This window comes from Sporosarcina sp. P26b, assembly GCF_002743245.1.
GTDB classification, from domain to species: domain Bacteria; phylum Bacillota; class Bacilli; order Bacillales_A; family Planococcaceae; genus Sporosarcina; species Sporosarcina ureae_C.
This window is the reverse complement of record NZ_PDYW01000020.1, coordinates 1-43,281: the sequence shown is the minus strand read 5'-3', so window position 1 is coordinate 43,281 and position 43,281 is coordinate 1. Positions and strand designations below refer to the sequence as shown.

The following is a 43,281-nucleotide window of genomic DNA, read 5'->3' as shown; positions in this document are numbered from 1 at the left end:
AGAAAGTACACTGCCAGGGAGGTAAACGTATAGAAATCATACAAGGATTTCTATACAAAAAGGGTTCGATCATCAAAAACCGATGATCGAACCCTTTTTTGGCTCACTTCTGGCTAATTATGTCCCAGCCTCTTCTTTTTTTGATTGATCAATGAATCTGACTTTAAAACTAGTGACCGAAATCTACTTGTAAGCATTTACTTGTTTAAGTGCTAAAACATTGCGGTATACTACTATTAACAATGAAAGGAGATTGATCTTAAATGAGTTATGAAGAAAATGTAGCTAGTTTTGATAAAATTGATTCCGCAAGAGCAGACGAACTAGTAAAAGGGGACGGAGAGGCTGTAATCTATGTCGGTAAATCTGTATGTCCTTACTGCCAAACCTTCGTTAAGAAACTAAACAAAGTAGCCGAAGAAACAAATGCCCACATCTATTACGTTAACAGTATTGAAAACGCTGATATGAAAGGTGTTTCTGCTTTCCGTAATGAGTACGACATCCCAACAGTACCTGGCTTCATCTACACTAATGGAGACACAGTCAACGTTAAATGTGATTCTTCTATGTCTGAAGAAGAAATTAAAACTTTCATGAACAAGTAATTGATCGAAAACTATATGAAAAAGATCCTTCATTCATAGTGAATGAAGGATCTTTTTCATTTTGGTTTTTAATTAACAAGCTGTTGTATAGGCGAGTAAGAATTGAACTTTTATAGGCTGGTTGATAGTTTTAAAAGTTTTGAAAATAACACCCTATATTAATAATTATAGAGTATAATCAGAATATTAGTTATATTACTATTTTGTCAAGAAAAGCAGAAGGTCATATTCGACAGTCACAAAATAACTAGTATTGTGACAAATGAAAATGCCAAATGGTATAACTAACAAATTATTGAGAGTTGTATAATTCTCAATGATTGAAACTTCAATCAAATAGGGGGCTGGGTAGAATGAGTAAAAGAAGTAAACTCTTGTTTACGGTTTTAATGGCTTTTACATTAGTAATGTTAGCCGCATGTGGGAACTCATCAACAGATGATACTGAAAGTGCAGATTCTGATGATGTTGTAAAAGCAAAAGTAGGCGTTATTTCATACTTAACTGGTCCAGGTGCTAGTTATGGTGAAGCGATCACAAACGGAATCAATCTTGCACACAAAGAAATTGCTGAACTGGGGGAAGTTGACATCGAGTTGAAGATTGAAGACTCCGCTGGTAAACAAGAAGAAGCATTATCAGTTGCACAAAAATTAATGAACTCAGAAAATGTAGATGCAATTATTGGACCTACTTTAAGTACTGAAATGCAAATCGTTGGACCGGAAGCAGATTTAAACGGCGTTCCAATTCTAGGTACATCAAACACAGCTGAAGGTATTCCGCAACTTGGAGAATATGTATTCAGAAACTCGATTCCTGAGACATTAGCAATTCCTGCATCTGTGCAGAAAGCTATTGATAAATATGGCGCTAAAAAAGTTGCTATTTTATACGGAAATGATGATGTATTCACAAAAGCAGGATATGACACGATGAAGCAAGTTGCTAAAGATTTAGATTTAGAAGTTTTAACAACAGAAACTTTCCAGTTAGGACAATCTGATTATAAAGCACAATTAACAAAAATTAAGAGCCTTAACCCAGATTTAGTTTTAGCTTCTGCTCTTTATAATGAAGGCGCAGTAATTCTTGATCAAGCCCGCAAAATGGGAATTGATGTTCCTTTTGTTGGCGGTAACGGGTTTAACTCACCAGAAGTTATTAAAATTGCTGGCGATGCTGCAAATGGTTTAATCGTTGCAACCCCGTGGTTCGCTAAGAAAGACGACGAGAAAGTTAAAAAGTTTGTTGAAGATTATGAAGCCGCTTACGGTATGGAGCCAGACCAGTTCGCAGCACAAGCATACGATGGTTTTTATGTAATGGCTGAAGCAATTAAAAATGCTGGTGAAGCAGACCGTGATGCGATTCGTGATGCACTTGCTGAAATTAAAGATTTTGAAGGTGTTTTAGGAAATATGTCATTTGATGAAGAAGGCGACATTATTATGGAGCCAACGGTTTTAATTATTGAAGGTGACGAATACGTAGTCTTTGAATAATTTTAGGGAAAGGGGCTGGGATTTTCCCAGCCTTCTTATTTTCCTAAATGACTTACGAAAAATAAGCTCGATTATATAAGTCAAAAATGAAGAAGGAGGAGGAGGACTATTGCTAATTGAACAATTAATAAATGGTCTAACATTAGGGAGTATCTATGTCATTGTTGCGCTAGGTTACACGCTCGTATTTGGTGTGTTGAACGTAGTAAATATGGGGCATGGGGAAATCTTTATGTTCGGAGCGTTTATGGGCGTCGTCGTCACGAATATATTAGGTTGGCCATTATATATTGCATTTGTTGTAGCCATTGTCGTGACGGGAATTTTAGGCTATTTTCTCGAGACATTTGCGCTACGACCATTACGAGGAAAAGAGGGTGTATCACATCTTGCACCTTTAATAAGTACAATCGGTGTTTCTATTTTTCTTGAGAACGTTGCACATCACTTTTTTGGTTCAGGTAACCAACCCTTCCGTACATCACTTTCGGAATTAAAATTCGTTTTAGGATCAACAACTGTTTACTACGTTCAAATTATTATTTTCGTTATTGCTATTTTACTTATGTTCGGACTTACTTTTTGGTTATCTAAAACAAAGGCAGGAAAAGCATTACGTGCAAGTGCGGAAAACTTAGCGGTAGCCAGTCTTCTCGGTGTAAATACGAAGAGAACGATAACGCAAACTGTTATTATTGCATCTGCAATGGGTGGAATCGCTGGAATTTTAGTCGGAATTGCTTTCAACTCTGTTAATCCACAAATGGGTTTATCTTTCGGACTAAAAGGATTAGCTATCATTATTTTAGGTGGTTTAGGTAATGTAAGAGGGGCCATGGTAGGTGGTTTGATTTTAGGGATGGCTGAAACATTTATCGTAGCCTATGGAGATTCAGGTTATCGTGATGCTGTTGCGTTTATCGCAATCATTGTTATTTTAATCGTACGACCTCAAGGAATCTTTGGAACAGCTACAACTGGAAGAAAGGGTTGATTAGATGTTAGGCGAATTAATAAACCCATATTATCTACAAGTTATTTCTTTTATTTTAATTAATATTATCCTGGCAGTTAGTATATACATAACGCTTGGAACGGGACAATTATCACTGGGGCATGCAGGTTTTATGAGTATAGGTGCGTACACAACAGCTATTCTTACGCTTAATTATAATATGCCGCTTGTACTCGGTGTCATTATAGCTGCGATCTTTACAGGGATTGTTGGGACATTAATTGGTATACCCGCTTTAAGATTACAAGGTGTTTATCTCGCTATTGCAACACTTGGGTTTGGTGAAGTCGTTCGAGTTCTTTTCATTAACTGGGAGGGTTTAACAAACGGTGCAATTGGCTTATCAGGCATTCCGCATCTTGGAAGAGAAATACTTAGTTTATGTAAAAGTATAGGAATAGAACCTGATATGTTTGGATTGAAAAACAACCAATTCATAAGTTTAGCTGTCTTTTTTGTTTTACTCATTATAACGATTGCAGTCATTTGGTTTTTCGTGAGACAGAATAATTCTAGAATTGGACGTGCTTTTTCCGCTATTAAAATGGATGAAGAAGCATCAGAAGCAATGGGTATTAATATTACGTATTACAAAGTGTTAGCTTTCGGTCAAGGTGCAATGTTAGCAGGGTTTGCAGGTGCATTATATGCCCATTTAATGGCGTACATTAGCCCATCAGACTTTGATTATCACAGAGCAGTAGAAATATTGATATTCTCTATTTTTGGCGGAAGCGAAGTTATATGGGGATCCATATTCGGAGCTGTGTTCTTATCTGCAATGCCTGAATTCCTACGTTTTATCAACGAGTATCGATTTATGATTTATGGTGCGCTTCTCGTTCTTATGATGGCATTCCGTCCACAAGGAATTATAGATGTGAATATGATGAACCGATTTAAACGATTGAAACCTAAGAAGAAAGGGGAGAAGAATCATGGTGCTGGAAATAAAGAAGATCAGTAAAAACTTCGGTGGTATCCAAGCTTTAACCGATGTCTCATTTTCAGTGGAAGAAGGCGAAATTCTTGGTTTAATTGGGCCTAATGGTGCTGGAAAAACGACGATGTTTAATATGATTACAGCTATGTATCCTCCTAGTTCTGGTGATATATCGTTTGTCGGCAATCCACTATCAAATCTGAAGCCACATCAAATTACAGAAAAAGGTATCTGTCGTACATTTCAAAATATCCGTCTGTTTTCTGACTTAACAGTACGTGAAAACGTTATGGTAGGTAATCATTGCCGACTAAAAACGAATGTGATGCAAAGTGTATTTCGTACGAAAGCTCAAAAAGCAGAAGAAGCTAGAGTCCTGGCGACTTCTGATGAGATACTAGAAGTTGTTGGCTTAGCGAATGACAAGGAAACGATTGCAAAAAACCTTTCCTATGGCGCACAGCGAAGATTAGAAATCGCAAGAGCTTTAGCGAGTAGGCCAAAGTTAATTCTCCTTGATGAACCAGCAGCCGGTATGAATGAAAAAGAAACGAATGATTTATTTAATTTAATTAAAAAAATCCAAACATTGGATATTACGGTGCTGCTGATCGAACATGATATGCCACTAGTGATGCGTGTTTGTAGTAGAATTGTCGTTTTGAACTTTGGTAAAAAAATTGCAGAAGGTACACCGAGCAGTATTCAAAACAATAAAGAAGTAATTGAAGCCTACCTCGGGGTGGAGGAGGAAGATGAGCTTGCTTAAACTAGATAACATCAGTACCTTTTATGGGAAAATTCAAGCGTTAAAAAGTATAGATATAGCTGTAGAAGAAGGGACAATCGTAACGATTTTAGGAGCCAATGGTGCGGGGAAGACGACGATGATGAATACCATTGCTGGGCTTTTAAAACCTAAAGAAGGTACAATCCATTATTTGGGGAATGATGTTACAGGCCGTCGACCAGACCAGCTTTTACGAAAAGGTTTAGCACTTGTCCCAGAAGGTCGAGGTATTTTGGCAACAATGACTGTTTTAGAAAACTTGGAAATGGGTGCATATCATCGAAGTGATTCAGAAGTTGGCGCGGATATTGAAAAAGTGATGGATCGCTTTCCAATTCTGAGAGAAAGAAAAGAGCAATACGGTGGTACACTTTCAGGTGGACAACAACAAATGTTAGCGATTGCCAGAGTGATTATGTCTAGACCAAAGCTTCTTTTACTAGATGAACCTTCAATGGGGCTAGCACCGATCATCGTTGCAGATATATTTAAAATTATTAAAGAAATTAATGAAGCTGGTACGACTGTATTACTTGTTGAACAAAATGCGCGACAAGCCTTAAAAGTAGCAGATCGTGGGTATGTACTTGAAAATGGAAGAGTAGTGGCTTCTGGTACTGCGAAAGAATTATTGCAAGATGATACGATTAAGAAAGCTTATTTAGGTCATTAATCAAGATTGAAGAGGCAGTAGAACTTTGCTGCCTTTTTTTATTTTGTTGAAATTGCGAAGAACAATTTACGTAATTAAAAATTTTACTTGGAGTGAATAATATGAACTTACATGAATCTAAGAAAGTTAGAGATAGGGGTATTATCATTGGCCGTCTTCCAACGGGTATCAAAAATTGTATCACGGATGTAAAAGGCGTAAAAGTTGGACATGTCACACTAGATCATCCATTACAAGGAGATGATTACGTAGCTACAGGCGTGACTGCCATTTTACCGCATGGCGACAATCTGTTTATGAATAAAGTAGTAGGCGCAAGTTATATTTTAAACGGTTTTGGAAAAACAACAGGACTCGTTCAAGTAAATGAATTGGGCTTGATTGAGTCTCCGATTATGCTGACAAACACGTTTGCAGTCCCCGCAGTGACCCAAGGTACCCTACAATATATGTTAGAAGAAAGTCCTGAAATTGGAGACACGACGGGAACGATCAATCTGGTTGTTGGGGAATGCAATGACAGCCGACTGAATTCAATCCGTAAGCTAGCAGTTCAACCTAGTCATGCAATCGATGCTATTAAAGAAGCTTCTACTGACGCTTGCTTGGAAGGGGCAGTTGGGGCTGGAAAAGGCATGATTTGTTTTGGCTATAAAGGAGGAATTGGTTCCTCATCACGAATAATTACGGAGAGTGAAAGTGGAAAGAAGTATACGGTTGGTTGTATAGTCCTTAGTAATTTCGGAAAAAAGGAAGACTTTCAAATTGAGAAATATAAATTAAGCGACAACCCGTATATCCCGACATACCCTAGTCCCGCTGATGGATCGATCATGATAGTTTTGGCGACAGATGCACCGCTTAGCAATAGGCAGTTACGCCGAGTGGCGAAAAGGTGTGGTATCGGTCTCGGAAGAACGGGAAGTCACTTTAGTAATGGTAGTGGTGACGTTGTCATCGCATTTTCAACTGCTCATAAAATTCCGCATTTCACAAGAGAAATGGTAGAAACAAGACAACAATTAAGAGATGATCATTCTATTATGAATGACCTTTTTCTCGGTGCAGCTGAAGTAGCGGAAGAAGCAATACTGAATTCCCTATCACAGGCTATAACGACGACAGGACGGATGGGGAATATCGTCCACGCCTATCCGTTTGACTAGTTTTGATGAAATTAATTTCAGCAAGAGCAGACGAACAACGTCGAGACTGTAATCTATCCGTATGTCCTTACTGTCAAATAGTCGTTGGGATACTCAATAAAGTAGCTATGAAGAAATTAAATCTTTCATGAACAAGTAATCGATCGAAAACTATATGAAAAAGATCCTTAATTCGAAATGAACTAAGGATCTTTTTTATTTCGTTTTTAATTAACAAGTTGTTCTGAAGGAGAGGTTTTCTGTAGTTCGTTCAGAAATGTTTGCCGCTCGTCTGTGTTATGGAGATAAATAGGCTCAATAGCTTCTTTCAGCCATGCTCTGCGCTCTGTACGATCCGCAACGTAGTGTTTCACATACTGTCGAACATCAGCGAGGAAATCCAAATACTCCTCATATCGTTCATCATAGGTTTCCGCAATTTCGTCACGGATCTTTTTAGCCAATGAGGGACTTGAGCCACTTGTCGATACACTGATGATCAGTTTACCCCGCGTAGTGACAGCGGGAATCTGTGCAGTGCCTAAAGAGGGATTGGAAGCGTGAACGACTAATTTTCCAGCATCTTTTAATTGCTTGGCGAGGCGATCGTTCACTACTTCATTATCTGTTACGAGCAAGGTGAGAAAGGCGGTCGCAACATCTTCCCATTCCGCTTCTTTCGTTATGAGCGTAACCACACCTTGCTGTTCAAGTTCTTCAAAAGAGGGATGAAAAGCAGGACTGATAATAGTTGGATGAATACCGAATCGGCGGAGATTAAGTACTTTGTGATAGGCGACATGTCCGCCACCGACTACGAAGATATTCGATTCATCCATCTTTTCAAGCATAATGGGGAACATCTAGACCACGTTTCCTTTCTGCTGCTTCATTAGCCCTTTCATTCAAGATTGCATGGATAGCTGGATCATAACCGAGTGCAGGACATAAATGAATAGCGGTTGTTGTTTTAGTTTTCTGTAGTGTTCGCTCAATCGTTTTCATTAAAATACCAGTGAATAATAAATAGGGTAAAATATATAGATTCTTCGGCTGCTGTTCTAACAAACGCTCAAGTTCTTCTTCAAAAAAAGGACCACAGGCGGCAAGATAACCCACGCTAACATTTTGTAGTGTCGTTTTCTCTTGGAAAATCCTTTTGATATCTGCAAAGTCATCGATCGTTGCGGGGTCGCTACTGCCCCTTCCAATCAATAATATCGATGCATCTTTGGGGACAATTTCTGTTGTTTGATGCAATCGCTCAATCAGCACATCGACCATTCGTTCATCCACGCCAATTGGGTCTCCGTAGTAAACAGGAATATCAGGATACTTCACCATGACGCCTTGCAGCTCAACGGGTATGTCCACATTGGCATGGCCCGCGCGTAATAACAGGAAGGGGATTGCGATAATTTCCGTCGCACCACGCTCTATACAACGCGCAACACCTTCTGCAATAGAAGGATCAGCAAGTTCTAAGAAACAGGCTTCTTGGATAGGGGCAGCTTCAGTTCTCATCGTTTTCTCGATGAATGCTAAGGCTGCCTGCTGTCCTTTCTTTACACGGCTACCGTGACAAATATAGAGGATCGCTCTCATACTAGCGCCTCATGCAAACGACGTTCATCACTCGATTCCTCGAACCACTGTAACTCGTCGCGTAAACGGACAACTTCACCAATGACAATCATACTTGGATTCTTGACATCTTCAAGGCGTGCCGTTTCCGTCATAGTAGAAAGTGTTGCAGTAACTGCACGTTGCGTCTCTGTGGTCCCCCAATGAATAAACGCAACGGGTGTGTCTGGATCCTTGCCATGTTGAATTAATTGCTTCTGTATATAGGGAAGATTACTGACACCCATATAAATTGCAAGTGTATCAATACCTTTGGCAAGAGCCTGCCATTTCTCAGCTTCTTCGGCTCCTTCTTTACGATGGCCCGTGACGATAGCAAATGATGCACTATAATCACGGTGAGTAACGGGAATACCTGCATAAGCAGGAGCAGCGATTCCAGAAGTGATGCCTGGAATCACTTCAAATGGGATGTGATGCTTAACCACAAACGCTGCTTCTTCACCGCCGCGACCGAAAATGAATGGATCGCCGCCTTTCAGACGTACGACTTGTTTACCTTGCTTCGCATGCTTAACCAATAAGAAATTAATCATATCCTGCTGGACGAAATGATGCTTCGGAAGCTTGCCTACGAATATCAACTCCACGTCCGGCTTAGCATACGTTAAAATCTCTTGATTGATCAGTCTGTCATAAAGAATTACATCCGCTTGCTGTATAGCTTTCACTGCTTTGACGGTCAATAAATCTGGATCTCCTGGACCCGCTCCGACTAGCCAAACTTTTCCCATTCTAACCACTCCTCAATTAATCCATTTTTTATCACGCAAGTAGCCGATTAGTTGTTCGACACATTCTTCCACAGTATATTTATCCGTTTCCAATGTAAGTTCAGGATTTACTGGTGCTTCATAAGGTGATGAAATCCCGGTGAACTCAGGAATGACACCGGCACGCGCTTTTTCATATAAACCTTTTGGGTCACGTTGTTCACAAGCGTCTAGCGGACAACTAATATACACTTCGACAAATTCGTCTTCTTCAACAAGGCGTCTCACGCTGTCACGATCTTCCTGGAAGGGGGAGATGAATGCTGTGAAAACAAGTTGACCACTATCGATGAATAACTTTGAAACTTCACCAATGCGACGAATATTTTCTTTTCGTGCTTCATCAGAAAAACCAAGATCTTTATTCAAGCCGTGGCGGACGTTATCTCCGTCCAGTACATAAGTATTAGCGCCGAGATCATGCAACCGGCGAGCGGCTGCATTTGCAATAGTGGATTTACCCGAACCGGATAGACCGGTAAAGTAGAGAACTGCGCTATGATGACTGTTTTTTGCTCGTTGTTCCTCTTTAGAGATTAATTGGTCATGCCATACAATATTCTTTGTCATTTCGCTTCTCCTCACTTCACCAGTTCTTTTTCTTGTAAGCCATTGATCAATACATCGACAACTTCTTTACGACTGAATTCCGGTGGAGGCAAGATGCCGTTTTTCAACATCTCCCGTACTTTGGTTCCTGAAAGAATGACATGATTTTCACTGGAATGTGGGCAAGTTTTTGGCGTCGCCATGTTGCCGCAAGTCTTACAGAAGAAACTGTGTTCAAAGAAGAGTAATGTAATACCGATTTCATCCGCTGTAAAGTTCGAGAAGATCTCTTGGGCTTCATACGTGCCATAGTAATCGCCAACACCTGCATGGTCACGACCGACAATAAAGTGGGTACAACCATAGTTTTTGCGTACAAGCGCATGGAAAATTGCTTCGCGCGGACCTGCATAACGCATTGCCGCAGGGAACACAGCTAGCTTGACACGATCTTCAGGATAGTAATCGCGCAGCAGAACTTGATAACTTTCCATCCGTACATCTGCAGGAATATCATCTGATTTCGTTTCCCCAACTAGTGGATTGAGTAATAGGGCATCGACAATCTCCAGTGCAGTTTTTTGAATATATTCATGGGCACGGTGAACAGGATTACGTGTTTGGAATCCGACAATAGTCTTCCAGCCATTATTTTCGAATGCTTGACGAGTTTCAGAAGGATCGAAATAAAACTCAGCAAAACTTTTCTGTTCAATTCGTCTAATCAATTTGATCGGCCCACCTAGATAGATATGGCCGCGATCGAGTAACTTGGCTACGCCAGGATGAGCGCGGTCAGCTGTCTTATAAACCTTTACCGCTTCTATTTGTTGATCAGGTTCAAAAATGTCTTTAATTTCAAGTGTTCCATAGATATCACCTTGGTACTCAAGCAAAACCGTGTCACCTATTGAGTAAGCAGAACGATCCTTCACAGGTAACGTAATCGGTAAACTCCAAATAGTGCCGTTTGCTAAGCGGATATCGTTTACAACTGCGTGATAATCTTCAGAAGTCAAGAAACCTGTTAACGGGCTGTATGCTCCTGTTGCGATCAGTTCCAAATCACTAACCGATGTAGCATCTATCGAAACTGTCTTGTGTACTCCTTCAATTGAAAGAGTGGGTTCGTATAAATTCACTAAACTACCGCCATGTGGTTGTATCGTTGTCATTTTATAAACACCTAACCTTCTTATAATAATAAGTCATATAGAAATACTTGGTTTTGAAACTAAAAAAAATTACGTATGCAGTCCGCATTCTGTCTTACCGCTACCTGTCCAACGTCCAGAACGCATATCTTCTTCGGTGAATGCTGGTTTTGTACACGTTGCACACCCGATACTCGGGAAACCTTGATCGTGAAGCACGTTATAATCGAGTTCATGTGTATGGGCAAAGCGCCAAACATCTTTCCATGTCCAATGAATCAGTGGACATACTTTAATCTTTTTAAAACGATTATCTAAGTTCAAATACTCTGTAGAACTTCTTGTTTCGGATTGCTCTCTACGTAATCCTGATATCCAAGCAGTGGAAGGAGAAATCGCTTCTTCCAACGGCTGAATCTTACGCAAATCACAGCATTGATTCGGATTGGTTTTCCAAAGGTCCAAGCCATATTGTTCTGTTTGTTCATCGATAGTCAAATGAGGTTGTTGTAAATGAATTTGAAGCTGTGGATAACGCTTTTTTACCTTTTCTATCGTTTCATATGTTTCTTTAAAGTGATAATTGGTATCCAAAAAAATAATCTTGGCATCTGGCTTCACGCGTGAAATTAGTTCGATCAATACAATGCCTTCGATACCAAAGCTACACGCATAGACTAGTTTTTCTCCATAGTGTTCATACGCCCATTGCAATACTTCAGAAGCGCCTTTTGTCTCGGAATCTGCTGGAAAATCCGGCAAGACCGATATCTCTTTCCACGATTCGAATGTGACCATTCCATACCCCCCGCTCTCTTGTTATATTATTAACAGTTTAACAGACAATTAAAAATAGTCAATGCAAATTAGAATAGTAGGGATTGAAATTTTTTCTGTTTTATTTGTGGGTGAATTGAGAGCGAGGATTTGGGGTTTGGTGTGGTAAGTAAGAGTCGGCGTTAGGTAGTTGTTTTTGCAATAACTACCTCTTTTTTGTTTTTTGCAGAGGTAGTAGTTTGACTGGCAATGTAAGTGGGGCGATCATTGGCCCCACTTCGGCGGTGGTGGATGGCTTCCGCAATGAGCCAGTCAGGAAGAGCGCCTGGCTGTCTCATTACTACGCCTACCACTGTCAGCCGCCTGCGTTAGATTATGTGTAGGGCAGTTATGATTCTTCTTTTGCAGGAATAGTAACTAGTACTACCCAGTCACTGGTTTTATCTCCTATAAACCACAAACAAACTTGATAAGTACTTGGTAACGCAGGCACAACTGCGGGGTCGGCCGTGGCCATGAGACAGCTAGCAGCTCCACCGCTAGTTGGCTCATGGCTGGAGGCAATCCCCCACGTGCCTGCGCGAGTCCAAAGCATGACCCTCACTACTTTCAATGAACAAGCAAAACTCGAGCAACGATCCAATCCATCCTTTACGTACTTTTACAACGCCGAAGAATAGTTCCCCAGTCACTGATCTTCATCTTTTATAAACCACACCCAAACTTGTCAACCACTTAGCAGCGCAGGCACAACTGCGGGGTAGGCCGTGGTCATGAGACAGCAGCAGCCCCACCGCTAGTTGGCTTATGGCTGTAGGCAATCCCCCACGTGCCTGCGCGGCTTCAAAGCATGACCCTCACTACTTTCAATGACCAAGCCAAACTCGAGCAACGACCCAAAACCCCAATTCGTAACAACTTCTAACCTTTCATTCTTTTTACTTTTCATGACAAAAAGCAATTGGTATACTAAACAATAGTAGGAAACCATTATAACTAAAGGAAAGAGTGTGTACCCAATGGGCCGTAAATGGAATAACATTAAAGAAAAGAAAGCATCAAAAGACGCAAACACAAGTAGAATCTATGCAAAATTTGGACGTGAAATATATGTAGCAGCAAAATCTGGAGACCCAAGCCCTGAATCCAACCAAGCCTTGAAATTCGTACTCGAACGTGCGAAAACATACAGCATTCCAAGAGCCATTATTGACCGTGCTATAGAAAAAGCAAAAGGTGGCGGTGAAGAAAACTTCGACGAACTTCGTTATGAAGGATTTGGACCGAATGGATCAATGGTCGTCGTTGACGCATTGACAAACAACGTCAACCGTACAGTTTCTGAAGTGCGAGCGGCTTTCGGTAAAAACGGAGGAAACATGGGAGTCAGCGGTTCTGTAGCGTATATGTTCGATCCGGCAGCGATTATCGGTATCGAAGGCAAAACAGAAGAGGAAGTATTAGAGCTTTTGATGGAAGCGGATATAGATGTAAATGATATCGAAGAAGAAGATGGGCAAGTAGTGGTCTATGCAGATCCTTCTCATTTCCATGAAGTACAAGAAGCTTTCAGAGAAGCAGGTGTTACAGACTTTACCGTAGCGGAATTATCTATGATTGCGCAAAATGAAATATCTTTGGATGAAGAAGCTCAAGAGCAGTTTGAAAAAATGATCGATGCACTTGAAGATTTAGAAGACGTACAACAAGTCCATCACAATGTAGAATTGGCATGAAAATAGCAGCTGTTCCCAAATAGGAGCAGCTGCTATTTTTATTATTTTATAATGACCTTCCAGCCGTCAGTAGGTTCTTCCATGGAATCAACGTAAGTTGGTAAGAAAACAAACGACCAAGGGGTTGCGGTAAATGCGGGAATATCGAGAGATAATGAGAAAGTCTCTTTTGCAGCTGTTTCTCCTCGTTCATTCACTACACATACTGTTGCTTCGCGAATTGATAATAACTCATCACGATTATTTTGTAAAAATACAGTAGCGGCTAATCCACCATTGCGTTTTCTTTTTAAAAGTATAGGCGTTGCCGTGAATTCTTCGTGCACTGATCTTTTAGTTTCATATTGGTGGATGAAAGCCTGTTTTTGTTGGTCTGATAAAGTAGCTTCCCACGTTTCTTCGAATATAATCTGCATAGGGCAGACCTCCTTTTTCCTATATCATTCCCCAAGGATTGATATTTAAGTCCTATTATAGCATATATTTTTAAATAATATGATTCACGACTTAATTCTCTTGTATAAAACATGCATTTCATCAGATGGAGAAAGCAATCAATGAATTATTCTCCATTGAATGAAGGAATGTATTGAATGATGTATACTGTAATAAGAATATGATAGGTAAAGGAGAGAGCCGTATGATACGTGTATTATTCGTTTGTCTCGGTAATATTTGTCGCTCACCCATGGCGGAAGGGGTATTTCGTAAGATGATTCATGATGAGCGCTTGGAAAATCTTATCGAAGTAGACTCTGCAGGTACAAGTGATTGGCATATTGGAAAGTCGCCACATGAGGGAACGCTTTCTAAGCTGGCAGAATTTAAAGTTTCAGCAGATGGAATGGTTGGACGTCAGTTGACTGTAAAAGATGCAGGGGACTTTGACTACATTATTGGAATGGATGCAGAAAACATCCGTAATATTCATAACCTGTTTGGCGATCATGATCATCAACGTGTACTTCGCTTTTTGGATTTAACAAGTCATCAAAAAGATGTTCCAGACCCGTACTTTACGGGAGACTTCCAAGAAACATATGACTTAGTACTAGAAGGCTGTCAATCGTTATTGGAGCTCATTAAAAAAGAGGAATTATCCAAGTGATTTATGCAATATTTATATGGTAGAGAATTATATTATATAAACACCGAAGTTTTTAAAACCTATGTATAGTGAGGGCGCCGAACATTTTGACTTACGAATTCAGTGCGACTACACTAAGTGGGAAAATGTCTGTTGGAGGAATTTATGAGTAATCATCCTTTTATTCCGATTATTGTCGGAACGAATATTAACGCCTATAATATGGCGATTTCATTTCATGAAGAATACGGCATCAAACCGATAATTGTAGGTAGAGAACCATTGCCATTCACAAGCTATAGTACAATTACAGATATCCAAGAACTGAATCCAAATTTGCACGATCCGAAAGTATTTGTTCAGTTCTTACGTGAAGTCGCTAAAAAGCATCGTACCGCTGATCAAAAGCTAGTACTTGTTGGAACAGATGATCTATACGTGCGAATGATAATTGAACAACGAGAAGCTTTGCAAAAAGATTTCTTATTCAATTACATTGATGAAGAAATCATGAATGCTGTGTATATCAAGAAAAATTTCTATGAGTTATGTGCAAAACATGGAATTGATACACCATCTACGTATTTCCATTCTTGTCTGTCAGACGAGCCGTTTACTGATGAAGTGCTGTTTCCGGTCATTATTAAACCGAGTGATGGTGTTCAATACTACCGTCATCCGTTTGAAGGACTGCAGAAGATTTATAAAGTAGATACATATGAAGAGGTTAACCGCATCATTCAAATGGTTAAAGCTAGTGGGTACACGGAAGATCTGATCATTCAGGATTTCATTCCAGGTGATGATACGTATATGTGGGATGCTGTGTATTATGCTGATCAGCATGGTAAAGCGCAGTTAATCACATTGGCGCAAGTCGTATTGCAGGAGCGTGCGATGACGGCAATCGGAAACTATACAGCATTGATTACGCGCTTTGATGAAGAGATCATGACTAAGCTTGCTAATTTCCTTGAAGCAATTGGTTATGTTGGTTACGGAAACTTCGACTTGAAATACGATGAACGCGATGGTAAATTCAAAGTGTTTGAAGTGAATATTCGTCAAGGGCGTTCAAGTTATTACATTACGCAGTGTGGTGAAAATATGGCGAAGTATTTAGTCGATGATTTGGTTTACGGAAAAGAAAAACCATTAACCTATCTAGATGATCATTTCCTATTTACAGTTGTGCCGAAAGCTGTATTGAAAAAATTTGTTGATAACCCGCCTATGGAAAAAGAGATTCGTTCTTTGATCAAAGCAGGGAAGTATGGCAATCCGTTATTTTATAATAAAGATAAGCATATGAAACGGAAAATCTATTTATTGATGCGTCAAATCAACTATTACAAGAAATATAAAAATGCTGTTGAAGAATAAAAACACCCTTGCGCGTAAGCGTAAGGGTGTTTTGCATTCAAATAAAACTTAACTGAATCGGTCAACTAAGTCGTGCATATTCTCTGCTTCTGTATGAAGATCAAGAGACGCGTGCATGATGGTATTGATTGCAGCCTTTTGCTCATCAATCGATGCATTCACTTGTTCCGTTGCTGCTGCTGATTCAGTTGCGACAGCCGCAATTTGGTCTATTGCTTGAACAACATCTTGTCTATTTTCATCCATGCTATTCATATCATTTTCCATAGTACGCAACAGTGATGTGATATTGAGTATAGAGTCGGATAATTGTTCAAAAGCATTTTTAGTTTCCAAAATCGTACTTTCTTGATTACTTGTCAGATCTAATGTATGTTTCATTTGATTTTCAGCAGATGTTGTATCTTTTCGAATATGCACTAGGAGATCACGAACTCTTGTAGTTGCCTCGTTTGTATCTTCCGATAGTTGACGTACTTCATTTGCTACTACAGCGAACCCTTTTCCATGTTCACCTGCACGAGCGGCTTCAATACTGGCGTTTAGTGCAAGTAAGTTCGTTTGCTCAGAGATAGATGAAATCGTTTGGACAATTGCTTGGATTTCGTTCATTCTAGATACGAGTTGTGAGAAGTTCCCTTGCAAATCGTTGATCACGACGTTAAAGTTCTGTGAGTTTTCTTCTAGTGTCTCCGCTTTATGCATACCGGAATTTTGCAATTCGTTCATACTGCGCATTTCAGTTACTACATTCTCATATTGCTCAGATGCATTGGAAATCAGCGTAGACAAATGATTCACTTTTGTGATCGCTACATCTGCTTCCTCTGATTGCAGTACTGCTCCTGAAGATACTTCAGCAATAGCGCTGTGTATTTCGTCAGCTGATGCTGTTGCTTCTTCTGTAATTGCGCTTAGTGTTTCTGAAGATGTTCTCATACGGTCTGAAGAGAGTCTTGTATGACCCACCATCTCATTCAGATTATTTTTCATTGTATTGACATTTTCAGCTAAGTGGCCCAGCTCATCATGTGAACGGATCGGAATGTTTTCACCCGATAGTTTACCTTCCGCAATTTCAGCCGTAATGAGACGGATATTCTTAATATATGAGGTCAGACGTCCTGAGAAAATAGAGAATAAAGCCACGCCCACAACGACAGAAATAATAACTGAAATCAAGGTATACCACAAAACGTTTTTAGCGCCGGCGTTAAAGTCTACCAGATACGTTCCGGCCACTACAATCCATCCCCAGTTTGGATCTTGTAGACCATAAGTGATTTTTGGCGCTTCTACATTCAAATTACTCGGCAATGGCCAATCGTACTGAACATATCCGCCTCCGCTTTTCGCTTCAGAAATGACTTCACGAATGAAGTAGCGACCGTCTTTTGTTTTAGTTTCATAAAGACTTTCACCTTCTTTTTGTGGATGTACGAGTAATGTCCCTTCCTCATCCACTACGTAAAAGTAGAAATTCTCTCCGTACTTCGCTGGATTGTCTAAAGGTCTAGTTCCGTCAGCAGCCATTGGTCCCATAATCTTATCTTTAGCTCGTTCTTGGGCATCTTTTAAGCTGAGTGAACCATTCTCTACTTGAATATTCAGCTCATCGATTAAGTCTAAAACCGCATATGTCCCATTCTGTAATCCCATTTCCCCGACTTTCTCAAGCTCTTGTTTGGCTACAAAGTAATTGACGATACCAACAGCTAATAATGGAATTAAAATTACCAGAGCTGCGAGCGCTATCAACTTATTGCGTACTGAACCTTTCAATATGTAATGCCCCCTTTTGCATTTTTGCTATATGAAACCTTTCTCCCTACTAGTAGTATAGGCTATTCTGATTAAGAACGGAATAGCTTGTCACATTTAATAGAGAATTTCTACTTAATTACCAAAAGTGATGTTAAATGACAATAGTAAAACCCTTCGATTCTTGACTTGAAAAATACAGTAGGCTACACTTAATAGAGCTGTGGCTGTACGGTTCTTTATAGTTTTCAACGGATAAAAACGGAAGTTGTACGGAGCTATAGTAACGTAAGGAGTGTTTGAGCAGTGCCGATTTTGGATAAAAATAATGCAGAAGATGTCAAAAGATATGAAACGTTTATGAGGAATTCCCCATTCCGTTCGATTACACAGGATCCTAACTGGGCGAATGTGAAAGATGACTGGGGGAATGAGCAAGTATATGTAGAACGGGACGGAGAAATCGTTGCCGCTATGTCCTTGTTGATACGTAAGGTACCAGGCGGTTTTTCATTGCTATACGCACCACGCGGACCTATTTGTGATTTACATGATCAGAAGTTGGTTGAAAAATTAATTCAAGAGGCAGAAGTGCTTGTGAAAAAACATAAAGCCTTTGCATTAAAAATGGATCCTGAACAGTTATATACGGATGAATTGGACAAGTTATATCGTGATGCGGGTTACATAGTACGTAACGAAGGCGCGGGTAAAGAAGATTTAATCCAGCCCCGTTACAATATGATTGTTAAATTGACGGACGAGGATGAAGATTCCTTAATGCTCAAGTTCCGTAGTAGAACGAGAAGTAAAATCCGAAGCTCTGCACGTAAAGGTGTGGAAATTTCTTATTCACGCAGTGATGAATATTTAAAGAAGTTCTTTGAAATCCATGAAGAAATGTCTGTTCGTAATCAAATTTCTATTCGTTCATATGATTATTTCGTCAAAATGCGAGAAGCATTCGATGACTTGCGCATCTATATAGCGAAGCATGAAGACGACTATTTAGCAGGTGCAGTAACGATTAACTATAACGGGAAATTATATTACTTATACGCTGGTAGCTCCAACACAAAGCGCAATCTAAACCCTAGTTATCTAATGAACTATGAAATGATGAAGTGGGGATTAGAAATTGGAGCAGAGCAGTATGATCTCGGTGGAGTGTTCGTGCTCGACAGTGAACAAGATGGATTGTACAATTTTAAAAATAGCTTCTGCCAAGTAGATGGTGTAACAGAATTTATCGGAGAAATCGATAAAGTATACAAACCTTTTATTTACAACATGTTCGTAAAAGTAGTGCCTAAAATTCAGAAGTTGAGAAAGAAGCTTCAAAAAAAATAACCGGTTGAAATCCTCAACTACAGAAAAGAGTGAACCGAATGAATTTTTTAGACGAGCTGAATGAATCTTTGCGCACAAAGTGGAATTTTAAACAGCCCATGCCCATTCAATCCCAGATGATACCTGAAATGCTGTCGGGTAAAGATATAGTGGCAGAATCACCCACAGGCACAGGTAAAACATTGGCTTATGCATTACCTGTAATTCAAATGGTAGACGGAGATTTACCGAAAACACAAGCATTAATCATTACACCATCACAAGAACTATCTATGCAGATTGTCAATGTGATACGTGATTTGGTTGAGGGAACTTCCGTAACAGTCACTCAGTTGATTGGCGGTGCAAACATGCAACGTCAAGTTGAAAAACTGAAGAAAAAACCAACGATTGTAGTGGGGACACCAGGAAGATTAAATGAGTTAGTAAGAGAACGTAAGCTCAAAATGTATGATATCCAGTATTTAGTCATCGACGAAGGGGATCAACTACTCTCACGCGAATATCGAGTATTGGTGAAAAGCTTAATTGAAGCTGCAAATCCTGAGCGTCAATTAGCTGTCGTATCTGCAACAATTACCGATGAAATTGAACTTGTTGCCAAACAACTAATGAAGGATCCGATCCGCCTGCAAGTCAATGCAGATGAAATTCCAAACAGTGGTCAAGTCGTTCATTCATACGTAAAAGTGGATGAACGTAAAAAGACCGACGTCCTCAGAGGGATTTCTGCATTATCAGGTGTTCGTGCACTGACATTCATGAACAATGTAGACCAGTTACGCATGAAAGAACTGAAACTGCTCTACAACGATGCACCTATCGCAGTACTTTATTCTGACATGAAAAAACTTGACCGTCAGAAAACATTGGAAGACTTCAGAAAAGGTACGATCCGCATCCTTATCGCTACTGACCTTGCTGCCAGGGGTCTAGATATCGAAGGGTTGACACACGTCATCCACGTCGACGTACCACACACAGTCGAACAATACTTACACAGATCAGGCAGAACAGGCCGCGCTGGAGCGGATGGAGAAGTTCTCACACTGCTATCTTACCCAGAAGAACGCGACTATCGTAAAGTATCCAAAGGTATCAAAACTGTCCAAAAAGTCTGGTACAATGGAAAACTGATCGAAGGAAATTCTAAGACTTTGGACGAAATGAAAAAAGCCGCACCAAAGAAATCAAAGCCAAAAGTAAAGAAAAAGAAATAACGAAAAACGTATCATCGCCTAGACGATACGCAATGACTGAAGACGAACTCCATCAAGGAGGGCTGCTCTTCAGTTTTTCTTTTATCTTTTAACGAGTTTCTCACTCACCAGATAATTCTACGCAAAAAAATAAGCAAGCGCGAAGTCTCTCCGTGCTTGCTCATTTCTATCATCAATCAAGCTGAGTCAAAATAATAGGCTGACCTTTTGTCACGACAATCGTATGCTCGATCTGTGCAACGAGTGATTTATCAGGCGTAACAAACGTCCAACCGTCATCCAACTCAATCACATGCTCAGCTTTTTGCGAAACGAATGGCTCCACTGCCAAAACCATACCATCCGTCAATAACGTTTTATCCCAAGGATCATAATAATTAAGAACATGCTGGGGCTCTTCATGAAGAGACGTGCCAATTCCATGTCCGGTTAAGTTTTTGATCACATGCAAGCCATTATCTTTCGCTTCACGTTCAACAGCTTTGCCGATTTGATTCAAACTAGAACCTGCTTTCACTTTCAATAACGCGCGGTCCAAAGCTGACTTTGCCACATCACATAGTTTCTGCTTTTGCTCGTCAGGTGTACCCGCCACGAATGAAATACCAGTATCAGCAAAAAAGCCGCCAAACGATCCGGAAACGTCTATATTCACAAGGTCACCGTCTTGGATCACATAGCTTCCTGGAATGCCATGTGCTACCTGATGGTTGACGCTGATGCATGTATAGCCAGGGAAATCATACTGATCGATAGGAGCAGAAACCGCACCTTTTTCAGCAAATAAACGTCCTGCCATATCATCAAGTTCCTTCGTTGTAATGCCCGGAACTGTAGCATCTTTCAACGTTTCACGGATCTCAGCGACAATTTTTCCTATTACGCGCAATCCCTCTAATTCTTCATCATTTTTTACAATCATGTTCACAAGTCCTTTCTTCCGTACAATTTAATCAATCCTACTATATCATACTTTATTGATGTTTTTTTAATGATTTGCTTGTTCTTCCCATTACTCACTTCAACACTTTTACACCTTGATATACATTCCAAATCAGAACGATAACAAACAATAAACTATATAAAATAATGAAGAGCATGGGAATGAATCCCCAGAACATCATATTGCTGTCTGCATTTGTAATGGTGTCAGCATTAAAAGAAAAGATGGAAAAAGACATAATGACGAAACCGGCAATTAGTAAAGCCATTGGAACTATATGCGAAACGAGCGCTTTTTTGGCATGACGGCGAACTTCGAATTCATCTGTCACAAAATAAATGATGATTGGCAACAGAAGGGGAGCGAAGAACACACTGAAATAACTAAGAGAAGACAATAATTTCGAATTTGACATAGCGTAACCTCCACTCTCTAGCATGATATTCTATACCCTAACCTATACCCTATTTTACGGTATAATCACGAAAAAAACACGGCTGCCCAATTGGCGCCGTGTTATAATTGTAGCGGCTTTGAAAAACGCCGACCCATAAATACTATGAAGCCGATGACTGCGGAAAGAAATAGAGCCGCTGTCGAAACGAATAATTCATCTGTACCGTTTTTCATTGCTATACCAATGAATGACCAAATGATAATTAAATTAAACATAGAATCATGGTAATGATACATAAAATGTAGAGCGATCGCTGCGGCTAAAGTTAAGAAGAGTACTGTCCATAGTGGATCACTCAAACCCCATCCTGTCCAATCGTGGAATTTGAAAGCATAATTAGAATTAGCGATGACTGCGATGAAAATCCATCCCATATAAGCGGAGATGGGAAGTCGTTCCTTATTTCTACCCTCAATTTTGGGATAACTGAAATACAGCACTAACAAGCAAATTAATAATGCGATCACGCTGACAATAGCCCAATAATAATAACTATAATGCCACAATAAAAGCCATGCGATATTTAAAAAACAGCTGAGTGAGAACGAAATTGCACGTAAATTCGCAACTGAAGAAGAAAGTCTAGGTGAAGCCTTGAAAAATGAGTATAGCCAACTGACCAGTAGCAGATCTAGCACTATCCAAATTGAAAAAACATACTCTGCAGGCATGAATAGAACCGGTACTCGATTAGCAATTTCCCAAGTAGTCAATCCATTAAGTGGGATTAAATTTGCGGCGATATGAGTTCCAATCATGATGAGTAACGAAAGTACCATCAAAATAATTCTTAGCATGATAAAATCCTCCTGAACAACAGTATACAGAGATTACTGTTCGATAGAGGGGGAAAGTATGAATTTTCCTTTACAATTGAGAAATTGTGGCGTTCTATTGTCTTGTACATGTAAAAAATACTATAATAAGAACTAATGAATTCAGGTAACGGGTACTGATTCTTCATTTCATTCACATCGATTGAATAAAATCTTAGGTTAAAACAGAATGCTTCGAAAAGGATGAGGATAAATGATTTTACTTGAAGGGGAGCAATGTTATCTGCGCATTCTGACAGAAGATGATGCGTATCAGTTCACCCAAATGCTCATAGCGAATAAAGAGTACTGGACGGAATTTGAACCCCGTCACGATAATACGTATTATACAGTTGCGATGCAGCGCGATAAAATACGTGAATCACTGTATCAGATGCGTGATCGTCGGGAGTATAATTTCGGTATTTTTGATTCGGAGACCAGTATGATCATTGGTCAAATTTCATTGTACAGCATCAAAAGGTTACCGTTCTCCAGCGGATTTGTCGGGTATTCCATTGACCAGCGCCAAACAGGAAGAGGAATCGGTACTGAAGCGGTCTTGCTTATTAATCAGTTTGCGTTTGAAAAAGTAAATTTGCATAGGGTAGAGGCATACGTATCACCGCGTAATGTAGGTTCAGTGAAAGTGTTGGAAAAGGCAGGATACCATCGTGAAGGGTTGCTACGGCAATTGCTGTTTATCAATGGTGTGTGGGAAGATCATTATATGTTTGGAATGGTCGAAGAGGATTATTGAAAGGGTAAGACCCTTTGGGGAAAGTGGATGACTATATGGAAAAGCCGGCTCTTCGAATAGAAGAAGCCGGCTGTTTTGATTAGACGTATTTTACTGAGATAGTTCCTGTGCTTTGTAACCATCTTCAATAATGTCCAGCTTGCCGTTTTCGGGGTTGATTACAAGACCGTGAACATTTACATCAGTTGGGATAAGAGGGTGGTTACGGATCGCGTCTACACTCTGTTTTACGCTCTCTGTCACGTCACTAAAACCGTGTAACCATTTCTCCATGTCAATTCCCGAATACTTCAATGTTTTGAACATGGTCGGATCCACACCGCGTTCTATCATATGCCCAATAATATGATCCGTATTAATAGAACTCATACCGCAGTCATGGTGTCCAACTACATAGACTTCATCTGCCTGTAATTCATAAACTGCTACTAACACACTTCGCATTAGACCGCCAAAAGGAGACGTGATAATCGCGCCAGCACTTTTAATAATTTTAGCATCGCCATTTTTCAAGTTCATCGCTTTAGGAAGAAGCTCGATCAGTCTAGTATCCATACATGTAAGGATGACAATCCGTTTATTAGGGAATTTTGTAGTAGAGAACTCTTCGTACTTTTTATCTTCGACGAACGTCTTGTTGTAATTCATAATTTCAGATAATGATGTCATTGTAGTATCCCTCCTGGACGGTTTATATGTAATCTGTAAAAAAAGAAAAGAGTTGCCGTTTGAGGCAACTCTAATCATAAAATCCATATCCATTAAGACTGGAATAGAAGCAAATTAGTTTCTGCCTTCAGGTTTTGGATCAACTGTAATTGAGTCATTTGAATCTAATGATCCAGACAAGAAGTGCATCGTAAACAATGATGCAAGTCCAAGAACGACCATGTAACCGATAACTGTTGTATACATTAAGCCCATTTGAAAGCCCCTCTTTCCAAAATATATTATGTTCTCTTATATATTATACACGATATCCGGATGAATATTAAGTGCTTCAGCAAACTTTGAATGAGAAGTGACAGATTTTAGAATGCCCAATTACCGTTACGGAAGACAGGTTCAACTGTTCCGTCCTCAAGAATTCCATCAATATCCATCTTTTCAGATCCAATCATGAAGTCCACATGTGTCAAGCTTTGATTCAATCCATTGGCTTGTAGTTGTTCGGAATCCATTTCTTTTCCGCCGTCTAGACAAAATGCGTACGCGCTACCGATCGCTAAGTGATTTGAAGCATTTTCATCGAATAAAGTATTGTAGAATAAAACATTTGAATTAGAAATAGGTGAGTCATGTGGTACCAATGCCACTTCACCAAGGAATTGTGAGCCTTCATCGGTGTCGACAAGTTGCCTCAGTATTTCTTCACCTTGATCCGCGGAAACGCTTGTAATTTTACCATTCTCGAATTGGATAGTGAAACCATCAATAATTGTACCCGCATAGCTCAGTGGTTTGGTACTTGTAACAGAACCATTGACACCTGTTTTTAAGGGTGCTGTAAAGACTTCTTCAGTCGGCATATTGGCCATGAATTCATGGCCGGCCTGGTTAACACTACCAGCTCCACACCATAAGTGCTTTTCCGGTAATTCTATTGTTAAATCAGTGCCTGGAGCTGTATAATGGAGTTTGCGGTAATGTTTCCCATTCAAGTAATCTACTTTTTCATGTAGGTTTTCATTATGCTTTTTCCACGCCTGCACTGGATCGTGTTGATCGGCTCTTACAGCACGCAAAATGGAATTCCAAAGAGCAGGTACTTGTTCTTCCATAGGTAGTTCAGGGAAGATTTTGGCTGCCCACGCAATTGACGGTGCAGCAATTACTGTCCAGCTAAATTTATCTGCTTGCATAGCTTGTCTGAACTTACTGAGAGCTGTGCTGGAAGCTTTTTGATTATCGCGTATTCTGCTAGACTCAATACCATTTAGTAAGTCTGGGTCTTGCGATACGATCGACATAAAAGCTGCGCCTTTTTCGGCAAGCTGTTCACGTTCCATTTGTTTCCACGAAGGAAACTCGGAAAACGAATCTGCAGGTGCTTTTTCATAACGCAGACGTGTAACGACATCGTCTACCCAGTCTACGAAAACTTGTCTCGCACCAGCTTCATAAGCTTTTTCAACGATTAATCGAACAAATGAAGTAGTTTCTGTAGAAGCGCTGATGAATAGATATTGGTCCTGTTGAATATTTACACCCACCTTTACAGCTAAGTCGGCATAATTGGAAAGTTGATCTTGAAATTGATTCATCATGACATCTCCTTTTTACGTATTGTGACAATTCTAACAAGCGGGGATTGCAGTTCGCAACGATAAAGCAATACGGATAGTATAAATTACTCTTAGATCCATAAGAATAGTCAACTGTTTGCCCTAAACAACGTCATAAAACAACCGAAATAATAAGAAGAATGTAGTATTTGGAGGCTTTATACATGGATTTATCCACAATTGTAGGTTTGGTATTAGGATTTGCTGCTCTACTTGTTGGGATGACGCTCAAAGGAGTAACACCTGATGCGTTACTAAACCCGGCTGCAATCCTGATCATCATAGCAGGAACGATCGCCGCCGTTGTCATCGCGTTTCCAATGAACGAGTTAAAAAAAGTACCGAAATTATTTAAAATCATTTTCACTCAACAAAAGCTTGCATCAGATGGAGAGTTGATTCGTCTATTTTCTTCTTGGGCTGATATTGCACGTCGAGAAGGATTACTTGCTTTGGAAGCGAAAACAGATGAAATTGATGACCCATTTTTAAAGAATGGCTTAGGTTTGGCAATTGACGGACAAAATGCTGATTACATTCGTGATGTATTAAGCGAGGAAGTAGAGGCTATGCAAGAGCGACACTCCGTCGGGGCGCTCATTTTTTCGCAAGCCGGTACATATGCACCTACATTAGGGGTTTTAGGAGCCGTTGTAGGTCTGATTGCCGCACTAAAAGATATGAATAATATTGATGCGTTAGGACATGCGATTTCTGCTGCATTCATTGCGACATTGCTTGGTATTTTCACAGGATACGTTTTATGGCATCCATTTTCCAATAAACTTGTACGTAAATCAAAAGAAGAAGTCCGCCAGAGGACCATGGTAATCGAAGGAATTCTTTCCGTATTGGAAGGGGAGGCACCGCGTGTCATCGAACAAAAGTTAGCATCTTATCTTTCTGTTGAGGACCGGAAGAAGCTAGCTATTGACGGCGGCGAAGGAGCTGGTAAAGTTGGCGAAGAAGCGTAAGAAAAAGAAACATGAAATAGAACACATCAACGAATCCTGGCTTTTGCCTTATGCCGATCTATTGACATTATTACTGGCATTATTCATCGTATTATTCGCTACTAGTTCAGTGGATGAAGGGCGATTTGCAGAAGTCTCTAAAGTGTTCAGTGAAATATTCGAAAGTGGCAGCGGAATCATGAGTGAAAGCGCGCCAACGACTACCCCAGTCCCTGACGACTCGGTAGGAGAGTTGGATGAGAACTCCTCCTATATGGAAGATCAGCAATCCTTGGGCGAAACGCAGGACGATTTAGACGAATACATTGCAGTAAACGAGCTAGAAAATCAGTTTGACACCAAAATGACGAATGAAGGCTTATTGCTGACGATTCGCGACAGTGTGTTGTTTAAATCGGGACAAGCGACAATCAATCCGGAGTATAAGAGACTGGCTAATGATATTTCTCAGTTACTGACACTTGATAGACCGCGCCAAGTGGTCATCACAGGTCATACAGACGATATTCCCATCAATAACGCGCAGTACTCATCAAACTGGGAACTAAGCGTTATGCGTGCTGTAGAGTTCCTGAAAATCATTGTGCAGGACAATGAAGTCGATCCGAATCTATTCAGCGCAAAAGGATACGGAGAATATAAGCCAATTGTTCCGAATGACACGATAGAAAACCGCAGTAAAAACCGTAGAGTAGAAGTACTCATTCAGCCACTCGTCTTAAAAGATGGAACACCGATTCAACCGCAATAAAAAAACGACTCCACGTGGAGTCGTTTTTTTATTTGCGCATAGAACCAAGTTCTGCCGCGATTGCTTGCATTTCATTTGGCGTGATGTTGTCACGCTTCATAACCGTAGTATACATGTAATACAAGTCTTCATATTGTTCCGTGCTGAAATTTTCGGACTTCATTGCATCCACATTTACCATGCGAAGCTTTTCTTTAATTTTTTCAATCATGTATGAGATATTCTCTGGTGATTTTGTAGATAGATCCATGTTCGTACCGCCTTTCCTCTAATGGAAACTATCATTTCATGAAAGTCGTAAGCTGTCAACTGAACTGTGAAGTGTTACTTGCGCGCTTCCTCACGCTCTTCGTCAATTTTCTTCTTGAACCTTCTAGTTTCCATAATAACTACTCCGGACAATCCTAGCAATCCAATCAAGTTTGGAATCGCCATTAATCCGTTTAATACATCAGCTAAGATCCATACTAGATCAAGTGATGCAGTGGCCCCCACATAAATAAATGCAACAAATACTACACGGTATGCGAGTACAGCCACACGATTAGGGAATAAATACTGGAAACATTTCTCGCCGTAATAACTCCACCCTAAAATAGTAGAAGTAGCAAAGAATACTAGTCCAATTGAGACTAAAATGGGTCCAGTACTACCGAGGAAGGAGCCAAATGCTTGGGCTGTCAAAGCACCCGCATCAATTGACTTATCTTGCCATTGATTACTCATAACAATAGTAACACCTGTAATCGAACAAATGATTAATGTATCGAATAATACTTGCGTCATCGATACAAGTGCCTGACGCCCGGGCATGTCTGTACGTGCAGCTGCTGCAGCGATGGGTGCTGAACCTAAACCTGCTTCGTTAGAGAAGAGTCCGCGCGCTACACCAAATCGGATGACTGTACCGATTGCACCGCCGGCAACTGCCTGACCTGTAAATGCATCCGAGAAAATAAGGCCGAATGCCGCTGGAACTTGTTCAATATTCAAAACCATAACGATCGCTCCGGCAATGAAATAAAATAATGCCATGATCGGTACGAAAAATGCCGTTACACGACCGATAGATTTGATTCCGCCAAGAATGACAAGAGCTCCGAATATCAATAGAGCAATTCCCGTAATGTAGTGAGGTACTTCAAATGTGCTATTCATTACATCTGCAACTGCCTTTGATTGTGTTCCATTACCAATCCCGAAAGCAGCCAAAGCGCCGAATATCGCAAATAGTACACCGAGCCATTTTTGTTTTAAACCATGCTCGAGATAGTACATCGGTCCTCCAGCCATTAAGCCGTTGGAATCTTTAACGCGATACTTAACAGCAAGAATTGCTTCACTATACTTTGTCGCCATACCGAAGAAACCGGCTAGCCACATCCAGAAGATAGCACCGGGTCCACCTGCTACGACGGCAGATGCAACCCCGACAATATTACCAACACCTACAGTGGCGGCCATCGCGGTCATCAATGCCTGGAACTGTGAAATATCCCCGTCAGCTTGTTTATCATGTTTCCGTGAGAATACTTGTTTCAAAGAATAGGGCAGTAAACGTAATTGAATGAATGTCAAACGCATTGTTAAATAAATACCGGTACCAATTAATAAAATCAATAACGGGGGTCCCCAAATCAAATCGGACGCAGTGGTCAAAAACTTTTCGATGTTCTCCATTTCATCCCCTCCAATTTCTCTATGCTGTTTGTATCGTTTCCACAGTTGCTGGAATCAACCCCTCTCAATAAATTCTGATAGTATATGTTATTGTTAATAATCCAAAAAATAGAACCGTTCGTCAAGCTTTTTTTTAATAAAGTGGAACAAAGATTGTTTGGTAACTTGTAGTGTGGGTATAATGAAGTGAGACGTAATCGTGAATAAGGAGGCGAAACATGTATGGGTTCTAGTAAATTTGGAAGATATGTATTAGGCGGCGCATTAATTGGAGCTGCGGTGAGTATGTTAGACAGAGCAACAAGACAACATACGGTCACTACTGCAAGATCATCATATGAAAAAGTATTGTATTACAAAGAAAATCCTGACATCGTAAAAAATGAGTTCCAACAGAAAAAAGAAAAAGTACAAACTCTTGTTGATCAAGTGAAAGGTGATGTGAATTACATCAAATCACAGGTCGATGAAATCAAGACCTTGACTCCGCAAGTGAAAGAAATGTTTGCGGATACAAAAGAAGCGATCTCTGAATCAAAATCAGAGTATGAACAAATCATTGAGGACGATGCAACGGCTGCATCATCTGTTTCTGCGGAAGCAGATGCTTCATTGCCTCCAGCGGTCCAAAAAAAAAACGTAATACCATTAGAGAATCAATAGCAGTAGAATCAGTAAATGAAAGGGGGACACATCAGTTGGATAGACAAAAGAGTGCCCCTTTTTCAGATTCTGAAAATGAAGACGAGTCCAAGAAAGAAAAAGTAAAAGGATTTATTAACGATCTAAAAGATGGAGAAGAAGATGATTTTGATCCGACGACTGCGAGCGGCTTTTTTAAACAATTGATTATCCGTGTGAAAGAATTGGATATTTCAGCAGCTGGTTCGCAGTTAGCATTCTTTTTCCTATTGTCATTATTCCCTCTATTAATCTTTCTTTTCACATTACTACCATACTTACAGTTAGACCAGAGCCAAATCTTTTTGTTTATCCGTGAGTACGCCCCGGAAAGTACTGCTTCTCTAATTGAAGGGACGCTTTCTGAGGTACTAGATAATAAAAGTGGAGGATTACTGTCAGTCGGAATCTTGGCTACAATCTGGTCGGCGTCTAAAGGTATGGGCGCAGTAACAAAAGGATTGAATGATGCATACGAAGTGGAAGATGATAGAAACTTTATCGTTTCTAAAGGATTGTCGATTGCGTTTACTATTATGTTAGTGGCGACGGTAATCATCGCATTAGTGCTACCTATATTCGGTCAACCGATCGGGCAAGTGATCTTCACATTCTTAGGATTGGAAGAAACATTCCTGACCGTATGGAATTTAATACGATTCCTCATTCCGCCATTCCTGATCTTTGCAGTATTCTCTTTACTATACTGGCTAGTGCCAAGTGTGAAGTTGCATTTTAAAAGTATACTTCCGGGTGCTATTTTTGCAACAATAGGATGGATCATTACGTCACTAGGATTCTCATTCTATATTAGTAATTTCGGAAGCTACGCCAATACGTACGGGAGTATCGCTGGAATTATCGTATTAATCATGTGGTTATACCTGTCAGCTATCATTTTGATACTCGGAGGTACAATCAATTCAGTCGTGAAAAATCGTCAAGAACATAACCAACAAATTGTATAAAAAAAAGTGAAGAAAGGGATTTCCCTTTCTTCACTTTTTTTACTCTATTTTATTAAGCATCCGTAAACCGTTTAATATAACCAATATTGTACTTCCTTCGTGTCCAATGACACCAAGAGGTAAATCCACTACTTGCATGAAGTTTGCGATAATGAGGATCGAGATGACGGCTATCGAGAAGAATACATTTTGTTTAACGATTCGTTGCATTTTTCGTGAAAGCTTAATAGCGTATGATAAGCGATTCAAGTCGTTTTGCATGAGTACAACATCAGCTGTCTCGAGTGCCACATCCGTACCTTCACCCATCGCAATACCGGAAGTGGCGGTAGCTAAAGCAGGAGCGTCATTGATTCCATCTCCCACCATACCGACCATACCGTACTTCTTCAATAGTTGCTTAAGCTGAACCACTTTCTCCTCAGGTAGACATTCTGCTACGTAGGAATCCACACCTACTTCGCTTGCGATGGCTTGTGCAGTCTTTTCATTATCACCAGTCAACATGACGGTATGGAGACCTAAAGACTGCAGCGATTTAATCGCAGAAATAGCTTCTTTACGTAATGTATCTTGTAAAGCTGCTAATGCTACAATTCCTTGTTCATCTCTCATGAAAATGACCGTTTTTCCTTCATTCGCTAGTGATACTGCCACATTGTTTTGAAAATCTTCCACTAACTCTTCGCCAACAAATTTCGGTTTACCGATTAGAATGTCCCCTTGATCGGTTTCTGCTTTTATACCAAATCCAGGAACGTCTTCAATATGAAGATTACGTTCAGGTTCTACACCATGCTCTGCAGCGTAATTAATGATAGCTTTTGCCAATGGATGATTGGACAGCGATTCCGCACCTGCAAACAAAGCAAGCGTCTCTTTCATGTCTGCACCTTCACGAACGATGAAATCCATCACAATAGGTTTACCATTCGTCAAAGTACCTGTTTTATCAAAAGCAAATGCTTGCAAGGTACTTAAGTGTTCTAAATGGACTCCGCCTTTAAATAATACCCCTTTTCTAGCACCATTAGAAACAGCCGCTAATGTAGCAGGCATGATCGAAGCCATTAATGCACAAGGGGAGGCGACTACTAGCAAGACGATCGCACGGTAGAAGGATGTAGTCCAGTCCCAGTTAAATAAAAAGTGGGGGAGGAACATCATGATGACAACCGCTGCGAGTACAATCTTTACATAAGATCCTTCAAAGCGCTCGATAAATTGTTGAGAAGGAGATTTCTCGCTTTGTGCGTTTTGCACCATTGTAATAATCTTTTGGAATAACGTTTCGGAACTTGGTTTGGTCATTGTCATGCGGATCGCACCACTAATATTAACTGTTCCTGCAAATAATTCATCATTTTCCTGCTTTGTCACAGGTATAGATTCTCCGTTGATGGCTGACATATCGATCGAAGTGATGCCGCTCAAGATTTCACCATCAACCGGAATTCGTTCACCAGGTTTAACTAGTAATACAGATCCTATGGATAGGGAATCTGTAGATACTTTTTTCTCGCTGCCGTCTTCAAGGATCAACCAAGCTTCTTCAGGTTGCAATTCCATCAAAGAAGATATTTCATTATGGCTTTTATTAAGTGTATAGGTTTCTAGTGCACCGCTAATTGCGAAGATGAAGATCAGGATTGCACCTTCAGCCCAGTATCCGATAATTCCTGAACCGATCGCTGCAAAAATCATGAGCATCTCGACATTCAGTTCCTTGTTTTTTATTGTTTCTTCAATACCTTCTTTTGCTTTAGCGTAACCACCAATCAAAAACGCTATAATATACAGCGTTACCGAAAAGGACTCTGGACCGTTTTTTCCTAAAATCCATGCAGCAAGAATGATAATTCCAGATAATATAGCCGCAATCAGCTCAAGACGTGCAGACCAGTCAATCGTCTGTTCTGGTTGTTCTTTTGCGAGTGATGTCATGTAATCTCCTCCTAATTGATAATGAGTTTCAATTTCAAAGCTCTTATTAAAGCAGGAAAGTCGACTCTACAGTAGTAGAATCGACTTTTCGGGCATTAAAATAGAATGAATATGAAGTTGTAATAGTTATTATCTACAGTATATCATTTCTCAATGAGAAGTGTTACTTAAATGGCTAATTAATGCAAAAGTAATGGATAGTAAATACACAGAGTAAAGTTGACGCAGTGAGTACAAAGGGATTGAAGCTCCGGTTGGGGACGCTTTCCAGGAATGCAAAGGGTTCGCTTGACCGTAATTCTGTATATTTTATAGAAATTAAGGCGCCTGTCCAGGGTCTCAAGATCACTCCAATTCCCTAGGAGTCGCCTCAGCTTCCGCCTGGAACGCAGCGTAACGATGGATAACCGCTGCATCACTTATCCATGCCAATCTATTTATTTACATAAAAAAGCAGCGAATGATAGTTCTCATTCGCTGCTTGCTTATTAGTTAAATACTTTTTCTTTGAACTGAGAAAGCTTTTCTAAAGATGACTTGTCAATATCAGCATGTAAACTGTTACCGTGAGAGTCCATTGTGACGACTGCAGTGAAGTCCTCTACGCGTAAATGCCATAGTGCTTCTGGAATACCGAACTCCAGTAAGTCGACGCCTTCTACCTCTTTAATACAGTCAGCATAATACTGCGCCGCACCGCCTATACCATTCAAGTACACACCGCCATGCTCTTTAAGAGCCGCAAGTGTTCTAGGTCCCATTCCGCCTTTACCAATTACCGCACGGATACCGAACTTTTTCATGATATCACCCTGGTACGGTTCTTCACGCATAGAAGTCGTGGGTCCCGCAGCTTTAATCTCATACTTACCTTCATCATTCTTTAGAACAACTGGTCCACAGTGATAGATGACTTGTCCATTCAAATCAACTGGTGCGTCATTGTCCATTAAGTGCTTGTGGATGGCGTCACGGCCTGTGTACATACGGCCAGAAATTTTCACCACGTCGCCAACATGAAGGTCGCGAACGTCTTCTTCTGAAATGGGTGCTTGCAAGTGTACGATACGTGCAGTGGATTTTGCTTCTTCAGCTGGCTGTTCGAATGCAATTTTCTCGCCTTCATTATAGTGCCAATCCATGATTTCGCCAGTTGTTGCATTGATGTTCACTGCCATACGGCGATATGCCCAGCAGTTATACGCTACAGATACGTAGAAGCTTGCGGGAATGCGGTGCATGACACCGATTTTACATCCTAATAATGTAGCTTCGCCGCCGAAGCCCATTGTTCCGATACCAAGAAGATTGGCTTTTTCTAATACGTACTCTTCCAACTGCGCAAGCTCAGGAACTGGATTAACGTCCGTTACATCGCGGAAAAGTTGTTCTTTCGCCAAGTCATATCCAGATGAACGGTCGCCACCAATTCCGACACCGATAAATCCAGCAGAACAACCTTGTCCTTGTGCCTGGTAAACCGAGTGAAGGATACATTTGCGAATACCGTCTAAATCGCGTCCTGCACGACCAAGACCTTCTAATTCAGTAGGGAGGCTGTACTGGATGTTTTTGTTTTCACATCCGCCACCTTTTAAGATTAATTTTGCTTCTATGTAATCTTCTTCCCATTGTTCAAACTTTACAACGGGCAAGCCAATACCTAAGTTATTGCCGCTGTTTTCACCAGTCAATGAATCTACAGCATTTGGACGGAGCTTTCCTTTTTCCGTAGCTAACCCCAACGCGCGTACAATTGCCGTTTTGATTTCCAATTGGTTTACTCCGATTGGTGTTTTGATCTTGAATGTAGGAAGGCCTGTATCCTGACAAATTGGAGATAGTTTATCATCTGCCATATTGATGTTATTTGCGATCGTATCCAAACTCATAGCAGCGCTTGTTCCTTTGTTTTCTTTTTCCTTTGCGGAAAGGATTGCGCGTCTAACGTCCTTTGGCAAGTTTGTGGACGTTTCACAAACTAGTTCATAAATACTCTTCTCAATTGTCTCTATGTACATCTCAAAATCCCCCGTTAGTATATGTTATTTTTTCGAACTATCCATCTGTTCTTCTAATTCATCGAGTAACATGATTAGACGATCTATATCTTGGAGGTCCGTGTGTTCAGGTTCAATCGCTTCTAATGTTTCGATGAATTGATTGAATCGATTCTTCAGTTCGAAGACTTGTTCGTTATTTTGTGAGTTATCCATACGTACACCTCTTTCTATCATTGATATCGTATACGAAAACACTGTTTTTTTCAATCTGATTTTGTTGTGCGTACTACAAACAACAAATAAAAAAGAAAATAGTAGAAATTTCATTAAAACACTTTACAATTAACAGAATAGTTGTTATAGTAAGTTTAATCAAAAGAAAAGGAGGTCGTAGTTATAGAAACGAATCGAATCCTAGACACATAACAACGAAGGAGGGGATCCGTAACAGTCCAACGGCAGTGAATAGGTTGGATAACTACGAATATAAACATGCAAATTGAAGATGAATCAAATAATTAGAGACCTTATCTGTTGGCAGTAAACAAACAGATAAGGTCTCTCATTTATTGTGTAATTTTATTTCCTTTTTCATATTCCTTCACTAATTGATCTAATGAATGGAATTCATATCCCTGCTTCTTAGCATCTCGAATGAAATCGGGAAGTGCCTCTGCATTATCAGCTGCTACGGTATGCATAAGAATGACAGCGCCCGGGTGTAATTGATTCATCAATTCATTATAGGCATACGCTTTTCCTTTTCGCTGGTCACGGTGCCAGTCAATGAAGGCAACAGACCAGAAAATATGTCTGTATCCCAGTTCGTTCCCTTTTTCTAGTAGCTTCGCATTGAATGTACCCTCTGGTGGCCTTGCGTAGATCGTTCTCTTTAGACCAGTAGTAGCGTATACAATTTCATCTAACCTCTTCCACTCATCTTCCATCTGCTGTTCGGTTATATTGGCCATGTTCGGGTGATCATATGAATGATTCCCAATTCCATGACCATCCTTTACCATACGCTTTACTAAATCACTTGCACTTTTTACATAATGCCCAGTCAAGAAAAATGTGGCGGGTGCTTTCTCTTTTTTTAGTGTATCTAAAATGCTTTCTGTGTATCCGTTCTCGTATCCGTTATCGAACGTTAGATATACAACTTTTTTATCGTCCTTCCCTTTATAGATTGCACCGTAATCATCAAGCAATTTATCCAATTCTGCTCCTGCGGAAGGAGGAACTCCCTCAGTTGCCTTCTTAAATCCCCAATGAAAAGCTTCAGCCTGGACAGTGAAGGGATTCATCACAACGCCAACGATCAGTAAACAAGATGCCAGTAGAAATCCTGACAGATGTTGAGTCATTAAGCATCACTCCTTTTTACTAAGCATGTACCAATCCACTCTTTGTATGTAATGAAATAAAAAATGTCTGTCAAAACGTGAAAACGTCTTAACAAACATTGGATATCATTTTAGTAAATTTTCAAGTGCTGGTCGTAATGAAGGGTAATCGAACGTAAACCCATGGGCTAACAACTTTGTCGGTAGTACATGCTGACCTTGCAAGACGACGATACTTTTTTCACCTAATGCAACTTCCATAGCAAAACTTGGTACTGGGAACCAGTGTGGACGATGCAATACTTTGCCGATTGTTTTGCCGAAAGCGTTCATATGCATCGGACTTGGTGCCACTACGTTAACGGGACCTTCAACATCATTATTCTCTATGGAAAAGAGGATGGCGTTAGCCACGTCTTCAACATGCACCCATGAGAACCATTGATTGCCCGAACCGATTTTACCACCGGCAAATAATTGATAAGGAAGTTTAATAAGTGGAAGTGCACCACCATCTTTACCGAGCACAATACCGAAACGAGTATATACAGTACGTACACCTAATTCTTTCGCTTGCCCTGCGAGATTTTCCCAGTCATGTACGGTTTGTGCGAGAAAATCATCCCCGACTGCAGTAGAATCTTCAGTGTACTCAGCAGTGAGCGATGTAGGATAAATCCCAATAGCACTTGCATTCACTAAAACACGTGGTTTCTCAGGAAGCGTACGCATAATACGCAATACTTCTTGCGTAGCTGTTATTCGACTATCGTGAATCTGCTTTTTTCGCTCTTCCGACCAACGACCATCATCAATTGACACGCCTGCTAAGTTAACAAATGCATCTACGTGCCCCAATTCATTTTCGGGTGAAGCATGATCAGTCAACCATTGAACATAATGAACATCATTATGTTGTGATGAAGGCTTACGCGTTAAAATAATTACTTCATGACCCTTTAGCTTTAATTTCTCAGTTAAGATACTGCCAATGAATCCAGTTCCCCCTGTAATAACCACTCTCATAATGGTTTCCCTCCATTCTCTTGAAAATTAGTACACTATTGCTGACCACCACCGCAAGAAGCGGTATACTTAGACAAAGTAGGTGATGGAAACGTGCCGCTTATTACCAAAATATCACAACAAAAAAGAGATAGCGAACGTTATAATATTTTCCTTGATGATCAATATGCATTTAGTGTCCATGAAACAGTCTTAGTGAAATTTGAACTCACGAAAGGCATGGAATTGGACGATTGGTCTACAGACGAGATTGTTTATTCAGACCAAATTGAAAAAGCATTTAACCGTGCTTTACACTTTTTATCGTTCCGAATGCGAAGTGAAATGGAAGTTAAGAAGAAATTGCTTGAAAAAGAATATGGAGAAGCGGTTGTTCTAGAAGCTATCGTCAAATTAAAACGGCTTGGCTTTTTGAATGATGAAGCATTTTCGGAAGCACTTGTACGCACAGAAAAAAACAGTACGTTAAAAGGCCCGAGAGCTATTCAGCAATCTCTCTATAAAAAAGGTATACCCAAAGAACTGCAAACTCAAGCATTGGAGGAATATACAATGGAAGATCAAATGGCTAATGCCATGAAACTGGCTGAAAAAACGATGCGATCGAATAGTTCACAGCCACCAGCACAAGTTAAGCAAAAAATACAGAATTCATTGGCTAGAAAAGGGTTTTCTTATCAGCAGATTTCGGAAGTTCTCAGCAATTTAACAATCGAGCGGGATGAAGAAGAATGGTCCGACATTACGTCTGCATTCGGTGAGAAAGCATGGAGACGCTACCAAAGTAAATACTCAGGATCCGACCTAAGACAACGTGTGAAGCAATCGATGTATCAAAAAGGTATTCCACTCGGTCAAATCGATCAATTTATTGAACAGAAAAGGAATGAAGAAGATGGATACTGAAAAACATTATAGTGACATGAATGAAAACGAACTACGTAGCGAAATCGGTAAATTGATGGAAAAAGCGCGTAAAGCGGAACAGATGGGGATGCTCAGTGAATATGCTGTTCATCAAAGAAAAGCAGTTCTAGTGCAATCATATCTTGTGGATCCTGCTACGATTAAGCCAGGAGAAATGTACCGAATTGAAGGAGACGATGGTGTGTTCTTTCAAGTGGATTATCTAAAAGGGCTATTCGCATGGGGGTATCGCTTAGGCGGAGACAAAGCTGAAGAGGCATTGCCACTTGCGATGTTGAAAAATATAAAAAGCGGAAAATAAAAAAAGAGCGCTCGTGCGTAATGCACGAACGTTCTTTAATTATTAGGAGCAAAATTAAGTTTTTTACGTAGCTTTTCCTCTGAGAAAATCCATCCAGTATAGGAATTCACTACTTCTAAATCTTCATTGACATGTGCTACCGCTACGAATGGATAGTAACCTTTGCTTCGGTAACGTAGATCTATCAAACGAACTTCGTAAATATCCGCTTCTTCTGAAATTGACCAACGATAGAGAGGCGAAAACGAAGTGAAAGCCTGCATGTTCGGATCTTCTAATGCCGCTTCAACTTGAGGTGACATCGGCATAGTTTCACGTTCGAATCGTTCGTAAATTGTAATGGAACGTCCGTATGCTCGTCCTACATAATGATCAACCTCTGTCGTTGCAGCAATTCGCCACTGAAAGAAGTTCATCGTAGGTGCAGTGAATATATGCGTCGCATTCGGAATCGTCTTCTTTACAGCATTTTTTACTGCGCTCTTTACTGCAAAACGCAATAGGTAATAGAAGAATAAGACGATATACAATATAGACATTGTCAAGACAGGGTCTGTACCGAACACCCACGCCAAGATTGCCACTACATGAAGTCCGAAAATAATCGGATCGAATGTATTGATCACACCTATGGCTACCCACTTTTGTGAGAATGGCCGAAGAGCCTGAGTGCCATACGAGTTGAAAATATCCACAAAGACATGCGTGAATACCGCTAAGAATGTCCATGCCCATACATGAAGGAAAATAGCACCCGGCACAATGAAGGTCAACAGTATGGAGATCAATAACGGCCACAGCATAACCGCTGGAACCGAATGTGTAATGCCTCGATGGTTAGTTAAATAAACTGCGTTGTTTCTAAGTTTCAGAACCGTATCTATATCGGGAATGAGTGAACCAACCATAATACCAGCAAAAACAGCGCCCATCGTGGCAGGTTCAGTTGCTACGACTGAGTCGGCAAGGGCCAATCCACTAATCGCAACACCCATTGCAATATGTGTGCCTGTATCCAAATTATCACTCCTTTACTGAAAGAGTTATATACTACTTATAATTATATACCCTTTATTATCATAACTAAAAGCATTTACATGAAGAAACGAGGTCCATATGCAAATCATTGAACAAAAGAAAGCATTCCAAGATGCATTATTGACTTGGTATGAAGCCGAAAAGCGAGACTTGCCTTGGAGAAGAACCGATAATCCATATTATATTTGGGTTTCGGAAGTCATGTTGCAACAAACACGAGTAGATACCGTCATTCCGTATTATGAGCGTTTCATCGAGAAATTTCCAACTATGCAAGACCTGTCAACTGCACCTGAAGAAGATATTTTGAAAATGTGGGAAGGGCTTGGCTATTATTCCAGAGTGCGTAACTTGCAGTCGGGTGTGAGAGAAGTCGTTGAAACATATGGCGGGAAAGTTCCGAACAATCGTAAAGAAATATCTACGTTAAAAGGAGTAGGGCCTTATACAGCAGGCGCTATCTTGAGTATTGCCTATGGAGTACCTGAACATGCAGTTGACGGAAATGTTATGCGGGTATTGTCGAGAATATTGTTGATTGAAGAAGATATTGCATTGCCCCGTAATAAAAAGTTGTTTGAACAAGCTGTGATGGAATTAATTTCGGAAGAAGATCCCTCTTCGTTCAACCAGGCACTTATGGAACTCGGTGCGACAATATGTACACCGAATCCTCATTGTTTATTATGTCCTGTTAGGGAATATTGCATCGCATTTGAAGAAGGAAAACAACAACAATTGCCAATCAAGATAAAAAAGCAAAAAATGAAGCACGTTTCGCTTGCTGCATTTGCGATTCAAAATAATGAGGGGAATTGGCTGTTACAGAAACGTCCAAGCACCGGATTGCTTGCAAGTCTTTGGGAATTTCCAATGTTTGAACTTCAGGAAACTTCTACAGTCGAAAATTTTGAAAAAGAGAATGGATTGAAATTAAAAAACATGCAGGAGCTACCGCGAGTTCAACACGTGTTCTCTCATATAACTTGGGACATCCATGTATATCGTGCACAATTGGAGAGCGAACATGCGGAAGATGATTTACAGTTTTTCACGAAACAACAAGTAGAAGCACTACCAAAATCAAAACCTGTGCTGAAAATTATCGAGTTGCTGGAATGGTAAAAACTTCTTCATTCACTTTGAATAAAAGTCTAAGCTATTGGACATCATAGTGATTACGGAGGTGAATAATCTATGCCTAAGCAACCAAAGCGTAACGCACAACAAGATCCATCTATGACAGATGCGAATCAAGTGAAGAAACAGAATGCGCAATCTGCAATGCAACAACCGATGAATGAAGAGTTCGCTTCCGAGACGGACGTTAATCAAGTTCGTCAGCAAAACGCGCAATCTGCAATGAACATGCAGTCTTCTTCCGCGACGCAGTCCTCCATGAACGAGGAATTCGGATCTGAAACAGATGTCAATCAAGTGAAACAAGAGATCAACAAAGCAGAAGCTAACAAACAAAAAGCTTCTGGAGCACGTGCGAACCAATATAAAGGTTCAAACTAAGCATGTACATCAAGAACCGGTAGAAATGGCTAACATAAGCCATTTCTACCGGTTTTCTTGCGTGAATAAACGTGCTGTGGACCTAGTTAATTCAATCAATTACAAAATAGATGGTTGAATCGTTTTAAATTTGGGAAAGCAGTTGGTATAATGGACAGATAGCAAGAGCGGCAAGGCTCAAAGGTGGTAGAGAAAATGGCAATTCCAAAAGAAGGAGATACAATACAGATACACAGCTACAAACATAACGGCAAAATTCATCGTGTTTGGCAAGAGACACTTGTATTAAAAGGTACACGGAATATCATCATCGGTGGAAATGAACGTACGCTTGTGACAGAATCGGATGGTCGCACATGGCTGACACGTGAACCATCCATTTGCTATTTTCATGCGGAAAACTGGTTCAATATCATTTGTATGTTACGTGAAGACGGTGTGTACTATTATGTCAACATAAGCTCACCATTCGTTTATGATGAAAAGTCCTTAAAGTATATCGATTATGACTTAGACGTAAAAGTATTTCCTGACATGAGTTACTTGATTCTGGATGAAGACGAATATGCAGATCATAAACGTCAAATGAATTATCCGGAAGTTATCGATCAAATCTTGCAGGATAACTTAACGAAACTCCTTGGTTGGATCAAGCAGAGAAAAGGTCCTTTTGCTCCCGATTTCATTGATGTCTGGACTTCGCGTTATGAATTTTATAAGCAAATCCAAGAAGAACAAAGCTAGACCTGCTTGCACTCGTGCAAGTCAGGTTTTTTTAGTAGGAGGAACAAAATGGGTGAGAGTATTAAACGTTATCTTCAATTTGTAAAGCCTTATAATTGGCAAATTGTCTTCACTGTTCTCATTGGTGTCGTAAAATTTGCTATTCCTTTATTTCTACCCTTATTAATTAAAATCGTCATCGATGACATCATCGGTTCGCCGACGATGAGTGATCCAGAAAAGACTAAGCAGTTATTTTATTGGCTTGGCGGAACAATCATCGTGTTCTTCTTAATCCGTCCACCTGTTGAATATTATCGTCAATACTACGCACAGCTAGTCAGTAATAAAATATTATTCGATATCCGTAAATCACTGTATAGTCATTTACAGAAGCTTGGTTTACGATTCTATTCGAATACACGCGCAGGTGAAGTAATCTCGAGAGTCATCAATGACGTGGAACAAACGAAAAACTTCGTCATGATTGGCTTGATGAATGTCTGGCTCGACTTGGCTACTATTATAATCGCCATAGCAATTATGCTGACACTTGATGTGCAACTGACACTGGTAACATTATTGGCATTTCCATTTTACGCATTTAGCGTCAAGCACTTCTTCGGCAAATTACGCCAATTGACACGTAAACGTTCGCAGGCACTTGCGGATGTACAAAGTTATCTTCATGAGCGCGTGGCGGGTGTTAGTATTATCAAAAGTTTTGCGATAGAAGATAAAGAACAGGAACGTTTCGATGAAGTGAATGGTAAATTCCTAGAGCGTGCAATCGAACATACACGTTGGAATGCAAAAGCTTTTGCGGTTGTCAATACGATTACTGATGTCGCACCACTTCTCGTCATAGGCTATGCAGGTTACCAAGTAATCAACGGTTCATTATCTGTAGGAACAATGGTTGCGTTCATCGCATTTATCGAAAGATTATATTCACCGTTACGTCGTTTAGTTAATTCATCCACATCATTGACGCAGTCATTCGCTTCGATGGACAGAGTATTAGACTTGATGAATGAAAAATATGATGTTGTTGATAAAGAGAATGCAAAAGAGTTACCATCGATTGCTGGAGAGATCGAGTTTGATCGTGTTAGCTTTGCATATGAAGAAGATGAAGTACTGAAAAATATTAGTTTGAAGATCCGTCCTGGTGAAACAGCCGCACTTGTTGGTATGAGTGGTGGCGGGAAATCAACTATTATCAGTTTGATCCCGCGATTTTATGACGTGACGTCTGGTGCTATTCGCATCGACGGCCATGACATCCGCGACGTAAAGGTTAAATCGCTTCGAGATCAGATCGGTATGGTACTTCAAGATTCGATTCTGTTCAGTGATTCTGTCAAAAGTAATATTTTGATGGGGAAGCCAGATGCCACAGATGAAGAAGTCATCGCTGCAGCAAAAGCCGCAAATGCGCATGACTTTATTGAAACATTGAGTGAAGGATATGATACCAGGGTAGGAGAGCGCGGCGTGAAGTTGTCAGGTGGACAGAAGCAACGTATCTCCATTGCCCGCGTCTTCCTGAAAAACCCAGCATTGCTCATTTTGGATGAAGCAACGTCTGCCTTGGATTTAGAAAGTGAAGCGCTCATCCAAGATTCATTGGAACGCTTGGCGCACGATCGCACTACACTAATTGTCGCCCATCGACTATCTACCATTACACATGCGGATTGTATTTATGTAATAGACCACGGAGACTTAAAAGAATCAGGTACTCACCAGGAATTAATGAAACTAGACGGTACATATGCTGGTTTATACAATCGCCAAGAACTTGGTGGATAAATGAAAGGCTCAAGTCAATCGGTGTGTGTTCTATAACGAACGATCTGAGCCAATAAACTTCAATAATTGATAAAAATAAAAAGAGGCTGGGACATAATTAGCCAGAAGTGAGCCAAAAAAGGGTTCGATCATCGGTTTTTGATGATCGAACCCTTTTTGTATAGAAATCCTTGTATGATTTCTATACGTTTACCTCCCTGGCAGTGTACT

Annotated in this window: 47 protein-coding genes; 23 read left to right on the top strand and 24 right to left on the bottom strand. The window is 40.3% G+C overall.

Going from position 1 to position 43,281, the window contains the following annotated elements:
* Nucleotides 1-263: 263 nt before the first annotated feature.
* The 7 genes from CSV69_RS13550 to CSV69_RS13520 all read left to right on the top strand — a co-directional run bounded on the left by CSV69_RS13550 (nucleotide 264) and on the right by CSV69_RS13520 (nucleotide 6,700).
* Nucleotides 264-608, top strand: coding sequence for a DUF6568 family protein (locus CSV69_RS13550; RefSeq protein WP_099693688.1), 345 nt, complete (start codon nucleotides 264-266; stop codon nucleotides 606-608).
* Between the two features lie 353 nt (nucleotides 609-961).
* On the top strand, nucleotides 962-2,113 hold the full coding sequence (locus CSV69_RS13545; protein WP_099693687.1) for an ABC transporter substrate-binding protein: 1,152 nt from the start codon (nucleotides 962-964) through the stop codon (nucleotides 2,111-2,113).
* Nucleotides 2,114-2,222: 109 nt separating this feature from the next.
* Nucleotides 2,223-3,107: a branched-chain amino acid ABC transporter permease gene (locus CSV69_RS13540; protein ID WP_029055115.1), complete on the top strand. Its 885-nt coding sequence runs from the start codon at nucleotides 2,223-2,225 to the stop codon at nucleotides 3,105-3,107.
* Nucleotides 3,108-3,111: 4 nt separating this feature from the next.
* On the top strand, nucleotides 3,112-4,095 hold the full coding sequence (locus CSV69_RS13535; protein WP_099693686.1) for a branched-chain amino acid ABC transporter permease: 984 nt from the start codon (nucleotides 3,112-3,114) through the stop codon (nucleotides 4,093-4,095).
* On the top strand, nucleotides 4,067-4,840 hold the full coding sequence (locus CSV69_RS13530; protein WP_085427075.1) for an ABC transporter ATP-binding protein: 774 nt from the start codon (nucleotides 4,067-4,069) through the stop codon (nucleotides 4,838-4,840). The genes CSV69_RS13535 and CSV69_RS13530 overlap by 29 nt, the downstream gene beginning before the upstream one ends.
* The gene (locus tag CSV69_RS13525) at nucleotides 4,833-5,534 is read left to right on the top strand and encodes an ABC transporter ATP-binding protein (protein ID WP_099693685.1); all 702 of its coding nucleotides are present in this window, start codon (nucleotides 4,833-4,835) and stop codon (nucleotides 5,532-5,534) included. The genes CSV69_RS13530 and CSV69_RS13525 overlap by 8 nt, the downstream gene beginning before the upstream one ends.
* A gap of 101 nt (nucleotides 5,535-5,635) precedes the next feature.
* Nucleotides 5,636-6,700 (top strand): DmpA family aminopeptidase, encoded by a 1,065-nt coding sequence (locus CSV69_RS13520; protein WP_099693684.1) that lies wholly within the window; start codon nucleotides 5,636-5,638, stop codon nucleotides 6,698-6,700.
* 206 nt (nucleotides 6,701-6,906) lie between these two features.
* On the opposite strand, the gene CSV69_RS13515 is transcribed toward CSV69_RS13520, so the two are convergent.
* From CSV69_RS13515 to CSV69_RS13485, 8 genes are all read right to left on the bottom strand, one after another.
* Nucleotides 6,907-7,518 (bottom strand): NAD(P)-dependent oxidoreductase, encoded by a 612-nt coding sequence (locus tag CSV69_RS13515; protein WP_233192397.1) that lies wholly within the window; start codon nucleotides 7,516-7,518, stop codon nucleotides 6,907-6,909.
* Nucleotides 7,519-7,522: 4 nt separating this feature from the next.
* The gene (locus CSV69_RS13510; protein ID WP_099693682.1) at nucleotides 7,523-8,284 is read right to left on the bottom strand and encodes a sirohydrochlorin chelatase; all 762 of its coding nucleotides are present in this window, start codon (nucleotides 8,282-8,284) and stop codon (nucleotides 7,523-7,525) included.
* Entirely contained in the window at nucleotides 8,281-9,057 is a 777-nt protein-coding gene (gene cobA / locus CSV69_RS13505) for a uroporphyrinogen-III C-methyltransferase (RefSeq protein WP_085427070.1), read from the bottom strand. The genes CSV69_RS13510 and cobA overlap by 4 nt, the downstream gene beginning before the upstream one ends.
* Nucleotides 9,058-9,069: 12 nt before the next feature.
* Nucleotides 9,070-9,666, bottom strand: a complete 597-nt coding sequence (cysC, locus tag CSV69_RS13500) for an adenylyl-sulfate kinase (RefSeq protein ID WP_085427069.1) — start codon at nucleotides 9,664-9,666, stop codon at nucleotides 9,070-9,072.
* Nucleotides 9,667-9,677: 11 nt separating this feature from the next.
* Nucleotides 9,678-10,820 (bottom strand): sulfate adenylyltransferase, encoded by a 1,143-nt coding sequence (sat, locus tag CSV69_RS13495; protein WP_085427068.1) that lies wholly within the window; start codon nucleotides 10,818-10,820, stop codon nucleotides 9,678-9,680.
* A 69-nt stretch (nucleotides 10,821-10,889) separates the two neighbouring features.
* Nucleotides 10,890-11,597, bottom strand: a complete 708-nt coding sequence (locus tag CSV69_RS13490) for a phosphoadenylyl-sulfate reductase (protein WP_085427067.1) — start codon at nucleotides 11,595-11,597, stop codon at nucleotides 10,890-10,892.
* Nucleotides 11,598-11,758: 161 nt separating this feature from the next.
* On the bottom strand, nucleotides 11,759-11,929 hold the full coding sequence (locus CSV69_RS16910) for a hypothetical protein (RefSeq protein WP_158232678.1): 171 nt from the start codon (nucleotides 11,927-11,929) through the stop codon (nucleotides 11,759-11,761).
* A gap of 35 nt (nucleotides 11,930-11,964) precedes the next feature.
* Nucleotides 11,965-12,171: a hypothetical protein gene (locus tag CSV69_RS13485; RefSeq protein WP_099693681.1), complete on the bottom strand. Its 207-nt coding sequence runs from the start codon at nucleotides 12,169-12,171 to the stop codon at nucleotides 11,965-11,967.
* A gap of 424 nt (nucleotides 12,172-12,595) precedes the next feature.
* Here CSV69_RS13485 and CSV69_RS13480 point away from each other — a divergent pair, with 424 nt between their 5' ends.
* Nucleotides 12,596-13,312 (top strand): YebC/PmpR family DNA-binding transcriptional regulator, encoded by a 717-nt coding sequence (locus CSV69_RS13480; protein WP_099693680.1) that lies wholly within the window; start codon nucleotides 12,596-12,598, stop codon nucleotides 13,310-13,312.
* 41 nt (nucleotides 13,313-13,353) lie between these two features.
* Here CSV69_RS13480 and CSV69_RS13475 read toward each other — a convergent pair whose 3' ends face one another.
* Nucleotides 13,354-13,728, bottom strand: a complete 375-nt coding sequence (locus tag CSV69_RS13475) for an SLAP domain-containing protein (RefSeq protein WP_099693679.1) — start codon at nucleotides 13,726-13,728, stop codon at nucleotides 13,354-13,356.
* A 224-nt stretch (nucleotides 13,729-13,952) separates the two neighbouring features.
* Between CSV69_RS13475 and CSV69_RS13470 the strand changes: the two genes are divergently transcribed.
* Both CSV69_RS13470 and CSV69_RS13465 read left to right on the top strand, forming a co-directional pair.
* Nucleotides 13,953-14,420 (top strand): low molecular weight protein-tyrosine-phosphatase, encoded by a 468-nt coding sequence (locus tag CSV69_RS13470; protein ID WP_085427063.1) that lies wholly within the window; start codon nucleotides 13,953-13,955, stop codon nucleotides 14,418-14,420.
* A 144-nt stretch (nucleotides 14,421-14,564) separates the two neighbouring features.
* Complete coding sequence (locus CSV69_RS13465; RefSeq protein WP_099693678.1) at nucleotides 14,565-15,782, top strand: carboxylate--amine ligase; 1,218 nt, start codon at nucleotides 14,565-14,567, stop codon at nucleotides 15,780-15,782.
* A 48-nt stretch (nucleotides 15,783-15,830) separates the two neighbouring features.
* Here the strand turns inward: CSV69_RS13465 and CSV69_RS13460 are convergent, their stop codons facing one another.
* Complete coding sequence (locus tag CSV69_RS13460) at nucleotides 15,831-17,564, bottom strand: methyl-accepting chemotaxis protein (RefSeq protein WP_099693677.1); 1,734 nt, start codon at nucleotides 17,562-17,564, stop codon at nucleotides 15,831-15,833.
* A 285-nt stretch (nucleotides 17,565-17,849) separates the two neighbouring features.
* Here CSV69_RS13460 and CSV69_RS13455 point away from each other — a divergent pair, with 285 nt between their 5' ends.
* Nucleotides 17,850-18,893 carry a lipid II:glycine glycyltransferase FemX gene (locus tag CSV69_RS13455; RefSeq protein ID WP_099693676.1) on the top strand — a complete coding sequence of 348 codons (1,044 nt, stop codon included), beginning with the start codon at nucleotides 17,850-17,852 and terminating at the stop codon, nucleotides 18,891-18,893.
* A 38-nt stretch (nucleotides 18,894-18,931) separates the two neighbouring features.
* Nucleotides 18,932-20,113, top strand: coding sequence for a DEAD/DEAH box helicase (locus CSV69_RS13450; protein WP_099693675.1), 1,182 nt, complete (start codon nucleotides 18,932-18,934; stop codon nucleotides 20,111-20,113).
* Nucleotides 20,114-20,285: 172 nt separating this feature from the next.
* Here CSV69_RS13450 and map read toward each other — a convergent pair whose 3' ends face one another.
* The 3 genes from map to CSV69_RS13435 all read right to left on the bottom strand — a co-directional run bounded on the left by map (nucleotide 20,286) and on the right by CSV69_RS13435 (nucleotide 22,310).
* Nucleotides 20,286-21,035: a type I methionyl aminopeptidase gene (map, locus tag CSV69_RS13445; protein ID WP_085427058.1), complete on the bottom strand. Its 750-nt coding sequence runs from the start codon at nucleotides 21,033-21,035 to the stop codon at nucleotides 20,286-20,288.
* A 94-nt stretch (nucleotides 21,036-21,129) separates the two neighbouring features.
* Nucleotides 21,130-21,471, bottom strand: coding sequence for a magnetosome magnetite crystal formation protein family (locus CSV69_RS13440; RefSeq protein WP_099693674.1), 342 nt, complete (start codon nucleotides 21,469-21,471; stop codon nucleotides 21,130-21,132).
* 101 nt (nucleotides 21,472-21,572) lie between these two features.
* A complete protein-coding gene (locus CSV69_RS13435; RefSeq protein WP_085427056.1) occupies nucleotides 21,573-22,310 on the bottom strand; it encodes a hypothetical protein in 738 nt (245 codons plus the stop codon).
* 232 nt (nucleotides 22,311-22,542) lie between these two features.
* On the opposite strand from CSV69_RS13435, the gene CSV69_RS13430 reads away from it, so the two are divergent.
* A complete protein-coding gene (locus tag CSV69_RS13430; RefSeq protein WP_085427055.1) occupies nucleotides 22,543-23,088 on the top strand; it encodes a GNAT family N-acetyltransferase in 546 nt (181 codons plus the stop codon).
* A gap of 90 nt (nucleotides 23,089-23,178) precedes the next feature.
* Here CSV69_RS13430 and CSV69_RS13425 read toward each other — a convergent pair whose 3' ends face one another.
* The 3 genes from CSV69_RS13425 to CSV69_RS13420 all read right to left on the bottom strand — a co-directional run bounded on the left by CSV69_RS13425 (nucleotide 23,179) and on the right by CSV69_RS13420 (nucleotide 25,352).
* Nucleotides 23,179-23,757, bottom strand: a complete 579-nt coding sequence (locus CSV69_RS13425) for a beta-class carbonic anhydrase (protein WP_085427054.1) — start codon at nucleotides 23,755-23,757, stop codon at nucleotides 23,179-23,181.
* A 114-nt stretch (nucleotides 23,758-23,871) separates the two neighbouring features.
* A complete protein-coding gene (locus tag CSV69_RS17075) occupies nucleotides 23,872-24,012 on the bottom strand; it encodes a hypothetical protein (RefSeq protein ID WP_198166227.1) in 141 nt (46 codons plus the stop codon).
* Nucleotides 24,013-24,119: 107 nt separating this feature from the next.
* Nucleotides 24,120-25,352, bottom strand: coding sequence for an aminopeptidase (locus CSV69_RS13420; RefSeq protein ID WP_099693673.1), 1,233 nt, complete (start codon nucleotides 25,350-25,352; stop codon nucleotides 24,120-24,122).
* A 185-nt stretch (nucleotides 25,353-25,537) separates the two neighbouring features.
* Between CSV69_RS13420 and motA the strand changes: the two genes are divergently transcribed.
* Together motA and motB are read left to right on the top strand one after the other, a co-directional pair.
* Nucleotides 25,538-26,347 carry a flagellar motor stator protein MotA gene (motA, locus tag CSV69_RS13415; protein ID WP_085427052.1) on the top strand — a complete coding sequence of 270 codons (810 nt, stop codon included), beginning with the start codon at nucleotides 25,538-25,540 and terminating at the stop codon, nucleotides 26,345-26,347.
* Nucleotides 26,331-27,098, top strand: coding sequence for a flagellar motor protein MotB (motB, locus tag CSV69_RS13410; protein ID WP_099626176.1), 768 nt, complete (start codon nucleotides 26,331-26,333; stop codon nucleotides 27,096-27,098). The genes motA and motB overlap by 17 nt, the downstream gene beginning before the upstream one ends.
* Before the next feature lie 28 nt (nucleotides 27,099-27,126).
* Here motB and CSV69_RS13405 read toward each other — a convergent pair whose 3' ends face one another.
* Nucleotides 27,127-27,348, bottom strand: a complete 222-nt coding sequence (locus CSV69_RS13405; RefSeq protein WP_085427050.1) for a DUF1128 domain-containing protein — start codon at nucleotides 27,346-27,348, stop codon at nucleotides 27,127-27,129.
* A 74-nt stretch (nucleotides 27,349-27,422) separates the two neighbouring features.
* Entirely contained in the window at nucleotides 27,423-28,778 is a 1,356-nt protein-coding gene (locus CSV69_RS13400; RefSeq protein ID WP_099693672.1) for an alanine/glycine:cation symporter family protein, read from the bottom strand.
* A 222-nt stretch (nucleotides 28,779-29,000) separates the two neighbouring features.
* Here CSV69_RS13400 and CSV69_RS13395 point away from each other — a divergent pair, with 222 nt between their 5' ends.
* Together CSV69_RS13395 and CSV69_RS13390 are read left to right on the top strand one after the other, a co-directional pair.
* Entirely contained in the window at nucleotides 29,001-29,441 is a 441-nt protein-coding gene (locus CSV69_RS13395; protein WP_085427048.1) for a hypothetical protein, read from the top strand.
* Nucleotides 29,442-29,476: 35 nt separating this feature from the next.
* Nucleotides 29,477-30,427: a YihY/virulence factor BrkB family protein gene (locus tag CSV69_RS13390; protein ID WP_085427047.1), complete on the top strand. Its 951-nt coding sequence runs from the start codon at nucleotides 29,477-29,479 to the stop codon at nucleotides 30,425-30,427.
* 39 nt (nucleotides 30,428-30,466) lie between these two features.
* On the opposite strand, the gene CSV69_RS13385 is transcribed toward CSV69_RS13390, so the two are convergent.
* From CSV69_RS13385 to CSV69_RS13365, 5 genes are all read right to left on the bottom strand, one after another.
* The gene (locus tag CSV69_RS13385; protein WP_085427046.1) at nucleotides 30,467-32,371 is read right to left on the bottom strand and encodes a heavy metal translocating P-type ATPase; all 1,905 of its coding nucleotides are present in this window, start codon (nucleotides 32,369-32,371) and stop codon (nucleotides 30,467-30,469) included.
* Nucleotides 32,372-32,859: 488 nt separating this feature from the next.
* On the bottom strand, nucleotides 32,860-34,392 hold the full coding sequence (locus CSV69_RS13380) for a fumarate hydratase (protein ID WP_099693671.1): 1,533 nt from the start codon (nucleotides 34,390-34,392) through the stop codon (nucleotides 32,860-32,862).
* A 24-nt stretch (nucleotides 34,393-34,416) separates the two neighbouring features.
* A complete protein-coding gene (locus CSV69_RS17070) occupies nucleotides 34,417-34,587 on the bottom strand; it encodes an SE1561 family protein (protein WP_099626174.1) in 171 nt (56 codons plus the stop codon).
* A gap of 353 nt (nucleotides 34,588-34,940) precedes the next feature.
* On the bottom strand, nucleotides 34,941-35,741 hold the full coding sequence (locus tag CSV69_RS13370) for a polysaccharide deacetylase family protein (protein WP_085427044.1): 801 nt from the start codon (nucleotides 35,739-35,741) through the stop codon (nucleotides 34,941-34,943).
* Nucleotides 35,742-35,846: 105 nt separating this feature from the next.
* Entirely contained in the window at nucleotides 35,847-36,746 is a 900-nt protein-coding gene (locus tag CSV69_RS13365; RefSeq protein WP_099693670.1) for a TIGR01777 family oxidoreductase, read from the bottom strand.
* A gap of 93 nt (nucleotides 36,747-36,839) precedes the next feature.
* On the opposite strand from CSV69_RS13365, the gene recX reads away from it, so the two are divergent.
* Nucleotides 36,840-37,652, top strand: a complete 813-nt coding sequence (gene recX, locus CSV69_RS13360) for a recombination regulator RecX (RefSeq protein ID WP_085427042.1) — start codon at nucleotides 36,840-36,842, stop codon at nucleotides 37,650-37,652.
* A complete protein-coding gene (locus CSV69_RS13355) occupies nucleotides 37,642-37,974 on the top strand; it encodes a YfhH family protein (RefSeq protein WP_085427041.1) in 333 nt (110 codons plus the stop codon). The genes recX and CSV69_RS13355 overlap by 11 nt, the downstream gene beginning before the upstream one ends.
* Nucleotides 37,975-38,009: 35 nt before the next feature.
* Here the strand turns inward: CSV69_RS13355 and CSV69_RS13350 are convergent, their stop codons facing one another.
* On the bottom strand, nucleotides 38,010-38,993 hold the full coding sequence (locus tag CSV69_RS13350; RefSeq protein WP_099693669.1) for a metal-dependent hydrolase: 984 nt from the start codon (nucleotides 38,991-38,993) through the stop codon (nucleotides 38,010-38,012).
* 97 nt (nucleotides 38,994-39,090) lie between these two features.
* Here CSV69_RS13350 and mutY point away from each other — a divergent pair, with 97 nt between their 5' ends.
* From mutY to CSV69_RS13330, 4 genes are all read left to right on the top strand, one after another.
* A complete protein-coding gene (gene mutY / locus CSV69_RS13345; protein ID WP_099626171.1) occupies nucleotides 39,091-40,137 on the top strand; it encodes an A/G-specific adenine glycosylase in 1,047 nt (348 codons plus the stop codon).
* 72 nt (nucleotides 40,138-40,209) lie between these two features.
* A complete protein-coding gene (locus CSV69_RS13340; RefSeq protein WP_085427038.1) occupies nucleotides 40,210-40,533 on the top strand; it encodes a gamma-type small acid-soluble spore protein in 324 nt (107 codons plus the stop codon).
* Between the two features lie 195 nt (nucleotides 40,534-40,728).
* Complete coding sequence (gene ntdP / locus CSV69_RS13335; protein ID WP_099626170.1) at nucleotides 40,729-41,277, top strand: nucleoside tri-diphosphate phosphatase; 549 nt, start codon at nucleotides 40,729-40,731, stop codon at nucleotides 41,275-41,277.
* Between the two features lie 48 nt (nucleotides 41,278-41,325).
* On the top strand, nucleotides 41,326-43,071 hold the full coding sequence (locus CSV69_RS13330) for an ABC transporter ATP-binding protein (RefSeq protein ID WP_099626169.1): 1,746 nt from the start codon (nucleotides 41,326-41,328) through the stop codon (nucleotides 43,069-43,071).
* The last annotated feature ends 210 nt before the right edge of the window (nucleotides 43,072-43,281 follow it).

Bases quoted from the DNA above. Each gene is read 5' to 3' on its own strand.
- CSV69_RS13550 (WP_099693688.1), top strand. From the start codon at position 264: ATGAGTTATGAAGAAAATGTAGCTAGTTTTGATAAAATTGATTCCGCA.
- CSV69_RS13545 (WP_099693687.1), top strand. From the start codon at position 962: ATGAGTAAAAGAAGTAAACTCTTGTTTACGGTTTTAATGGCTTTTACA.
- CSV69_RS13535 (WP_099693686.1), top strand. From the start codon at position 3,112: ATGTTAGGCGAATTAATAAACCCATATTATCTACAAGTTATTTCTTTT.
- CSV69_RS13530 (WP_085427075.1), top strand. From the start codon at position 4,067: ATGGTGCTGGAAATAAAGAAGATCAGTAAAAACTTCGGTGGTATCCAA.
- CSV69_RS13520 (WP_099693684.1), top strand. From the start codon at position 5,636: ATGAACTTACATGAATCTAAGAAAGTTAGAGATAGGGGTATTATCATT.
- CSV69_RS13515 (WP_233192397.1), bottom strand. From the start codon at position 7,518: ATGGATGAATCGAATATCTTCGTAGTCGGTGGCGGACATGTCGCCTAT.
- CSV69_RS13510 (WP_099693682.1), bottom strand. From the start codon at position 8,284: ATGAGAGCGATCCTCTATATTTGTCACGGTAGCCGTGTAAAGAAAGGA.
- cobA (WP_085427070.1), bottom strand. From the start codon at position 9,057: ATGGGAAAAGTTTGGCTAGTCGGAGCGGGTCCAGGAGATCCAGATTTA.
- cysC (WP_085427069.1), bottom strand. From the start codon at position 9,666: ATGACAAAGAATATTGTATGGCATGACCAATTAATCTCTAAAGAGGAA.
- sat (WP_085427068.1), bottom strand. From the start codon at position 10,820: ATGACAACGATACAACCACATGGCGGTAGTTTAGTGAATTTATACGAA.
- CSV69_RS13490 (WP_085427067.1), bottom strand. From the start codon at position 11,597: ATGGTCACATTCGAATCGTGGAAAGAGATATCGGTCTTGCCGGATTTT.
- CSV69_RS13485 (WP_099693681.1), bottom strand. From the start codon at position 12,171: ATGCTTTGGACTCGCGCAGGCACGTGGGGGATTGCCTCCAGCCATGAG.
- CSV69_RS13480 (WP_099693680.1), top strand. From the start codon at position 12,596: ATGGGCCGTAAATGGAATAACATTAAAGAAAAGAAAGCATCAAAAGAC.
- CSV69_RS13475 (WP_099693679.1), bottom strand. From the start codon at position 13,728: ATGCAGATTATATTCGAAGAAACGTGGGAAGCTACTTTATCAGACCAA.
- CSV69_RS13470 (WP_085427063.1), top strand. From the start codon at position 13,953: ATGATACGTGTATTATTCGTTTGTCTCGGTAATATTTGTCGCTCACCC.
- CSV69_RS13465 (WP_099693678.1), top strand. From the start codon at position 14,565: ATGAGTAATCATCCTTTTATTCCGATTATTGTCGGAACGAATATTAAC.
- CSV69_RS13450 (WP_099693675.1), top strand. From the start codon at position 18,932: ATGAATTTTTTAGACGAGCTGAATGAATCTTTGCGCACAAAGTGGAAT.
- map (WP_085427058.1), bottom strand. From the start codon at position 21,035: ATGATTGTAAAAAATGATGAAGAATTAGAGGGATTGCGCGTAATAGGA.
- CSV69_RS13440 (WP_099693674.1), bottom strand. From the start codon at position 21,471: ATGTCAAATTCGAAATTATTGTCTTCTCTTAGTTATTTCAGTGTGTTC.
- CSV69_RS13435 (WP_085427056.1), bottom strand. From the start codon at position 22,310: ATGCTAAGAATTATTTTGATGGTACTTTCGTTACTCATCATGATTGGA.
- CSV69_RS13430 (WP_085427055.1), top strand. From the start codon at position 22,543: ATGATTTTACTTGAAGGGGAGCAATGTTATCTGCGCATTCTGACAGAA.
- CSV69_RS13425 (WP_085427054.1), bottom strand. From the start codon at position 23,757: ATGACATCATTATCTGAAATTATGAATTACAACAAGACGTTCGTCGAA.
- CSV69_RS17075 (WP_198166227.1), bottom strand. From the start codon at position 24,012: ATGGGCTTAATGTATACAACAGTTATCGGTTACATGGTCGTTCTTGGA.
- CSV69_RS13420 (WP_099693673.1), bottom strand. From the start codon at position 25,352: ATGAATCAATTTCAAGATCAACTTTCCAATTATGCCGACTTAGCTGTA.
- motA (WP_085427052.1), top strand. From the start codon at position 25,538: ATGGATTTATCCACAATTGTAGGTTTGGTATTAGGATTTGCTGCTCTA.
- CSV69_RS13405 (WP_085427050.1), bottom strand. From the start codon at position 27,348: ATGGATCTATCTACAAAATCACCAGAGAATATCTCATACATGATTGAA.
- CSV69_RS13400 (WP_099693672.1), bottom strand. From the start codon at position 28,778: ATGGAGAACATCGAAAAGTTTTTGACCACTGCGTCCGATTTGATTTGG.
- CSV69_RS13395 (WP_085427048.1), top strand. From the start codon at position 29,001: ATGGGTTCTAGTAAATTTGGAAGATATGTATTAGGCGGCGCATTAATT.
- CSV69_RS13385 (WP_085427046.1), bottom strand. From the start codon at position 32,371: ATGACATCACTCGCAAAAGAACAACCAGAACAGACGATTGACTGGTCT.
- CSV69_RS13380 (WP_099693671.1), bottom strand. From the start codon at position 34,392: ATGTACATAGAGACAATTGAGAAGAGTATTTATGAACTAGTTTGTGAA.
- CSV69_RS17070 (WP_099626174.1), bottom strand. From the start codon at position 34,587: ATGGATAACTCACAAAATAACGAACAAGTCTTCGAACTGAAGAATCGA.
- CSV69_RS13370 (WP_085427044.1), bottom strand. From the start codon at position 35,741: ATGACTCAACATCTGTCAGGATTTCTACTGGCATCTTGTTTACTGATC.
- CSV69_RS13365 (WP_099693670.1), bottom strand. From the start codon at position 36,746: ATGAGAGTGGTTATTACAGGGGGAACTGGATTCATTGGCAGTATCTTA.
- CSV69_RS13355 (WP_085427041.1), top strand. From the start codon at position 37,642: ATGGATACTGAAAAACATTATAGTGACATGAATGAAAACGAACTACGT.
- mutY (WP_099626171.1), top strand. From the start codon at position 39,091: ATGCAAATCATTGAACAAAAGAAAGCATTCCAAGATGCATTATTGACT.
- CSV69_RS13340 (WP_085427038.1), top strand. From the start codon at position 40,210: ATGCCTAAGCAACCAAAGCGTAACGCACAACAAGATCCATCTATGACA.
- ntdP (WP_099626170.1), top strand. From the start codon at position 40,729: ATGGCAATTCCAAAAGAAGGAGATACAATACAGATACACAGCTACAAA.
- CSV69_RS13330 (WP_099626169.1), top strand. From the start codon at position 41,326: ATGGGTGAGAGTATTAAACGTTATCTTCAATTTGTAAAGCCTTATAAT.